Origin of the sequence: Capnocytophaga felis (assembly GCF_009684755.1) — a bacterium.
Taxonomy (GTDB): domain Bacteria; phylum Bacteroidota; class Bacteroidia; order Flavobacteriales; family Flavobacteriaceae; genus Capnocytophaga; species Capnocytophaga felis.
The window spans coordinates 183,153-240,823 of record NZ_BLBC01000007.1; the positions used below are offsets into that span (position 1 = coordinate 183,153).

The following is a 57,671-nucleotide window of genomic DNA, read 5'->3' on the forward strand; positions in this document are numbered from 1 at the left end:
CATCAAAAGAAATGTTACTAAGGAATTTTTGTTTGAGTAAAATATAATTGATAAAAATTTGCATATTACACAAATAGTTGTAATTTTGCACCCCAATTTCAGGTACTTGTGTATTTGGAATATATAATAAGGAATGTTTAATTTTTAAAACTAGTAATGTGGATACATTAAGCTACAAAACAATTTCAGTAAACAAAAATACCGCTAACAAAAAGTGGGTTTTGGTAGATGCTGAAGGACAGACATTGGGTCGTCTTGCTTCAAAAGTGGCTAAATTGCTACGTGGCAAGTACAAGCCTGAATTTACGCCACACGTTGATTGCGGGGATAACGTAATTGTTATCAATGCTGAGAAAATCAACTTAACTGGTAACAAGTGGAACGATAAAGAATATCTTCGTTATACAGGTTACCCGGGAGGGCAGAGAGTACAAATAGCTAAGGACGTCTTAGCAAAACACCCTGAACACATAATTGAAAAAGCGGTTAAAGGTATGTTGCCTAAAAACAAATTGGGTGTAGCGATTTTACGTAATTTGAAAGTGTATGTAGGTACAGAGCACAAACACGAAGCTCAACAACCTACTACCATTAACTTAAACGATTTGAAATAATGGAAGTAATTCACAAAATTGGTAGAAGAAAAACTGCCGTTGCACGTATCTACTTAAAACCAGGCAACGGAACTATCAGTGTAAACAAAAGAGAGTTAAATGATTACTTTACCACTTCAGCTCTTCAATACAAAGTGAAGCAACCATTTTTGTTGTTAGGAACAGAAGATGCTTACGATGTAAAAGTAAACGTATATGGTGGAGGAATTACAGGGCAAGCGGAAGCAATCCGTTTGGCAATTTCCAGAGCTCTTTGTGAAGTTGACGCTGAGAACAGAACTACGCTAAAACCTGAAGGATTATTAACGAGAGACCCTCGTATGGTTGAGCGTAAGAAATTCGGTCAGAAGAAAGCTCGTAAGAGATTCCAATTCTCTAAACGTTAATACGTTATCAGAACGATTAAAGAAAATAAAAACATTGTTGTCGTTGTTCCTTTTCAAAAGGAATTTAGTTTAGCATCCAAATGTTGTTGGCAAACAGGTCGTTTCCTCTTCAACATTGCTAAATCAACGGAACGTAAACTACTAAAGAAATGGCAAATAACATAGAAATTAAAGAATTGCTAGATGCTGGTGTTCATTTTGGACACTTGACTAGAAAGTGGAATCCGAATATGGCTCCATACATTTATATGGAACGTAATGGAATTCACGTTATTAACCTATATAAAACAGCAGCAAAAATCGAAGAAGCAAGCGAGGCTTTAAGAAAAATCGCAGCTTCAGGAAAAAAAGTGCTTTTTGTTGCCACTAAAAAACAAGCAAAGGATGTAGTTGCTGAAAAGGCAGCTTCTGTTAAAATGCCTTACATCACAGAAAGATGGCCAGGAGGTATGTTAACAAACTTTGTTACTATCCGTAAAGCGGTTAAAAAAATGTCTTCTATCGATAAAATGAAAAAAGATGGAACATTCGAGACCCTTTCAAAAAGAGAAAAATTACAAATCGAGCGTTTAAGAGAAAAACTTGAGAAAAACTTAGGTTCTATCGCTGATATGTCTCGCCTTCCAGGTGCTTTATTTGTAGTTGATACGATGCGTGAACACATTGCTGTGAAAGAAGCTCAAAAATTAAACATTCCTATTTTTGCAATGGTGGATACAAATTCAGACCCTCGTGAGGTGGACTATGTTATCCCAGCAAATGATGACGCTTCAAAATCAATTGAGAAAATCCTTACGTATGTAACAGAAGCTATTAACGAAGGACTTTCAGGAAGAACATCTGATAAAGAAAACAAAGAGGCAGAAACTGCTGAATAATTATTGAATTGTTTGAGATTGTTCGTTTTTAATTTAAAAAATGAACTTTCAAAAACATCAAACAAAATAATAAAGTAATTATGTTTGCAAAGTGATATGCCTTTGAAACATAGTTACTTTGTTTTTTTATAAAATAAGTTAATTAATTCATTAAAAACGATTAAATACTATGGCAAATATTACAGCCGCAGAAGTAAACAAATTAAGACAGGCAACGGGTGCCGGTATGATGGACTGCAAAGCTGCTTTGGTTGAAGCAGAAGGAGATTTTGACAAAGCTATTGAAATCTTGCGTAAAAAAGGACAAAAAGTAGCTGCAAAAAGAGCTGATCGTGATTCAAGCGAAGGTGCTGTTATTGCAAAAGTAAATGCTGATAATACAAAAGGAGCCATCGTTTCTTTGAACTGTGAAACGGATTTCGTTGCTAAAAACGAAGCTTTTGTGGCATTGGCGAAAGATTTAGCAGAGCTAGCTTTGTCAGTAAATTCAAAAGAGGAATTGTTAGCTGCTGATTACAAAGGAATTTCAGTTGCTGATAAATTGACTGAGCAAACAGGAGTTATCGGTGAAAAAATTGAGATCGGTGCGTTCGAGAAATTAGAAGGAGCTTTTGTAGGTGGATACATTCACCACGGAAATAAAATTGCTTCATTGGTAGGCTTGTCAGCTAGTATTTCAGATGCAAGTGATGTGTCTAAAAACTTAGCAATGCAAGTTGCTGCAATGGGGGCAGAAACCTTATCGTATAAAGATTTCTCTTCTGAATATCTTGCTAAAGAAACGGAAGCTCGTATCGCAATCATTGAAAAAGAAAATGAAGAGTTAGCACGTTTGGGCAAACCTCTTAAAAATGTTCCTAAATTTGTTTCTTACGCTCAATTAACAGAAGAGGTGTTGAAACAAGCAGAGGAAGATGCAAAAGCAGAGTTAAAAGCAGAAGGAAAACCAGAGCAAATTTGGGATAAAATTCTTCCTGGTAAATTACAAAGATTCATCAGCGATAACACAACATTAGACCAAGAAAAAGCTTTGTTAGACCAAGTTTATATCTCTGACGAATCTAAAAAAGTATCTGAATACGTAAAATCAAAAGGTGTAGAAATCACTGGATTTAAACGTGTAGCACTATAATTTAGTTAAGAAGTTAAAACTTAATATAATCAATCGGGTTCGTTTTTTATGAATCCGATTTTTTGTTTATAAAACTGTGATTTGTAGGCAATATTTTTAAATTTATTTTGTTATTTTGAGCTATTAGTGAAATGTAATTTTTCAATTAAGAAAACTAAAATTTTTTGATAGAAATATAATATTTAGTTATAAAAATATTGTTTTTTCAATAAATCTTTCTACTTTAGCCGGCAAAATTCAAAATACAGATGGAAAATAGAGAATTATTTCGTTTTGTGAAAGCAGAGTCTTGGGCAAATTCATTGTCTGATGAGCAAATCATTGAATTACTGAAAGATACAGACTTTTCTCGTGAGCAAACTGATGAAGGGCGTGATTTTTGCTACTTCTTACATAAATATTTTAAAGTAGATGAAACTCAAACTTCTGACTATGTGTTTATGGCATATACATTGACGCAGCCTGAAAATTTGGAGCGTGCCTCAATGTATGATATGGTTTTGGAAGAGAATGAATATTTTGATATTCATAGAATTAGTGTATTCAGAAATGGAAAAATAATTGATAAAACTTCTGATACAACGGTAAAAGTTTTGGATAACGAGAATCAAAGTGGGCGTGGGGTTTTGAGCAGTTCCAAAAAATTGAATTTTTCAATTAAGGATTTACATTTGAACGATATTCTTATTCTGGAGGATATGAGAACGAAAGTCTTCACAGAAAAGGAGTTTTTGCGTCGTGATTTTGTTAAAAATGTGTATGTTACGCCAGATACATATTGGGCTTATGGTAAATATCATTATAAATTTATCAATAATAGAAATAAGCGAGTGGCTTACAAAAACGTATTTTTCCGTGATGAAGATAGAAATGTACTCCCAAGCGAAGTTAAATATCTGAATCAAGGTGAGGCTTTTGAAATTCTGAAAACGGACTACATCAATCCGGTTGACCCAAGTCGTGAAATTTTTTCGTTTATAGATTTTGCCACAGAAAGCAATTGGAAGGATTTGTCAAATTACATTTATCCGTTTTATAAGGAAGTTTTTGAAAAATCTGATTTAGAGAGTTTTGCCCCTGATTTTGTTGAGAAACTCAATGCAATACCATCACTTGACGAAAAAATTCAGTATGCAATTGAGTACGTGCAAAACAATATTTATTATGTGTACAATGCTGATGAGATGAACGGACATAAGCCACAGGAACCAGCAGTAACATATCAAAACAAACAAGGTGATTGTAAAGCTAAGTCAGTGTTACTCAAAACAATATTGGATTATCTCGGAGTGGAATCGTCTATTGTATTGGTAAATTATAATTCGGATTTTTATCTGAAATACTATCTGCCTTCGTTGTTGGCGTTCAATCACGTGATTGTGAAAGTTAATTACAAGGGAGAAGAATACTTTGTTGATGCCACTGCACGCAATGAGTTTGGGCGTTTGCAGAACAGAGCCGTAATCAGTTTCTGTTTTTATATGGAAATAGCTCCAAATCAGGAGTTAAAGATACGTAAGCCAATTCGTTTTGAAAAGTATTGCATTGAAGAAAGCATCAATTTAGATGCGAAGGGAGATACAGGCAAAATAGTTCTGAATACGATATATCGTTACGGTAGAGCCAATTCAATGAGGGGGTATTTTAAATCTAAGAATAAAAAAGAAATATTGGATAGCTGGAACAGTTCGTTATTTTACAGTTTAAATTATTGTAATGACCGAAAAGGCAAAGATTTTCGTGATATTTTTAAAAATGCCTCTTTGCAAATTGTAAGTGATAATAAGTCTGAAAATGAGTTTGTTGTTAGATATGAAGCCGACATTCAAGACCCTTATTTCACAGACCCAAAGGGAGCACGTTTCTTGATGTACTTTGACGGAGCTCTTCTTAAAAATAGCATAAGGGATTATCAACATAGCGATTCGGGTTTTTGGCATAATTTTGATAGTGAATACTATGAAATTATACTAACAACAGACCAAAAAATTGACACAAAAGAAAAATACACTATCCAAGAGTGTGATATAAAAAATGAATTTTTCACACATAAAACAGAAAAATTTATCACAAAAAACTCAGGAAAAGTGACAATTGCTTACAATCCTTTGACAAATGTTGAGATTCCCTTAGAGAAGTTTGAAGCCGTTCGTGAAGATTATCATAAAGTGGCGGACAGCAATTTTGGAATCGGAATTGATATTATTGAAGGAGGAATTCTAAACTCGTTAAAGCGAATATTTAAATAATTTTTTAAATTTTTTGAGATTTTGGAATTTTTCCAAAATCTCAAAAATTCTTATTCTAAAATGTAAATGGGATATCGTAAATGTGACTTCTCGTAATGAGGTGTTTGCCTATAAATCCAGTTTAGTTGTTCATAACTATCATTGGCAAAAAGTTTATTTTTCTTTTTCATAATCTCCAGAGAATCTTTTAAATGCGGATTGTTATTTAAAAATTCTAAGGCAATTTCCTCAAAAACGTATGGAGAGAAATGTTCTTTTTGTTGCAAAATAGCATCGAAGAAATTCCAATTAAAAAAAGAATCAACAGATTCAGGTTCAAGAGTTTCTATCAAATATCTTTTTGCAGGTTGATTTACTTTCACAATCCAATCACCCTTTTTTATTTGAATGCTATCCTTGTGTTTTGAAACTTCTGTATTGAAATGTAAGTAGTGTCCTTCAAAAGGTTTTTCAACCGTGCTATAATTTTCAATTCGGTAGTAATCAATGTACATCAAAGAATCTTTTTGAATTTCTTTTATTTCTACCTTGTTGATTTTCAGTCTTTCTATTACATTGTTCCAAGCTTTCGGAATTATATATGCTTTGGGCGTTTCTACACTTTTTTCTGCAATAAAATGTTCGTAATACGGAATTTCTTTAATGAAAGGTTTTTCTTTATTATATTTTAATCTTGGCAAGCCTGTAACTTCACTAATCAAAGTATCAGCTTTGTATCCGTGGAATGAAATTTTTGAAACTTTTGTGCTGTCCAACTTCCACCGAATTGGAAAATCAATTTTAGCTAAATCCTCTTCAAATTGTTTGATTCTTAAATGTTTAATGTTTTTAGAATCAGAATTTAAAATATCTAAAAGACTTTTCATCATCTCATAATTGGCTTCCACTCGTTGTTTGTAAGGTTTCAGCATATGAGTTTCAATCAAAATTCCCATACAATTCCACAAATTCACATACCCTGTGGAATAACGAGGCGAATCAATACCACTGCTATATCCTTCTGCATCAGGAGGTTTATTCCAAACATTCACATACGGAATCAAATGCCAGAAAGGTTTTGGTAGAGAATCATTTTTAAATTCATTCTGTTGTTTTATTAACAAATCTGACAAACGAGGAATTAACGTATCACGCATATAAGTTCCTACAAATGAACCAGATTTATCAGGTTGGGAGATTCCATACGTTAAGATGTGCTGATAATCAGCACCATTTGTAACGTGATTATCTATAAAAATGTCAGGCTGAACCAGATGAAATATTTTAGCAAACGAAAAGGCATTTTCAGAATCATTTTTGATAAAATCACGGTTTAAATCAAGATTTTTGGCATTTCCTCTGAAACCATATTCCTTAGGTCCGTTTTGGTTTACACGTGAAGTTGAATTCCGATTTAAAGCTCCACCAATGTTATACACAGGAATAGCTACAATAACTACATTATCAGGTACTTGTATTTGTTTTTCGGCTAAGTTTCTGAATAGAAGCATCGTAGCATCAATACCGTCGGTTTCCCCGGGATGAATGCCGTTATTTATTAAAACAATCGTTTTTTCTTTCTGGAGTTTTGCAAAATTGAACTCAGCATCGGAACTATACGTAACAATGTGTAAAGGCAAACCGCTATCTGTTTGCCCCATCGTTTTCAGGCTGACGGAACTATATTCTCTTGATAAGTTTTTATAAAAATCTATAACTTCTTCATAAGTAGCACTTTCTGTTCCGTTTGAGGTTTCAAAACGCGTTACAAATCCTTCTTTCGGAGAGAAGAAGATGGTTTCGCAAGAAACAAGAAAAGATGCAAAGAAGAGAAAAGTTAAAAAGAATCTCATATTTTGAAAGGTTTTACAATTGCTCAATTCCCCATTCAGAAACGTATCTTTCATATTCCATAGGGCTGATGGAACGAATACCTTCTTTCAGCAAACGAACTTTATAACCTAAAGAAAGAGCGTCATTTACACTGTACGCTACGCAAAAATCTCCTGCTAATCCACAGAAAGTCAGCTCTGTAACATTTTTGTCTTTTAAGAATCCGTGAAGTCCCGTGCTATTGAGTTTGTTATTGTCAAAAAAGGCACTATAACTATCAACCTCAGGATTCATTCCTTTGCGGAAAATCGCAGAGATAGGACATTTGTCTAAATCTTTATGCAAGTCAGCCCCGAAAGTACCCTGCACGCAGTGATTAGGCCACAGAATCTGATTAATTCCGTGTAATTCAATCATTTCAAAAGTATTTTTTCCTTTGTGGTTAGAAGCGAAACTCTGGTGATTTTGCGGATGCCAGTCCTGAGTTGCTACAACAAAATCGTAACCGGAATGCATTTCTTTATTTATAAAGGGTATGATTTTATCGCCCTCAGCTACAGGTAATGCTCCTGTTGGCATAAAGTCGTTTTGTACATCAACAATAATGAGTGCTTTCATAGAATCATCAAGTTTTAAATCAGAAATATCACACAGATTTTGTTTGAATATTTTTGAAAAATCTGTGTGATTTGAAATTAATAATTAAGGTAAAAAGTTAAAATTCTAAATTATTCAATAGTTATTTCATCAACAAACAAAAAGCCTAATTTGCCTTTGGCTTGCGTATGCCAATTTGGAATGCTGCGTTCCGAAGCGATTTTTATTTTTACATAACGTGCTTTTGTTGGGTTGAACGATAAAGAATGCGTACGGATTTCGCTTTTATGTCCTTCTGTTTCCTGCGGATAGGTTTCAGAAGCTACTTCCTGAAAATTCTTCCCATCGTCGGATACAGCTACCGAAAAACTGCGAGCATCGTAAATCCAATCGCCTGTGATAACGTTTGTATTGAAACCTACTTTTGAAATTTCAGAGGCATCTACCAAATCAATCACTGCTTCCAAATCGTTTCCTGAAAAAGCAATCCAACGTCCTGTTTTGAAATTATGGTTACCCACGCATCCGTCCACTAAAGTGGAAGCTCCGCCGAATTTATAGGAAGAATAAATCTCGGTTTTCATATCAATGGCTCTGGCAGTAGCTTTGTTGAATTTGAAATTCTCTGCAAAGATACGTGTATTTCCGTTTTCGCGAATTCCGATGGCACGCAATTGCGTATCTTTTCTGATTTTGATAGGTTGCGTATATTTTTCTGATTTTTCCGTAGGCTCACTTCCGTCTAAAGTGTAATAAACAGGAGCATTGTCCACCGTTGCGAAAGCTACCTCAATGGCACCTTCTTTTTCTAAAGCGGAAATATCTGCTTTTAAATCAAAGATATGTGTAGCGTAATTGTATCCGTACAATTCGTAAATTTTAATCAGAGGAACTACACGTTGTAAGAAATCGGGATAGTTTTTCTTTTCAGGTTGTGTCCATTGTACTTCGGCAAGGGCGGCAAATCGGGGAAGTGCCATATACTGAACGTGTTTGAAGGTTTTGATGTACTCTGTCCAGATATTGGCTTGTGCTCCCAAAATGCGTTTTTGCTGTTCTGGAGTTAATCCGTCGGGAATGGGTTCGAAGCTGTAAACGCGTTCAACGGGAGTGTATCCTCCGATGGCAAGAGGCTCATTTTCGGCGTCTTGTGATTGGTAATAGTCGAAATAAACGAAAGACATTGGCGTCATAATGGCATCGTGTCCGGTTTGTGCAGCGAAAGTTCCACCTTCGATTCCTCTCCACGACATTACTGTGGCATTCGGAGCAATTCCGCCCTCTAAAATTTCGTCCCAACCGATGATTTTTCGTCCTCTTTTGGCAAGAACTCGTTCGGCAAACGAGATTACGTGGCTTTGCAGATATTCCTCAGCCGTATGTTTATCATCTTTTTTGATGCCTAATTCTTTGATTTTTAGCTGACATTTAGGACATTTTTCCCAACGAACTTTCGGGCTTTCATCGCCACCGATATGCATATATTCTGAAGGGAAAATATCGGCAACTTCATTCAAAATATCTTCAATGAATCTGTAAACTTTCTGATTTCCAGCACAAAGTACATCATCGGAAACACCCCATTGTGTCCAAACCTCGTACGGACCTCCGGTACAGCCCAATTCGGGATAAGTTGCCAAAACGGCTTGCATATGTCCGGGCAAATCAATTTCGGGAATTACCGTAATGTGTCGCTCTTTTGCGTAGGCTACGATTTCTTTAAGCTCGTCTTGAGTGTAGAAACCTTCGTAGGGTTTCCCGTCGTATTCTCCCGAATTTCTGCCGATTACGGTTTCTTTACGTTTTGAACCAATTTGTGTTAGCTCGGGATATTTTTTGCTTTCCACACGCCATCCTTGGTCGTCCGTTAAGTGCCAATGGAAAGTATTCATATTGTGCAAAGCCAACATATCTACAAAAATTTTGATGGAATCTACAGGAAAGAAATGACGAGCCACGTCCAAATGAGCTCCACGATACCCAAAGCGGGGAGCATCTGAAATTGAAACAAAACCAATTTCAATTTCTTGAACTTTTTTTACAGGTATTGATTTTCTGAGAGTTTGAATTCCGTAAAAAACTCCTGCTTCATCTGCTCCTTCAATAGTAATACCTTTTTCATTTACAGTTAGTTGATAAGCTTCTTTGTTTTCAGACAGAAGTCCTGTTTTTAGCTGAATGGTGTTTTCCGTATTTTCAGTTCCAGAAGTAGGATTGAGGACTATTCCTGATTGTTTTTCAATGTATTCAGAGAGAAATATTGCATTTTTTTTCAAAATTTCATTCCCTTCTGGATAAACAATTTTTGTTGAAGAGTTTAACGCAAAATGCCCTTCTTTTTCATTACTAATTTGTTTGGGCATCGGAATGATTTGAAAATCAGCTTTTGAAGTTTCTTTTTTGGTTTGACAGGAAACAATAAAAAAAATTCCTGCCAGATAAGTTAGAATAGATTTTATTTTCATAAATTTGAAATTACTTGGTTCAACTCGACAAAGATAGTTATTTTTTCTGTTAAACAAAAACTAAAACAGAGTTCTCAAAAAAGTTAATGTTATAATGTAATACATAATCCAAATTTTCATTTTAAAATTTATAAAATGAAAGCCAAAGTGCTTTCAAATTTTTTGAGTGTGTTTTTGTTTGTTGAAAAATATTTATTTTAAGTGTGAAAAAGTTGCGAAAATGTCATTCTTTGACTGTGCGTAATTACCTTTGTTTTAGTCTTTTAAAAGAAATTTTTATTTAAATTTAATGTTAAGTTTTTCCGTTTTTGTTTGCAGAATAAATTTAATGATTTAATTTTGCCCCCGAATTGAGAAAAAATATAATCATTTAATTAAATTCATTAATTTTTAGCATGAGAAAAATTGTTACTTACGTGGCTGCTTTTTTTGCATTAGCCACAGCAACGAATTGCGTGAAAGAAGTAGAGTATGATGATCTTAAGTTGAGTTCAGAGAAGAATTCACTTAGAGCAGGGGAGATGGCAACTTTTGAAGTTACCTCAGGTAGTGGAGAGTATGATGTTACAAGTGCCCAAGAGAGTGTGGTGAAAGCATCAAAATCGGAGTCTGTGGTGACATTAAGAGGTGTTAGTAAAGGAGAAACAACAGTTACTGTACAAGACAAGGTTACCGGACAAAAATCATCAGTAAAAGTAACCGTACTTAAAGCTTTAGAAAATCTTTCCCTTGACAAAGTAGAGATTAATGTAGCTCCAAGAGAGTCTGCGATTGTGAACATCAGAACAGGAAATGGAGCTTATGAGTTAAGTGTAGCAAATACAAATACAGCAAAAGCTAGTGTTTCTGGTTCAAAAATAACAGTGGCAGCAGGGACTATCGGTTCAACAACACTGACTGTTAAAGATAAAGAATCAAACAAAACAGTTCAAGTTAAAATTTCTGTTGTAGAAAAGTTATCTTTGAATAAATCCGAGTTAGTTATCAAAGCAAACGATTCAGGAGTTATTTCTGTTGTGGGAAGCGGTCAATATGTTATAAAGAGCAGTGACGAAGCAATAGCAAAAGCAACATTGTCCGGAGATAAGATTACAATTAAATCAGGAAAAGCAGGAAGTGCTACAATAAGCGTTACAGACGCAATAACAGGAAAAGCTTCTGATGTAAAAATTGTAGTTATTGCAGATGTATCTCTTTCGAAAAGAGAAGTAACCTTAGAGAGAGGTAAAGAAAATCAAGAAGTTGTAGTTAATTCTGGTAGCGGAGAGTACACAGTTTCTTCGGCTAACTCAAATGTAGCAACAGCATCTATTTCTGAAGGAAAATTGATTATTAGAGGAGTATCTCAAGGAACAACTCAAGTTTCTGTAAAAGATACCAAAACAGGAAAAGTTGCCGAAGTAAGAGTAGTAGTAACCGTAGCAAACATTACTTTATCTTCTTTATCTACTACATTAAGAGCAACAGAAACTACAAACATAAATATTTTGACAGGTAGTGGTAGCTATGAAGTAACATCAAATAGCATTGCAGTTGCTTCAGCTTCTATCAATGGCAATAAAGTAGTTATTACAGGTAAGGCAATTGGGTCAGCCAAAGTTACTGTTAAGGATAAGATTTCAGGTAAAGTAGCGGTTATAAATGTAACTGTATCTGCTAAACAAAACATAAAATTGGCTCATACCACTACTGAAATTAAAGTTGGTGTTTCAAGAAATGTGGTAATTAGCACAGGAAGTGGTAATTATGTTGCAGTTTCTGGAAATGCTGGAGTGGCAACAGCAAATATTTCAGGAAATGTGTTAATTGTTAAAGGTATTAAGGCAGGAAGCACAAATATAACAGTTTCCAATGGTGTAGATAATCCTACTGTTTTGAATGTTAAGGTAGTAGCACCAGCTCCGGTTGCTCCATCAACTCCCAAAACAGGCGATGTAGTAGGAGAATTAGCAATCGTAGAGGGAGGAACTTTCCAGATGGGAACACCTTCGAGAGGAGATGGAGATGAAATTTTGCATACTGTAACTTTAAGCAGTTTCAAAATAAGTAAATACGAGATTACAAATGCTCAATATGCTAAATTTTTGACAGCTAAAGGAAATCAAAGAGAGAATGGAGCAATATGGTACCAAGGAAAAGATATTGTTAAAGAAGGAAATGGTTTTAAAGCTAGAGCTGGTAGAGAAAATTATCCTGTGATATTTGTGACTTGGCACGGAGCAAAAGCGTACGCAGAGTGGGTTGGTGGAAGTCTTCCTACAGAAGCACAATGGGAATATGCAGCTCGTGGAGGAAACAAAAGTAAAGGATATACTTGGAGTGGAAGTAACGATATCAATGAGGTAGCTTGGTACGTAGGTAACTCGGGAGGAAGACTTCACGAGGTAGGAACTAAAAAACCAAACGAATTGGGAATTTATGATATGAGCGGAAATGCTTGGGAATGGACAGCTGATTTGTATGGACCTTATTCAACAGCACCACAAACTGACCCAACAGGAGCAACCAGAGGTAACAATCGCGTAAGACGTGGAGCTAGTGCATTCTGTACTCCAAACACTAACCGTTCTACAAACAGAAGTAATCGTGCACCTAACGGAATCCGTCATAATCTTGGATTCAGAGTTGTATTTAAATAAACTTCTCTAAAATATATTTAAAAAGAAACATCTTTCATTGAAAGATGTTTCTTTTTTTTGTGTCATTCACTACTTCAATAATTTTTTCAAACCAGAATAGAAACAAACTTAAAAATATCTGTTATTCAAATTGACATTATCAAAAATTATTAAATAATTAAAATGAATTTCTTTTTGATTACTACAAATTCCAATCAATTTTAGGTTTGGTAGGTAGGGTAAACAATAAAAAAACAGACAGCTTTTAGCCGCCTGTTTTTATAATAATTTTTCTGTGATTTATTATTTCACTCCGTGCATCCAACGGGTAATGAATGGTCCCATCAGGAATAAAACTACACCACAACCGATAGCAATAAAGCCTAACATTGTGAATACAGAAAGCCCTTTGTTAAGTGATTCTCCTTTGATAACGTTAGTTACTGAAATACCTGCTGAATTGTCAACTAATTTTTCATAATCATCAGAGGTGGCTACTTCTGTATTTACTTCACTTCCTTTGAAGGAAAGGAATGATTGTTTTGCCGATTTGAGAATTTTTTCTCGCTTCATTCCGCTGTAATTTTCAGCATCATCCAAAGTTTCTTTAATGGTTACTACCGATTTGGCATATTGTTGCTGCGGATTTAATCCGTTTAGTCGTTCAATGAAAGCATCTGAAACTAAGATTGATTCCACAGATGATTTCGCCAATTGATCTTTAAATTGCTTTTCAGACAAAACTGCCTTAATATCTTTGTCAATCTCAGCGTTTTGAAAAGCCGAACTCTCCACAATAGACTTTTCATTTACGGTAGTGAGTTTAGCAATGTGTTTTCCTCCTTGATGTGCGATGGAAGAAGATAAAAACCAAACACCCATCATAAAAGCTACCATATGTTTTGGTGAAAGTTTCGTTACTAATGATAAACCTACGGGTGAAAGAGCTAATTCCCCAAGAGTATGTAATAAGTACAAAAGAGCCATAAATATAGCAGGCACCATTCCTAATTTCGCGTAGCTACCACCGAATTTAAGCGTCAAGAAACCAAGTCCAAGCAATAGCAAACCTGTTCCGAATTTGTATGGAGCAGCCGGTTCTTTATTCAAGTTAGAGAGTTTTATCCATATCCAAGAAAAAACAGGAGCGAAAAGCATAATGTAAAGCGGATTAAATGATTGAAAATAAGTAGTTTTCATTTCAAATCCGAATAAAGTTTTATCCACGTTGCGTGCAGTAAATAGGTTTAATGCTGAACCTGCCAACTCAAAGAATGTCCAGAATATCGTAGTGAACATTAATAATAACACCACTACCCAAATACGTTGTTTTGCCACCAATTCCATTTTACTTGCTTGAAATAACAAGTATCCGATGATGATAACAGCCAAACCGCCGAGCATATAATCTACTACGGTTTCGTGTTGAATAAGTAACAGTGAAAGACCTATCATAACAGCGGCTGCTACATACGGAAGTATGCTGTTGGGAATAAAACTAACTATATTTTTAGCTGGCTTTTCATCAGGGGCTAATCCTACGTGCTGAAATACACTTGTTCGTCCGGCGAAAAAGAATATTAAAAACCCTAAAAGCATTCCGATACCGGCGGTTAAGAAGCCGTATTGCCAACCTTCATTCTCCCCGATGGCACCACAAGTTAAAGGAGCTAAGAATGCACCCATATTGATTCCCATATAAAATAAAGTGAACGCCCCATCACGTCTTTTATCGCCATCGGCATAAAAACGACCAATCATTGAAGAGATATTCGGTTTGAAAAAACCATTTCCTACCACAAGTAACGCCAATCCGATGAAGAAAGTAGTTTGATTGTTAGCAAATAACGTAAACTGACCCGCTGCCATCAGTATCGCACCGAAGGCAATTGCTTTGCGGAAACCGATAAGTTTATCGGCGAAGTATCCGCCAATTATTGGCGTTAAATAAACTAATGCACCATAAGCTCCGTAAATTCCGAAAGCCTTTGCATCGTCAAACTGGAACCCGCCATCAATTAAGTTCGCAGTCATATAAAGGATAAGAAGTGCCCGCATACCATAGTAGCTGAAGCGTTCCCATAGCTCCACCATAAAAAGGGTAAAAAGGGCTTTGGGGTGGATTTTCCTATTGGAGAAAATCACAAACCCTACCCAAAGCGCAACGCCAAGCCACGCTATTAACATCAATTTGTAATCTGGATTTAACATAGTATATATATTATTAAATTAATTCTTTAGTGTATTATTGTATTTATAAGATAAATGTAAAAAAATCACACAATAATTTATGCTATTATTCTTTATTTTACTCCTTTTTCTTTCAAAGCCCGATTGAGTGATTTCAAAATGGAAAGACCTATGATGGTCGCTACTAATAACAGACCGAAGTTTACCCAAAAGAACGTGGATTTGTGTTCATATCCGTACCACATTCTGGCAAGTACACCCGATAGTTTATTTCCAATGGCGGTCGATAAGAAAAATCCTCCCATCATAAGAGCTGTAATACGAGGCGGTGAAAGCTTTGACACTAATGAAAGCCCCATAGGCGACAAGCAAAGTTCTCCTAACGTAATGATACCATAAGCAGCAACCAGCCATAATGCTGAAGCTTTTACCATTCCGTTTTCAGAGGCATACATAGCACCTACCATCACAAGGCAACTTAAGGCAGAAATGAACATTCCTAATACAATTTTGGCAGGAGTAGTCGGTTCTTTGCCTCGTTTACGTAAAAACATAAACAGACCCACTACCACAGGTGTCAAAACAATTACCCAAAACGGATTAATGGATTGAAATAACTCCGGATTATATAAAAACACTTTCTGATTAGGATTCGTTGCCAATTCAGCTTTTTGTTTCTCAGGAAGATTTCGGAAATAGATGTCCTTTCCTATTTCTTTCTTAGGCTTATCGTTTTCATCTTTAACGATTCTATATTCCGAATCGTACATAGTCGTTTCCTTATCTTGAAAATCTTTAACTTCTACAAGGTAAATGCTTTCCATTGGCTTTTCTATAGAAGCCGGCACACTGCGGTCAGTATAATACTTCGCCCACGTAGTAAGTACGGTTCCGTTTTGTTTGAAAACAGCCCAAAACATCAAACTTACAGCGAAGATTGCTAATAATGCACCGATAGGCTTTTTGTCGCTTTGTGAGGCACGTGCATAGAGCGAAAAGTAAAAGAATACAACCGGAATGCAAGCAAAAATGAACGCATCTGTACTGTCACTTCCTAAGATGTTACCCGGAATTGCCCAACCTATCGCACCCGTTATAATAGCCGGTAAAAATACCTTCATAAGTACTGAAGTTATGGTTGTATCTCCTTGCTGTACGGGTTTTAAAACATTTGCGTGAATGATGTGTTTTCTTCCTAAGGTAAAGATAATTAATCCTAAGAACATTCCGATACCTGCAGTTATGAATGCTTCACTCCACCCGAATTTGTTACGCATAAAGGCAGCAATGATATTACAAATAAATGCACCAATATTAATTCCCATATAGAATATATTGTATCCTGCATCTTTGTTTTCTTGATAAGGCTCTTCGGAATAAAGATTTCCTAAAAGGGTAGAAATACTGGGTTTGAAAAACCCATTTCCTATGATGATTAATCCCATTGAGGTATAAAACATTGCAAGGTCTTGAAAGAGTCCTAATCCTATATATCCCAATCCCATTAATGTTCCCCCGATGTAAATAGCTTTGACGTACCCTAACATTCTGTCAGCTAAAAATCCACCTAAAAAGGGCGTAAGATACGTAAGTGCAATGAACGTTCCGAATATATCATATGCGTTTTTGTCATCAATAGCAAGTCCTCCTGTATTTTTAGGGTCAATCATATATAAAACGAAAATTCCGAGCATTAAGTAATACCCGAATCGTTCCCACATTTCTGTGAAAAATAAATAAAATAATCCCCGAGGGTGTTTTCTGTTATTAGTCATAGTATATTAAATTTATTTTGAATTAAATGTATCCAATTTTTCTTTTACTTAATTCTATATTTCTTTCAATTCGATAAGTTGAAAAAGAAATAAAAGTCAATTTGTTTTTAAAATCTTGTTATTATTAAGTTATTATGCTAAAATATATTCACTTACTTTCAGAAAGATAGTCTTTCTTGCAATAAATTTTCAAGCCATTCTTCAAAGTTATAAAAATCAGTGTCCTCTATCCAGTATTCAGGCGGAATGTCAGGATAAAATTCACCAAAATTCTCACTATCTTTTGTGGTTAAAAAGCCGGCTTGATGACCCAATGCAGGAATAGATACAGTTAATAATATTTCAGGAAATAAATCACAATCCGTACCTGTAAATACTGTGTTTGACCAATCGTGAACTTCATTCGGTGCAAGAAAATCATATCCGTTACCGGTTTTTTCCATTATGAATAATGAACACGAACCGACTGTAAGCAAAAATTCCTTATATGCTTTTGGAACTTTAATATTATATGTATTTTCAAATGTATAAATTTCTTGTTCACTAACGGAATATCTGCGTTTGAATCCATATTTTTCTTTCCCATATGGAATTAGAGTTCCATTGCTTTTAACTATCAAATCAGATATAGTTTTTAATGTATCGGCAAACATAATTCAATTGCATTTCAAAGAAATTTTAAACTATTTGGCTTTAAATCCTACAATTTTTTAATAGTAAATGATATATTTTTTCAAATAATCACGAATGATTTTTATCCTTTGGCAGCTTTTACGAATTCATTTAAGTTGTTGTATAATGAAATCCACTCATCGGCATCAAACATCAGTGTAACAAGACTTAAAAAACGACGTAAATCTCTTTCCAATTCCTTACGTTGCTTAGTTGCTGAAGTAGTTTCACGAAGTTCGGCATTGGCTTGAGCTTGTTCGCTGTAATGCGTTTTAAACTCTTCGTGCTTTGTTTTTAAATTCTCAAAAGCAACTTCAAGCGATAAATTTTTTAAGTGATTTTGATTCTCTTCAGATGAAAGTGCCTCGATGAGCTTTCCTAACTGAACGGTTTGTTCTGCATACGAAAGCTGGTCTTGCTTAAGCCCGTGTATTTTAAATTGATTGTAAAGAGCAATAGCGTCATCAATGTTAGGAGCAGAAGAAACACGCGTGTAACCTGAAAGAAATATCTTCATATCTGAAAAAGCCTTATCACGCTCTTTATTGGCTTGGGCTACGGTTTTTCCTTTTCCGCTGAAGGTTTTCTTTGATATTACAGCGTAATACTTTTGATATGAAACTTCTAATTTGTTCATAAACAAATGTGTTTTCGCTTCATTAATGTCTGATTGCTTTACAGCTTCAATTACTCGTTGTGTAAGAGCTGCCAAGTCTTTTGTCGATAATTTTCTATAATTTACTTTCATTTTGTAATTGTTTTAGTTATTATCTATCTATTTATCAAAATTTGTTTGCTTATTTATGTATTTTTGTTTTTATTGCATTGAGTGAATTTAGCATATTATTTATTGTTTTCTTAATTTCACTCGGTGTATTTGGTTTATTTTTTTAAAATGTATTTATTTCTTTTGCTGTTTTTATTTATTGTTATAGAATAAATTTATTGCATTGAGTGTATTTAATTTATTTTCTCTTAATGATTTTGTTCTACTGGGTATATTTGATATATTCTGATAAAATAATATTGTTGCATTAAGTGTGTTTAATTCGTTTTAATATTTTATTTCTGAAAATATAGTGTTATGATTTTGATTGTATAATTTGATATGTTCTTGAAATTTTTCCCAAAGGTACGTAAAAAATTTTTATTGTATGTTAAAAAGAATAAATGTTTTTTTGTTTTTAATTTCTTAAAACATTGAAAAGCATTAATATCTCCACTTTTCAATAACTTCTTCGCTGATAAATTCTGATACGACTTCTTCTAAAACTTCTTCAAATTTTGCCCATTTTTCATCGGAAACATAGTCCAGCTGTTTGAAAATTAAGCATCCTTTTAAGTAATCACTGAAATCGTCAAACAATTTAACTAAATAAGGATACGTGTCGTGGTCGAAATAATAAATTTCGTGCGTTTTTGTATGGAAACAGAACTTATTTCCATTACCTAAATAATCACCGAACCATACTAAGTAAGGAAGAGCTTCATTGTCTTCTTCGGAAAATTCAGAAATGTATTCATTGTCTTCTCCCAAAAACTCGGTTAAATAGCATATACTATCTAAATCAATAAGTTCTTCTCCAATATCAGCTACTCCGAATGTTTTGTAAAAAAGTTTTAAGCTGTCAGGAAGTTTTGCTCCTAAATACTTTTCAATATCTTGGATTTCTTCTTCGGTAACTACTTCAGGAAGTTCGTCTCCGTCGGCGGTGAGAATAAAACGTGTGTTCTTCTCCCAATTTTCATCTCCGATTTTTTCAAATGGAATGATAATATCTTCTTTTTTAGTGATTTCAAACATAATATATTGCTTTTTTATTATTTATTTTTTTATATATATAAGGATATAACATTATTTTTATTATTTCATTATGTTTTTATAATAGTTTTACCTTGTAGAATTGTGTTACATATACTTTTTGTGATATTTTTTACATCCCTCTGCTTCTTTCAAAGGGGGAGTGCATTATGATTACACTTCCTGAGTTCCCCCTTTCAAGGGGGTTAGGGGGATGTCTTGTTTTTTTTATTATTTCATTGTGTTTTTATAATAGTTTTTCCTTGTAGAAGTGTGTTGCATATACTTTTTGTGATATTTTTTACATCCCCCTACCCCCTTCAAGGGGGGAGTGCGTTATGATTACACTTTCTGAGTTCCCCCTTTTAAGGGGGTAGGGAGATGTTTCGTTCTTTTTATTATTTCATTATGTTTTTATAATAGTTTTTCCTTGTGGGAGTGTGTTGCATATACTTTTTGTGATATTTTTTACATCTCCCTGCCCCCTTCAAAGGGGGAGTTCGTTATGATTACACTTCCTGAGTTCCCCCTTTTAAGGGGGTTAGGGGGATGTTATTCAATTATTTAAACTCATTTTAAAATTCTATAATTTTTGCAATAAATATTCTGTCATCTTTTGATAAAGTTGTAAGCGTGTATATCCACCGTAAATACTATGGTCTTTATCCGGATATATTAACCAATCAAAATTCTTATTAAGCTGAACGAGTTGATTGATTAGTACCATTGCATTTTGTACGTGTACATTGTCATCAGCTGTTCCGTGAATGAGTAAATAGTTTCCTTTCAGTTTTTTAGCGTGTGTAATGGGCGAGTTATTGTCATACCCCGACGGGTTTTCTTGTGGAGTTTGCATAAATCGTTCCGTATAAATGGTGTCATAGAATCGCCACGAAGTTACCGGAGCAACTGCAATGGCTGTTTTAAATAGGTCTCCGGCTTGAAACAAACAGTTAGAGGACATAAATCCTCCGAAGCTCCAACCCCAAATCCCGATGCGATTTTTATCAATATAGGGTTGTTCTGCAAAAAAACGAGCTGCAAATATTTGGTCTTCTACTTCGTATTTTCCAAGTTCTTTGTAAGTGCATTTCTTGAAGTTACTGCCTTTATAACCCGTTCCACGACCATCTACACAGGCAACCAAATACCCTTGTTGCGTCAGAAGAGAGTGCCAAAAATCATTACTGTCAAACCATTTGTTGTTAACTTCTTGTGAACCTGGTCCTGAATATTGATACATTAATAACGGATATTGCTTATTTGGGTCGAAATCCTTTGGCTTGATGATGTAAGCATTTAATTTTCCATTAGGTGTATTTAATTCAAAGAATTCTTTTTTAGCTAAACGATATTGAGAAATATTTTCACTGTATTTTGAATTATCTAAGATGTCTTTTACTTTTTTCCCGTCTTTACTGTTGTTAAGTGTGTAGTGTGTCGGCTTAGTTACACTTGAAAATTGATTAATATACAATGAAAAATCAGGACTGAATGTAGCATTGTTAGTTCCTTCATTAGTAGAAAGTTGTTTTTTATTTTTTCCGCTAAGTGAAATACTATAAATTCCTCTGTTTATTGAGCCGTTTTCAGTAGATTGATAGAAAATATTTCCACTTTTTGGGTCGTATCCATAACATTTAGTTACTTCCCAATTGCCTTTTGTGATTTGTTTTTTTAATTTTCCATTTTTATCATAATGATAGATATGATTGAACCCATCTTTTTCTGAAGTAATTAAAAAACTATTGTCGGTTAAGAAAATAAGGTTATCTGGAATGTCTATATAGGTGTTGTTTTGTTCATTTAGTACTGAATATACTTGATTCGTTTGTGAGTTTATGAAATTTAGGTTAAAATTATTTTGATGTCTGTTGAGAGTTTGTACACTGAGTGTATTTTTATCATTTGTCCATCGGAGACGAGGTATGTAATAATATAAATCATCTTTTGCGTTCAGTGAATTTTGTTTACTGGAGTAATTTAAACCTGTTGCAATGGGTGTATTAAATGTTTTTTTAGATGAAGTATCGTAAATGTGTACCGAAACTTTTGAATTATGTTCTCCTGCTTTTGGATATTTGAAGACTTGTTGTGTAGGGTAAAGTCCTTTTCCATAAATGTCCATTGAAAACTCTGGAACTTGGCTTTCATCAAATCGAATATAGGCTAATTTTGTTCCGTCAGCATTCCAATCAAATGCTTTCACAAAACTGAATTCTTCTTCATAAACCCAATCGGTTATTCCGTTGATGATTTTATTGTTCTCTCCATCGAAAGTAATTTGAGTGGTTTTATTGGTGGTTATATTATATATGTATAAATTGTTTTCATAAGCGTAAGCGATTTTATTTCCGTCGGGTGAAAAGGTTGGTTCTTGGATTTTATGCTCACTGATAAAGATTCCTTTTTTTGTTTCCAAATTGTAAAGATAATATGAAGCCACAAACGAACGTCGGTAAATTTGTTCGGATTTTGAAGCAATGAGTAGCAATTTTTCATCAGGACTGAAAGAGTACCTATCAATATTTGTTAAAACTTCCCGTTGAGTTGAACTGTCAAATAATGTTTTTACTTTTTCAAGCGTTGTGAAATCATATAAATCAATCTGTTGTGAATTTGATTGTCGGTCGTAATTAAGTACTGTATATTGGTTTGTATTCTTCATTGCTGAAAGGTGAGTCATCCGCTGCGGATAAAGCACACCCTTTACCCAAATGTCTTCCAATGTAATGGGTTTGTTTTGAGCGATTAAAGACAACGAAGAGATAAATAAAAATAGCAAGGTAAAACAAAGTCTGTTTTTCATTTTAGTTTATATTAACGATTTAAACGGTCAATAATACTAATTTTTTCAATTCCATTCTAATTTTTTTAGTTATAAATGTAACATTATCTGTGTTTTGTATTGATATTTAATTGTTTATGTATTGTTAAAGAAAGTAAAAAAATATTTTGATTTTTTTGCATTTAGCTTTTGCAAAAAAAATGTATCTTTGTAGCTGCTCAAAAGATAAAGTCAAAAACATAAATAATTGATTAATATGAGAAAAAAAATTGTAGCAGGAAATTGGAAAATGAACAATGACCTGAAAAAATCAACAGAATTGATTGCCGATTTGTTAAAAAAATTACCTAAAACAGAAGCAGAAGTAATGGTCGCACCTACTTTTGTGAATTTGATTCCGACTGTGGAAGCTGCCAAAGGAAGTGCAGTTGAAGTGATTGCTCAAAATATGCACTTTGCTGAAAACGGGGCTTATACAGGTGAAATTTCGGCTGAAATGTTAAAAAGCGTTGGAGTAAAAACGGTAATTTTAGGACATTCGGAGCGTCGTGCTTATTTTAATGAAACTGATGAATCATTGGCTAAAAAAGCAGATACGGCTTTGAAACACAATATCCGAATGGTATTTTGTATCGGAGAAGAGTTAGCGGACAGAAAAGCCAACAATCATTTTAAAGTCGTTGAAAATCAAATTAAAAACGGATTATTCCACTTACCTGCTGATGTGTGGAAAAATATCGTTTTGGCGTACGAACCCGTTTGGGCAATCGGAACAGGCGAAACGGCTTCTCCCGAACAAGCTCAGGAAATGCACGCCTTTATCCGCAAAACGCTTGCCGACAAATACGGAAAAGAAGTAGCTGACAGTGTTTCAATTCTTTACGGAGGCAGTGTAAAACCCGATAACGCCAAAGAAATTTTTGCAAAAGCAGACGTTGATGGCGGACTTATTGGAGGGGCGTCACTCAAAGCCGATGATTTTATCGCAATTATTAACGGAATTTAATTCATAGCAGTTAGTGATTAGTGGTTAGTATTTAGTATTTTACTAACCACTGATTGCTAATCACTAAGCACTAACAAATGTTACAAAACGATTTATTTTTAAGAGCTTTGAATGGCGAAACGGTGGAACGTCCGCCGGTGTGGATGATGCGTCAGGCAGGGCGTTATTTGCCTGAATTTAGGGCGTTACGTGATAAATATGATTTCTTTACGCGTTGCCGAGTGCCCGAATTAGTCGCAGAAATTACTGTGCAACCTATTGATATTGTGGGAACTGATGCTGCTATTCTGTTTTCGGATATTTTGGTAGTTCCGCAAGCGATGAATATCGAAGTAGAAATGAAATCAGGGGTAGGTCCTTGGCTTCCCAATCCCATTCGTTCTGCCAAAGATGTTGAAAATGTGATAGTTCCTGATATTCACGAAACTTTGGGATATGTGATGGAAGGCATCAAACTTACCAAACAGATGCTTGCAGGGCGTGTGCCACTTATCGGGTTTGCGGGTTCTCCGTGGACGATTTTCTGTTATGCCGTAGAGGGAAAAGGTTCACGTGACTTCAACACTGCCAAGGAGTTATGTTTTACAGATTCACAAACAGCACATAAATTGCTACAAAAAATTACGGATACCACCATTTTGTATCTGAAAGAAAAGGTAAAGGCTGGCGTGGACGCAGTGCAAATTTTCGATAGCTGGGGAGGTGTGCTTTCGCCAGTTGATTATCAGGAATTTTCTTGGAAATATAGTAATCAAATTGTGGAAGCGTTGGCACCGCTTACCAAAGTAATTGTTTTCGGGAAAGGCTGTTGGTTTGCACTTCCTGAAATGGCAAAATCCAAGGCTTCGGCATTAGGGGTGGACTGGACGTGTACGCCACAGAAAGCACGTGAGTTAACAGGTGGGAAAATTACTTTGCAAGGGAATTTTGACCCTTCGCGATTGCTTTCTACGCCATCGGAAATAAAAAAAATGGTGCACAAAATGATTGACGATTTCGGTAAAGACCGATACGTGGTGAATTTAGGACACGGAATTTTGCCAAATATTCCCGTTGAAAATGCGAAAGCCTTCGTGGAAGCGGTAAAAAGTTATAAATCTTTTTAAATCAAATATATGAAAAAAGTTCTACAGAAATTTTTGGATACTCTTCTTCGTGAAGCAACTCCCATAATGGCAAGTTTGAACAAAGGAGTAACCGATGCTGAGATAAGAACTTTTGAACAAGAAATGGATGTGAAACTCCCAGAGGAAGTTAAAGAACTTTATAAAACTTTCAATGGGCAAAAAATGAAGGAGGAAAGTTCTGTTAGTTTTCTTAATAGTCAGTATTTTATTCCACTTGAAAGAGTAAAAAAGACACAAAATGAATGGCTTGAAAGACTGAATTCTTCAATTAAAAATTGGCAATCATTTGAATTTGATAGAGAAGAAGCAAAGGATTTTGGCTGGTATAAAAAGATTAAAAATCAGCTTTTTAACCAAAAGTGGATTCCTTTTTTAGCAGATGATGTGAGTTATGTTTTCATAGACCTTGACCCAGATGAAAAAGGAAGGAAAGGACAGGTAGTGGAATTTATATTGGATACAGAAAATGTGGAACATTCATTTGTTGAACTAATGAATGACTCCTTGAAAGGTTGGTTTGAAAATCTGATAGAAGAGTTTGAAAATGAGGAGCTTTTTTATGACAAAGACATTAAAACCTTGACATTTCAGAGTGAATCTGCTGATGAAATAATGAACAATATTTTTTCTCCAACGCCTGATTACGTGTCGCAAGGAGGTTCAAATGTGTATAGTTATGGTAAGGAAAACAGTAGTAATTTTGTATTTCCTGATCGCTCTTGTGTGTATATGGATGAAATTTGTGAGCACTTTAAGAGATATATAGGTGAGCCGGAAAGTGTTTTTCACGAAATTATGTCAGAATACGTGCATATTGATGTACATTGGATTAAGCCCACTGAAGAACGTCCGTATCACGTGCTTTTTACAACAGGAATGAGCGATTACCCGATGTATCTTCCTAAAGAATTAGAAAATCCGAACGAATTTAGCCACGCTGAATTAATGGTTTATCTTCCAAAAGACTGGAAAATAGAGGAAAATAGTTTTGATGCCGATAGCTATTGGCCAATTTATTTTTTAAAAATGATTGCTCGTTTTCCACATCAATATAAAACGTGGATGGCAGAGGGGCACACGATACCGAATGGTCCTGAGGCTGAACCTATTGCTAACACTAATTTTGGATGTATTTTGCTGATGCCTCCTTATTTGTCTGCTCCACAAGATTTTCTGAAATTACAAACCAAAGACGACACAACAATCAATTTCTATTGTATTTTACCCCTTTACGCAGAGGAAATGGATTTGAAATTGGAAGAAGGTGTAGATATTTTATTAGATTTATTCGATGAATATCAAATTAGTGAAGTTATTGATGTTCACAGAGAAAATGTAGCGGGATAAGAAAAATAAAAGCCAAAAATTTAATTTTTTATTGAAATTTTTGGCTCATTTTTTATTGTTTTTTCAATATTTCGGAAAGAGTTTTCTTTGCCCTAAGTAAAGTTACCTTCACGTTACTGTGTGACATATTGGTAATTTCAGCAATTTCTTTATAAGATTTTTCTTGTAAATATCTCAGCTGTATCACAGTTCGATAAGGTTCTTTTAATTGCTTGATACACAATAGTAACCGATTCAGATTTTGCTCCATAATTAGGCTATCCTCAGCAGTAGGAGATTCATCTACAATTGTTTTAGCTTCTTTTTCCTCAGAAGACGAGGATTGTGTAAATTTCCGCTGTTGGCTCCTAATCATATCAATATGAACGTTTTTGGAAATGGCTATGAGCCACGTTTTGAAAGAAAACTCTTCGCTGTATGTGTCAATTTTGTCGAAAGCTTTGGCAAACGTCTGGATAACAACGTCTTCCACATCATTTTCATCACCGATGCGTTTTTGTTGAAAGTTGTAAACATCTGTCCAAAATACATCAAGCAAGTAGCTAAATGCTTTTTGGTTCCCTTCTTTTGCGTCCTTGATTTTTTCGGATAATACGTTCTGATTGCTCAAAATATCCCGATTTTATTTCTTACAATCCTGCTCATCAGGCATTTTTCCGCAGAAGCCACAAGGTTCTCCCGTTTTATTCAAATGCGGATTTTGGCTGGCACAAGTTCCTGCGAATTTTCCTCCTTTTTTAGCCCATATTTTAATGGCAATGCCCGCAAAACACAAGGCTAAAATTCCGATAGTTAATAATACTAATTTCATTTTATTTAAGTTATTTTCCTGAAAAATAGGTTTTTGTGGTGATTTTCTTAAAAAATTATTTCAAATCATAAAGCGAATTTACAGCTGCCACACGTTCTACCGTAAATCCTTCTGCAAAATCCACGCCAATTAGTCGCCCGAGGTCTCTCGCTCGATAAGTTACACTATCCAAAAAGTTTTTATCGGAAATCGGGGTGGTGGGTTCGTTGCTGTTTGCATCATAAAATTGGGTTTTGTATGCCAAAACGGAAGCCAATTTTTTGTCCATAAATTCCGAGATATCTACCACAAAATCAGGTTCAATGTTTTTCCATTGTATGTAATGATAAACCACTTTGGGTCGCCACGCTTGTTGTTGCACTCCGTTTATTTCGGTTTCAATTTTCCGAAGCCCGCTCAGAAAACACGCATCACTGACTAATTTACTTCCTTTTCCGTGGTCGATATGGCGGTCGTCAATGGCATTACAAAGCACAATATCAGGACGATACTTCCGAATCATTTTGATAATTTCCAATTGATGAGTTCTGTCATTGACAAAAAATCCGTCGGCAAATTTCAGGTTTTCCCGAATTTCCACACCTAAGATTTTAGCTCCTTCTTCGGCTTCTTTTTTTCGGGTTTCGGCAGTGCCTCGTGTACCTAATTCGCCTTGTGTCAGGTCGATAATTCCTACTTTTTTGCCCAAAGCGACTTCTTTGGCTACCGTTCCCGAGCAGCCCAATTCCACATCGTCAGGATGCGCCCCAAATGCTAAAATATCTAATTTTAAACTCATATTATTTCTCAATCCAATCGATAATTTCTTTGTCTTGTGGCGAAGTTCTCGGGGCAATTACTTTCTCTAATTTTCCGTCTGTGCCAATGAGGTATTTTTGAAAATTCCACTGTACTTCGGAATCCTCAACTCCATTTAGTTTCTTAGAAGTCAGGAATTTATATAGCGGATGAGTATCTTCTCCTTTTACAGAAATTTTCTCCATCATTGGGAAACTTACGCCGTAGTTTATCTTGCAAAATTCGGCAATTTCGTTATTGCTTCCCGGCTCTTGCGATTTGAAATTATTGGCAGGAAACCCAATGATAATGAAGTTTTTATCTTTATATTTTTTGTACAAAGCCTCCAAACCTTCGTATTGCGGAGTTAAGCCACATTTGGATGCCGTATTTACAATCATCACTTTTTTTCCTTTCAATTGTGAGAGGGCAAAATCATCTCCGTATATATCTTTTACAACGAATTGATAGATAGTGTTTTCCGATTTTTGTTGTGCATTTGAAAACCCAAATATGCACAAAGCTAACATTGTAATTAATTTGTTCATATTATGTTATTTTATTGATTTATAATGAATTGATAATTTCTCTTGCTTTTTTTGTAACTTCCGATGCGGGATGTTGAGGCAATGTTTTTTCATCGAATAGTTGTAAGGCTTTTTCTATTTTTTTGAGTTCTTCGGAATTTTGTTTTTTCTGAAATTCTTCACGTAAAATGTTTACTTTTTCATAAAATTGGATGCCTTCCAGCATTCGTTCAAGACGTATGGAACTTCTTCCCATCGGGTAGATTAGATAAGTATCCCCAGCAGCCCAAGACCTGAAACGGCTGTCCAACAAAGGTTCTAACGTCCAGCTGTTGAGTGCCCAACGCAAATATCCGTCCAAATTGTCTTTTGCTGCGTACCACGCCAGCCACTCGCTTTCGGCAGGTTTACTGAAAGTAAAAGTATTTGGATAAGGCTCTGTACAACAGGTATAATAGGTAGTTACTTTGCCTTGTTTTTTTCTTTTTTCGAGAATTTTTGGCTCGTATTTGGTGTGTAGCGGAACGCAATAGTCGTCCAGATCAGGTTCCAATTCCTGATGCCAATCACCTGCTAAGGATATTTTGAAGTTAGGGTCGGCATTTTTGATGATTTTCAAAGTTTTTAACATCACTTCTTTAGGGCGTTCGTCCATTGAAATGAAGGTTTTTTCAAACCAACCTTTTGCTTTCAGATGTTTTGCAAAAGCGGTAAGCATAGCCGTCCACATTTGCTCATATTGAGACTCACCCGGTTGTGTTTTAATACTTTGCAATTGATTGGTAGCTTGGTCGAAATATTGAAAAGATAATTTCCAAGGAACCATTGAATAACAGTTGATTTGCTTGGTTATTCCCATTTGATGCATAAATTCGACCCATTTGTCGAATATCGCAAAGTCAAAATGCCACGAACCGTCTAACTTCCTTATCCACATCACCATAGAGTTGAAAGCGTCTTGTGTTTGTCCACCCCAAGGTTCGTACATTATTGAAGCTGTGATGGATTTTCCGCCTGCATCAGCATAAAGTTTCATTTCTTTCTTTAAATACTCAAAATGAGCTTCAGACCAAGGTGTTACGTTGAAGTAGCGAGCAACTGCATACGGATTCTGCCACAAATCCAAATGATATTTCCAATCTTTTGGCTGAGGAAGTGTTCGTTCCAAAACCTGAACTTCAATAGGTAATTTTTTCAGAATTTTGGTTTTATTTTTTATGGTAACAAAGCCTTTATAGTTGCCTTTTTTAGTGTTTTGAGGAATTTGTAACTTTATCCAAACTCCACGAGATGAATGCTTTGTAATCTCCATTTTTTTTATGTGATGGTCGAGGACATCAGCAACGAGAGTAGAATCAAAATCGGCAGATTTGCGATATCCGCAACCTCCTTTACCATCTTTATTGAGCTGGTCAGTCATTACATAACGCACAAAAGCAGATTCAAAATGTTCCTTTCCAATTTTATTTCTGCTGTTTTTTAAATCAGATATTTCTATGGATATTTCAGTGTCTTTGTCCGCATTTGAGATGACTATTTGAGCAGAAATACGTTCTCCCCTCCAAGCTCTTAGGTGTTTGGTTTGTTCCAAATTATTCGCGGGTTCTTCCTTTTTATAACGAACATCTGTTGACCCCCAACCAATGTTGATGCCTTTCACTGAATTCCAATTTTGTAAATCGGTAGCTACCGGATTGGGCAATTCCGTATAGTTTTCAGTAGGAAATGGATGTTGCCTCGTCTTTAAACCTGAACCTGTAAAGCCTTCTTGGTTTTGAGAAAATCCTGTTAAACTTATTAAAATCAGTAAGATAAATATATTTAGTTTCATTTCTTCCAATTTTTAATCAACTGCAAATTTAATTAAAAAAACAAAAGAAACAAGAACTATTCAGGGATGATTTTTCGCTTATATTCAATGCGAAAAGAAAAAGCCCATTCTGAAAAATGGGCTTTTTAGCTTAAAACTAACTAATTCGTTATGAAGAAAAATAACAACTGTTTCAAAATGAACACGAAAAGTAATCTTCATAATGGATTGCAAATGGAGTATAAAATATACACTTTGCGATGACGAACAATATTACTAACAACACGGCAAAGGTATGTAACTTTTTTTATTTGACAAAATTAATTTAGACTTATTTTAAATAAAATATTTAAATCATTGATTTTTAAAATTTTATTTTCTTTATAACCTTAGTGTTTGTGTATGTTGAATATGGTTTATGGATGTATTTTGACTTTCTTTTTGATTTTTGAACATTCTGTTGAAAAGAAAATTTAACTTTTGTTTACCTTTGCACAATGGAATTTTCGTCAAAACTTTTAGAAAATGCAGTTTATGAAATTGCACAATTGCCTGGTATTGGGAAACGAACTGCATTGCGTCTTGCTTTACATTTGTTAAAACAACCTGAAGAACAATCTGTTAGGTTGGCAAATGCAATATTAAATTTACGTACAAATATTCAATATTGCAATAATTGTCATAATATTTCAGATGTTGATATTTGTGAAATTTGTAGCAATCCCAGTCGGGATACAGGAATTATTTGTGTGGTGGAAGACTTTCGTGATGTGATGGCTATTGAAAATACAGGGCAGTTTTTTGGTCAATACCACGTTTTGGGTGGGAAGATTTCTCCTATTGATGGGATAGGTCCTTCAAATTTGAATATCAGCTCATTAATAAAAAAGGTGGAGGAAGGCAATGTGAAAGAACTTATCTTTGCATTAAGCAATACAATGGAAGGAGATACAACCAACTTCTACATTTTCAGGCAAATAGAGCGATATAACATCACTGTTTCAACCATAGCGAGAGGTATTTCGGTAGGAGGCGAATTAGAATACGCCGATGAAGTTACTTTAGGAAGAAGTATCACACAAAGAGTTCCTTTTGAACATTCTTTAAAAACTTGAAAATGAAAAAAGTCAGGTTTCAATAATTAAAAATTTAATAATTATTTAGTACTCAAAAATATTTAGTTCCAATTTTTTTCATACCTTTGGGCGTATTTTGTGTATAATAAAAAAAACCGATTGGTGTAAGAACTAATCTCTAAATAACTACAATTTAAGGAAATGGCTAAATACGAGTTAAGATTACCCAAAATGGGGGAAAGTGTTGCAGAGGCAACAATTACGAATTGGTTAAAAAAAGTAGGAGAAACTGTTGAGGCAGAGGAGGGAGTTGTTGAAGTAGCTACAGATAAGGTGGATACGGAGGTAATTTCGGAAGTCTCAGGGGTGCTTGTTGAGATTTGTTTTCAAGTTGACCAAGTGGTAAAAGTTGGTGAAGTTATGGCTATTCTTGAAACAGAAGCCGTTCAGGAGGAAAAACAAGAAACAAAAGTTGAAACTACGGCGAAAGCGATAGAAAAAGAAATTACTGAAATAAAGGAAACAATGTTGCAAACTGCCGAATCTTCAAAAACTCAGTACTCAGATACAGAGCGTTTCTATTCTCCTTTAGTGAAAAGTATTGCTAAAAGGGAGGGAATTTCACTACAGGAATTAGAGAAAATTAAAGGAACCGGATTGGATAATCGAGTTACAAAACAAGATATGCTTGATTATTTGGAAAATAGAGCAAACGTTCCATCTGAATCGGCATCAAGAGCATTTCAAACCCCTCTTTTTCAGTTTGAAATTCCTGCTGAAAGAAAGGCCGAATTAATAGGAAAAGGAGATGAACTGATTGAAATGTCACGAATGGGCAAACTCATTGCGGAACATATGTCAGCCAGCAAGCATACTTCACCTCACGTTCAGAGTTTTATCGAAGTAGATATGACTCGGGTTTGGAATTGGCGTAGTAAAGCTAAAAAATCGTTTGAGGTACGTGAAGGAGAAAAATTCACATTCACACCTATATTTATGGAAGCGGTTGCTAAGGCATTGATTGCATATCCGATGATGAACATATCGGTTGAAGGAACAACCATCATCAAAAAGAAAAATATAAATATTGGTATGGCTACGGCTTTGTCTGACGGAAACCTTATCGTTCCTGTAATCAAAAATGCTGATCAGTTAAGTTTGAGAGGTATGGCGAAGGCTGTCAATGACTTAGCCACACGTGCCAGAGCAGGTCAATTAGCTCCTGATGATGTAAAAGACGGAACTTATACAGTGACGAATATAGGTACATTTGGGACTTTGTTCGGTACTCCTATTATCAATCAACCACAAGTGGGTATTTTGGCTGTTGGTGCAATTCAAAAAGTTCCGGCGGTTATTGAAACTCCTGAAGGTGATGTAATAGGAATCCGTTATAAAATGATTTTATCTCACAGTTATGATCACCGTGTTGTGAATGGTGCTTTAGGAGGAATGTTTGTGCAGTTTATAGCAAAATATCTTGAAAATTGGGATGTAAACAGAGAATTATAATCATTCTAAATTTCTGAGTTTATTGTACTTTTACGCCTTCAGATACAAACATTATATTTAAAAAATAACGTATCTTTGCCCCCATAATTTTTAAAAACAAGAAAACTATAGATTTATGGCGATAAAGATTACTGATGATTGTATAAATTGTGGTGCCTGTGAGCCTGAATGCCCTAATAATGCTATTTACGAAGGAGCTGATGATTGGCGTTATAGCGATGGAACGGCTTTGAAAGGGGAGATAGTTTTGCCCAACGGAAAACAGTTAAACGCAGACGAAGTACAGGAGCCTGTTAGTGATGATTTCTATTTCATTGTAACTGATAAATGTACGGAATGTATAGGTTTTCACGAGGAACCTCAGTGTGCAGCCGTATGCCCTGTAGATTGTTGCATACCTGATGAAGACAATCAAGAAACAACAGAAGAACTTGAGGCAAAGAAAAAATTCTTACACAACGAAGAATAAAGTGAGAAATAAAATAAAAACCTCCAATTTTTGAAATTCAAAGGTTGGAGGTTTTGCTTGTATAGTGAATAACTATTTTAGAAGCTTGATGTCAAAAAAATTGCTTTCTGAAAAATAAATTATATCTTTGTGATACAAAACCAATTGATTTTGAAGTAAAATTGATAAAAGAATTCTCAAGCTAATGGTCAATAAACGTTTGTTAATAAAAAATTTGTTAGGACATAGTGATGAAAACAGTTTCTATGACCGAAAACGTTTTATTGATTTGAATAGCAGAGAAGGAAAAGCGAAATTTTTAAAGATAATTTGTGCTTTAGCGAATTCCAATCCGTATAATAAAGCATTTATTATCATAGGAGTAGAAGATGAATCGCGTGAAATAGTGGGAGTGGATTTTTTTGATGATAGCCGTATTCAAAATTTGATAAATTCCTACCTGCATAACGCTCCTTCAATTACTTACGAAAATATTATTTTTCCGGATTTACCAAATGACAAAGTGGTGGGATTGGTGACTGTAACTTCATCACAGAAGATTTGCTCTCTTTCCAAAGGTATATGGAAATATTCAAAAGATACGATTTTTAAAAGAGAGGGAAGCAACAGCAAGATACAAAATGCTGATTTTGAGCTGAAAGATTTTAATTCGGAGATTGTTCAGCAAATTGAAAAAACATCAAGCAATAACATTCAGCATACTTTAGATGGAGTTATTAATTTCATAAATCATCGCCATAAAGATTTAGAGTCGCATTATTTGGTTTTTAGGGAACAATTTGTGCTTTGTTGGGCGGGAAAGCCTAAGATTGTTAATGAGAAAAAAATGTATTCCAGAGTTGATATTGAGCTTATTAACGAACAGGTACGTTTGTTTTTTTCTAATCTTGACAAAGTTGAAATTCGTGTTGAAGAAAATACGTTTTCTATAATAGAATATATTCAGTTAGGAATTGAAAATCAGAAAGATTATCACCCTTTGGAGATTGTTCAAATAGATTTTTCAAATAATGGAACTTATAAAATAGAACAAGAACTTATTTTCTCTCCTCCTATTTATGATGAAAAGAAAATAGGTAATGTATGGAGTAAAAATCGGGCTATTTTAGAAAAAATAATTAATGATAATGCTCTGACAGAAAAAGAGTTATGTGATATTTCAACTCTACCTTCAATATGTTTAGAATGTTATTTGAACGGGCACTTGGAGGTAAAAGAATTTTTGGAAGAAGCACGACCAAAATTAAAAGAAATTGATAAAGAAGCATATAGCTCATTAAAAGAAACATTAAGAATATTGCGAAAATTAAAATACAATCGTTGATGGAGAAATCGGTTACTAACTCCCGAAGAACTTTAGTCGTTGGAGATATTCACGGAGCTTATAAGGCTCTGGTTCAGGTTCTTGAAAGAGTAAAAATAAGAAAAAATGATTTTTTTATATTTTTAGGAGATTATTCAGATGGTTGGAGCCAAACCCCTGAAGTACTTGACTTTCTGCTACAATTCAAAATGCATTATAACTGTTTGTTTATCAAGGGAAATCACGATGCTCTTTGTCTTGAATTTTTACAAGGAGCTTCGATGGAAAAAATGTGGTATTATCACGGAGGAGATGCTACAGAGAAAGCCTACCAAAATATTTCGGATGAAGTAAGGCAAAGACATATCAAATTTCTTTCAAGTTTGGAAAATTATTATTTAGATGGCAATAATCGGCTATTTGTCCACGCAGGATTTACCAATCTCAGAGGTGTTGATTTTGAGTATTTTCCTGAAATGTTCTATTGGGACAGAACTCTCTGGGAATTAGCAACATCGGTCAAAACTTCGCCTGAAGATAGCAAGTATCCCAGCCGTTTGTTGTTATATTCGGAAACATTTATAGGGCATACGCCAACCACTCGTTTAGGAACTGATAAACCAATGACAGCCAATAATGTATGGAATGTGGATACGGGAGCAGCATTCAAAGGAAGAATTTCAATTATGGATATTGATACTAAAGAATATTGGCAAAGCGACCCCGTTTTTGAGCTTTACCCAAATGAGAAGGGAAGAAATAAGTAGCGATTTAAGAATTATTCAAAAAATTTACTTAAAATCATCTTCCTGAAAATTAATTAGATATACTTTTTGAACGGCACGTGTCAGTGCGGTATAAAGCCAACGTAGATAGTTTTCATCAATTCCGTTTGGGAGATAAGGTTTCTCAATAAAAACAGCGTCCCATTGTCCTCCTTGGCTTTTATGACAAGTGATAGCGTACGAAAATTTGACTTGTAAAGCATTGAAAAAAGGATTTTCTTTAACTTTTAAGTACTTTTTATATGCCGAAGTTTCATCTTGATAATCAAGTAAGACTTCCTCATAAAGCCGATTACTTTCTTGATAGGTAAGTGATGGATTTTCAGATTCAAGAGTATCTAAAAGAAGAACCGTGTCAAACGGAGGATGATTCGGGTAATCAACAAGTTGTACTTTAGCTTCAGCAAATCGAAATCCGTATAATTCCCGAAAGGCATAGATTTGAAGAACTTCCAAAGTATCGCCATTGGCAATGAAACTTACTTCAGGAGAATCCTTCAGCCAATAATAATTATTTTTTACGACCATAAGCAAATCTCCTGCAGAAAGGTCATTTTCGTTATCCAAAATTACCTTTCGGATTTGCTTATTGTAGAGTACAGCTCTTTTATTTGAACGGACAATAATTGCGGTTTGTTCTGAACCATAATGGGAATATGAATTTTCTATAGCGTCTTGAATTTCAGTTCCTTCGGTTAATCGAACAATATCTTTGAAATTTTTGATATTGAACCTGAAATTCTTCTGGAAGGAAAAATTAAAAAGAAGTTCTCTGATTTTTGTGGCATTGTACAAAATTCCAGATTTCTTTTCTTGCCTAACTACTTCATCAAGCTCAATATGAGATATTTCCTTGTTGTATCGAATCTCTAAATTTCTGATATCTAAAGCGGGACTATAATCGGAGTTGACGGGAGGTAGCTGAGCAGAATCTCCCATTAAGAGCAATTTGCAATTTTGTCCGGAATAAACATACGTTATGAGATTATCCAAAAGAGAATTCTGTTCAAAAGAATGTTCGCTGCTATCCGCAATCATTGAGGCTTCATCTACAATGAATAAAGTATTTTTAAACTTATTGACTTTCAGCGTAAAAGAAAAATCCTTTCCATTTGTTTTTGGAAAGTAAATGTGCTTATGAATGGTAAAAGCTTGCTGTTTTGCAAGATTGGACATTACTTTTGAAGCTCGTCCGGTAGGAGCAAGAAGTACGGCTTTGTGCCCGATTGAGGGTAAGTTTTGTATCAAACAGTTAATAATGGAAGTTTTTCCTGTTCCTGCAAATCCTTTGAGTAAAAATAGTTTTTCGGAGGAATTTTTACTTAATAAAAATTCAGTAAGGAGTTGCAAAGCAATGTTTTGAGATGCTGTGGGAGTGTGAGGAAAGACCTTTGAAAGCCCGTTGAAAAAGGTATTTTTATCCATTGATGAATCCATAGAGATGCCAAAAATATAATTTTTTTTACGAAAAAGCTTTTTTGAATAAAAAAAAATTGTAGCTTTGCAGTAAACCAGTCAAGAAAAAAATATTTTTAAAAGATGAAAAAAATTTTACAAATTGCGCTTTGGGCTGTGGGCTTATTTTTTTGCTTTATGATTTATAAATCAGTTACCGGTCCTATTGAATTTAACAAAATTAAAACAGAACGTTACACAGCAGTAATCGGTAAGTTAAAAGATATTCGTGATGCTCAAGAGGCACATCGGGTTGTAACAGGGAAATATGCAAATAGTTTTGATGACTTGACTAAGTTTATTGAAACTGAGAAGTTTACAATTACATCTCAGCGTGATACGAGCTGGACAGAATACGATAAGACATTTAAAATTGATGTTTTAAAACAAGGAGTTGTGGTTGATACTTTAGGGTATGTATCAGTTAAAGATTCGTTGTTTAAAAATTCTGACCGTTACAAAAATCTTAGATATGTTCCTTTTGCTGAAAATCCAAAAGAAGAATTTGTGATGAAGACAGCTTCTCTTGACAAAAATGGGTATTCTGCTTCTGTTTTTGAAGTTTCCGTACCTAAAGTTAAAGTACTTTGGGGGCTTGACAAAAATGAAGTAGAAAAAGAAGTTGCAAAAAATTCAGTGGAAGATGTTAAAGGTGCAGATATCAAAGTAGGTTCTTTGGAAGAATTGAGTACAAACGGTAACTGGCCTACGTCATACGATGCAAAGACAGCAAGAAAATAGTATATTTAGAACTTATTTCAAGGAATTGTCCATTCAAATTAACTTGGATGGACTTTCTTTTTGTGTCTTCAATCCTGTGTTAAATTACGTTGAGTCTATTTACAATTTCCCAATAAATTTCAACTATAAAAACAAACAGGACATTGAAAGGGAGATTCATACCATATTGGATTCTGAGGAGGATTTACGTCAGGATTTTAATAATATAAAGGTGTTTCATAATACGCCAATATTTACATTCATTCCGCAGGCTCTTTTTATGGGTAAGAAAGAAGCGATAGAATATTTGAAATATAGTATTGATGTTTCCTCGCTGAAAGAAAATTTTGTTGATTATGACAGAATTATTCCCATTGAAACAGTAAATGTTTTTATTCCGGATATTTTTATAAATAATATTTTAATTGAGTATTATGGAACGTTTGAATATCAGCATTTTGCATCTTCATTGCTTAGGATGCTTTTGAAACATTACGCTTCACACGCTTATGAGATTATGTACGTGTATGCAGAGCAAAGTTCGTTTTACTTTGTAGTTTTCAGAGATAAAAAGCTGTATTATTTCAATCGATTTGAATATCAAACAATGGATGACTTTCTCTATTTTATTCTTTTTTCGGTTGAACAGCTTAACATAAATACAGAAAGAGTTCCCCTGTATTTCATAGGAGATATGAATATAAATTCCTTAATGAGTGACCGTATTAAGAAATATATAAAGTATATTTACCTGATGAAACACAACAAAAACTATTACTCTGAAGGAATGGATGAAGGATTAATTCACAAAAATTTCGTACTTACACAATCTTTTTAAAAAGTAACTCTGCGATTATTCTTCATTTTCGTCTTCTTTTTCAGGCATTGCTCTTTTTAAGATGGCTTCGGGGAGCGATTTTTTTGATTTTACTCCCATTATTTTCAATTTTTCGATACTTCGTACAATATTTCCTTTTCCTTCTACTAATTTATTCATTGCATTACCGTATTCGGACTTAGCTTCATCCATTTTTTTGCCTATTTTAATCAAATCAGTAATAAAGCCTTCGAATTTGTCGTATAAAGCTCCTGCTTGGCGTGAAATTTCATACGCATTTTCTTGTTGTTTTTGATTTGTCCACATTGAATCAATTGTGCGAAGCGTCGCCAATAAAGTGGTTGGAGTTACAATAACAATGTTTTGAGCGAAGGCTTTTGTGTACAATGAATCATCACTTTGCAACGCAATGGCAAAGGCGGGTTCTATCGGGATAAACATTAACACAAAATCAGGGCTATTTGTACATAAATCCTCATATTTTTTGCTTGAAAGTTGGTCAATATGTCGTTTTATTGAATTGATATGTTGCTTTAAGAAAATAGGTTTTTCCTCTTCTTCGGCATTTACAAAACGCTCATAATCAGTTAAAGAAACTTTTGAGTCAATTATCATTTTTTTTCCATCTGGCAGATGAATTACCACATCGGGAATGACTCTTGTGCCATCTTCTCGGGTGAAAGATTCCTGAATGGTGTATTCTCTTCCTTTTTCCAGATTTGATTTTTCCAAAACTTTTTCCAAAACCAATTCTCCCCAATTTCCTTGTATTTTACTATCACCTTTGAGGGCTTTGGTTAAGTTTTCAGCTTCTTTGGTAATACGCAAATTTTGATTTTGAAGGTCGATAAGTTGCTGTTTTAGAGCAGAATGAATGCTTATGTTTTCTTTTTGACTGTGTTCTACTTTTTGTTCAAAATCCTTAATTTTTTCTTGTAATGGACTTAAGATGTTTTTGAGATTTTCTTTATTTTGTTCTGTAAATTTGGACGATTTTTCCTCCAGAATTTTATTTGCCAAATTCTCAAATTCTTTTGAGAACTTCTCTTGCAGAAGCTCAGTTTCCTTTGCTTTTTCTTTTAATTTTGTTAATAAAAACTCTTTTTCCGATTCATTTTTGGTCAAAAGCAAATTTAATTCGTCTTTTTGGTCTCTAAAAACTTCTTTTTCTTGTTTTTCACTTGCCAAAAGTTGTTGCAATTCTTCCAAAGAGCGTTTTTGTAGCTCTTCACGGCTTTTATTTGATGAAATTAAGTTCTCAGTTTTGATTTTATTTATATAATTCCCCAAAAAGAATCCGATTCCTAAGCAAACAACACCAATTATAAGATATACAAACATATTTTAACCTTTTGAAAATTAATAAAAATGGAAAGGCACAAAGGTATTAAAATAATGAAAAAGAGCAATGAAATTTGCGTTTCAGTAAAATAATTTAGTTTTTTTCGTTGTGTGGCTTATATTTTTATATATTTGCGAGATATAAAATTAATTCGTTAATATTTCACACAAAAATTAGAGGTTTTATATTCTTTTTTAACAAAAATTAAATTATATTTCATACAAAATGCTTTTATTGGATATTTTAAAAAACGCTTTTAAAACATATCGTAACTCTTTTATAATTAATATATTAGGTTCAACTTCTGTAATTTCGATTATTTTAGGAATATATATGTTGATTTTCCCTGTACTTTTTGGAGTTTCACAAGAACACTTAATGAAAAGCGTAATTGAAAATCCTCAGGTAATTCAGGAAATAATTCTCACGCCGCAATTCCAAATAAAGTTTAATTTGTTTATCTTATTGATTCAGTGTATTATAGCTCCGATGTCAGCAGGATTTTATAAAGTTTTTGATATGAAAGATAGGGGAGAAGAAGCCAGTTATAAAGTCCTTTTTTCGTACTATAATTCCACTTTTACGACACGAATTTTAGGTTTTGTCGTTGGGTTGATGGCTGTGAAATTGTTTATAGAATTTCTTTTGATGAAATTAGGTCTTGCTTCTGTAAATTTCTCTGTATCAGTGATATTGTCTTTATTGTTTACGCTAACAATACCAATTATTATTTTTGAAAATCAATCACTTAAAGTTTCAATGAAGCAAAGTTCAGCCAGAGTAGCTCCACAAATGTTTACAACTTTAATTGTACTTTTTGTAGGCGTGATTTTAGGATTTTCCGGAGTTTTGTTTTTTGGTTTTGGTATTGCGTTAACATTGCCTATTTTTTATGCTATAAATTATAGTTTATATCAACATATAAATCAACGAATAAATAAGTAATAACAGAATAAATAAAATAATGAGAAAAACAGTTTTTCCTTTACTTTTGTTGGCTTCATTAACATTGAATAGCTGTGGTGAATTACAACAAGTAATTAATTCAACTACTTCAAATACAGGTTTTAATGTAGCAGACGGATTAAAGCAAGCCTTGGAATTTGGGGTTTCAAACGGAGTGGATATTCTTAGCAAAGATGGAGGATATTTTAAAGACCAAGCCGTTCGGATTTTATTGCCTGATGAATTAAAAAAAGTAGATTCTGCTTTAAGAAATATCGGATTGGGGTCGTTGGCAGATGAAGGTCTAAAAATATTAAACAAAGCCGCTGAAAATGCTGTAAATGAGGCAAAACCTATTTTTATTTCGGCTATAAAAAATATGACATTTGATGATGCAATGAGAATTTTGAAAGGCGATTCGCAAGCGGCAACAACCTACCTGAAAAACAATACATTTCCCGCTTTGCAGGCTGCTTTTGCTCCTAAAATACAAGCCTCGCTTAGCCAAGTAGGAGCTGATAAAATTTGGAGTGATATTATCAATCAATATAACCAGATTCCGTTTGTGAAAAAGGTAGAGCCTAATTTAACATCATACGTTACAACGCAGGCTATCAACGGATTATTTGTAAAAGTGGGAGATAAGGAAAAAGAAATAAGAACTAACATATCAGCAAGAACAACATCTTTGTTAAAGTCTGTTTTTGCATTGCAAGATTAATTTTAAATCCAGATTAAATAACGAGAATAAAGTTGATGGCATTACATTCTATTGCTATATGTGGTAGCTTTAAATCACAATAAACTATGAACAAACCTATTTTTGCAACTCCTTATCAATCAATTCCTTTTAGTAAATATAAGGTAGAAGATTTTAAGCCGGCTATTGAAAAAGCCATTTCTGAAAGCTTAAAAGGTATCGACAAGATTGTTAATTCAAAAACAAAACCTACTTTCAAAAATACAATTGAAGCCTTGGCTTTCAACGGAGAAAAGTTAGACCGGCTTACAATGATGTTTTTTAACTTGAACAGTGCAGAAACCAGTAAAGAACTGCAAAAAGAAGCACAAAGTATTTCTCCTATGTTAAGCGATTACGGCAATGATATTCGATTGAATGCCAAGTTATTTGCTCGAGTGAAGGAAGTATATGACAATCGTGGAAAATTAAAATTGTCTCCCGAACAAGTTACTCTGCTGGAAAAAACATACAAGGGATTTACACGTAATGGAGCTAATTTGTCTGAAAATCAGAAGCAACATTTACGAGAAATAGATAAAGAACTTTCAACTTTGAGCCTTCGTTTTGGAGAAAATGTACTTGCTGAAACACAGGCTTTTGAACTACATATTGTTGATGAGAAAGACCTAAAAGGGCTTCCGGATTTTGCCATTGAAGCAGCTGCACAAATGGCAACTGACCGAAACAAAAAAGGTTGGGTATTCACGTTGGATTTTCCAAGTTATAGTGCTTTTGTGAAATATGCCGAAAACAGAGATTTGCGTCGAAAAATGTTTGTTGCCTATGCAAGTCGCGGGTTTAACAAAAATGCAAATAACAACGAACAAAACATTTTAGAAATTATAAAGTTGCGTGACGAACGAGCTAAGTTATTGGGTTACAAGAATTATGCTTCTTTTATTTTAGAAGAAAGAATGGCAGATACACCCGAAATCGTAAATAATTTTCTGAATGATTTATTAAAAAAAGCCAAACCTGCAGCCCAACGAGAATTGGACGAACTGAAAGCATTTGCTCTGAAACGCGATGGAATTACTGATTTTCAGAAATGGGATTTTACTTTTTATAGCGAAAAATTAAAACAAGAAAAGTTTAATCTGGATGATGAAAAACTCAAACCTTATTTTAAATTGGAAAATGTGGTAAATGGAATGTTCCAAGTAGCGAATAAGCTTTATGGTTTGAAATTCAAAAAGATAGATACTATTGAAAAATACCACGAAGAAGTAGAAACGTATTTGGTTACAGATGAAAACGGCGAATATGTATCACTATTTTATACTGATTTTTTCCCCAGACCGGGCAAAAGAGCAGGAGCTTGGATGTCATCATTTAAGAATCAGTACAAACACAATGATGAAAATTCACGTCCGCACATAACAATTGTTTGTAATTTCACACGTCCTACCAAAACTCAACCTTCATTACTTAGTTTTTACGAAGTTCGTACACTTTTTCACGAATTCGGACACGCTTTGCACGGTATTCTTGCCGATACAATTTATCCTAATTTGAGCGGTACAAGTGTTTCCCGTGATTTTGTTGAGTTGCCAAGTCAAGTTCTGGAAAATTGGTGTTATGAAAAAGAAGCTTTGGCATTGTTTGCTACACATTATCAAACTAATGAATTGATACCTATTGAGTTAGTTAACAAAATTAAAGAGTCTTCTTCTTTTATGGAAGGGTTACAAACGATGCGTCAGCTTGGTTTTGGAATTGTGGATATGGCTTGGCACACTGCTGATCCTCAGATAATTAAAAGTGTGAAAGATTTTGAAGATGAGTCAGTTGCAGTTACTGAGCTTTATCCTATGATTAGCGAAACTTGTTTTTCAACAGGATTTTCTCATATTTTCCAAGGAGGATACGCTGCGGGATATTACAGTTACAAATGGTCGGAAGTGTTAGATGCCGATGCTTTTGAAGTGTTTTCTAAAAATGGTATTTTTGATAAGAATACAGCTAAAAGTTTCAAAGAGAATATATTAAGCAAAGGAGGAAGTGAAAAACCAATGGAACTTTACAAACGTTTCAGAGGAAAAGAACCTTCTTCGGATGCATTGCTGAAACGAGCTGGACTTATGTAGTTTAGCTTTTGAAGTGAAATATTTTTTCATTTCTAAAAATTTTAGTGAAAAACAGAAAATCTTAATAAGATACAAAATGATTTCAGAATCAGCAGAAAATAAAAGAATTAAGGAAAAAGACAGAAAAGAGAAAGAGTGGCTGCGTTGGGGACCTTATCTCAGTGAACGTCAGTGGGGAACTGTACGTGAGGATTATAGTGCAAATGGAGATGCTTGGAATTATATTTCACACGATGATGCTCGTAGCCGTACTTATCGCTGGGGAGAAGACGGATTGGCTGGAATTTGCGATAATTTTTGCAATGTTTGTCTTTCTGTAGCTTTGTGGAATGGCAAGGACGCTATTTTGAAGGAACGACTTTACGGACTTAGTAACAATCAAGGCAATCACGGTGAAGATGTCAAAGAATTGTACTATTATTTGGATAATACTCCTACGCACTCCTATATGAAGTATTTATACAAATATCCGCAAAATGCATTTCCGTATGAAGCTTTGGAGAGAACAAATGCTGAGAGAGGTTTGCAAGATGCTGAATTTGAACTTCCTGAAACAGGAATTTTTGATGAAAATGCTTATTTTGATGTGCAGGTAGAGTATGCAAAATGCAATGAAAATGACATTTTTATGAAAATAACGGTAACAAATCAAGGAAAAGAAATCGCTCCTTTGACGTTGTTGCCCACACTTCTGATGAGGAATTATTGGAGCTTCATTGATGTGGAACAAAAGCCAAAAATTAGTTTGCGTCAGAATGAGTTTGGTTATTTTGCAGAGGTAGAAAATAATGCTGTCGGAACATTTTTCTTATATTTCGATAAAGCTGATAAGCATCTTTTTACTGAAAATGAGACTAATGATGAAAAGATTCATCAACATACGAACGACCATCCTTTCAAAAAAGATTTATTTCACGAAGCAGTAATTTCCGGAGATTTTTCTTTAGCAACTCAAAATCAGCAGGGTACAAAGTTTTCACCAATGTACGTTTTTGAAATAGCTCCGAAAGAACAGAAAACAGTCTTTTTAAGGCTTACCAACCAACAGCAGGAAAATCCCTTTTTTGAGGTTGAAAAATTGTTCGAACAGCGTAAACAAGAATGTGAAATCTTTTACAGAAATCTTCTTAATGTTTCCAGTGAAGAATTGTATTTGATTCAAAAACAGGCTTTTTCAGGATTATTATGGAATAAACAATATTATTATTATGATATTGAGCAATGGCTGGAAGGCGACCCAAAACAGCCGGAACCTCCCCAACAACGTTGGAATGGAAGAAATGCCGAGTGGTTAACTTTGCGTAATAATGATATTTTGCTTATGCCTGACAAATGGGAATATCCTTGGTATGCCTCTTGGGACTCTGCTTTCCATTGTGTTACTATGGCAGCAATTGATGCACAATTTGCTAAGGAACAGCTTTTATTGTTCAATAAAGAATGGTATATGCGTCCTAATGGGCAAATTCCTGCATACGAATGGAATTTCAGCGATGTTAATCCGCCGGTGCAACCTTGGGCAACGCTTATGGTTTACAATATTGATAAAGAGAGAACAGGAAAACCGGACATAAATTTCCTTAAACGTATGTTTAATAAACTGACGGTAAATTTCACTTGGTGGGTAAATCGTTTGGATAGTACGGATAATAATGTTTTTGAAGGAGGATTTTTAGGGCTGGATAATATTGGAGTTTTTGATCGTAGTCAAGGCATTCCCGGTGTAAAATTGTTGGAGCAAGTAGATGGCACTGCGTGGATGGCATTGTATTGCCTTTGTATGCTGAAAATCAGTTTGGAAATATCTAAAGAAGATGAAACGTATGAGGAAATGGCTATCAAGTTTTTTGGGCATTTTGTTCACATCGCCAAAGCGTTAAACCATATGAATCAGGAAAATAAAGGTATTTGGGATGAAAATGAAGGTTTTTTCTACGATAAAATTATTTTTGAAGACGGAGGCTCCAAACTTATCAAAGTTCGTTCGGTGGTAGGAATGTTGGCTCTGATGGCTGTGCTTCACATTGATGCAGAAACGCTGAATAAGCTACCAAGACTAAAAAGAAGTTTTTCGTGGTTTGAGAGATACAGAATGAGCAAATTAAGGCATCCAATCATTCAAACTTCCGAAAAGGACGAAAGTATTTTATTGTCGTTAGTGCCTAAAAACCGCATCCGAAGGCTGATGCGTGCCCTCGTTGATGAAAACGAATTTTTAAGCGAATATGGCATTCGTTCACTTTCTAAAATATATGAAACTCCTTTTACGGTTCCGTTGGAGGGAAATGACTATCAGATTGCGTACGACCCAGCCGAATCCACAAGTAATTTATTCGGAGGAAATAGTAATTGGAGAGGACCTATTTGGTTTCCAATAAATTATATTCTGATAGATGCTTTAAGAGAATTACATCTCTTTTTTGAAGATACTCGTTTTGAATTTCCAACAGGAAATGAAGATAATAAATTGAGTTTTTATGAGATAGCAGATGAGTTAAGTAAACGCTTGATAAATATCTTTCGTGAGAATTCAGAAGGAAATCGCCCGGTAAATCGCTTACATTCTGAATTGTATCAACGCCCTGAATTTAAAGATTTGATTCTTTTCTATGAGTATTTTCACGGAGATAATGGCAGGGGAGTAGGAGCTTCACACCAAACCGGATGGACAGCCTTGGTTGCCAATTTAATTGATGAAACCTTCAGGGAACAGCCATCTTGCTGATTTAATTTAGTAGAAAAATAGATTATAATTTGAAAAGTTTTATGAGAGGCGAACTGCTTATTCATAAAACTTTTTCTTATTAGGCAAACTGACAGAAAAAGAAAAAGGGACTGTTTCACAACATTGTCCCTTTTCAATCACTAACTAAAAAAACTCAATCACTATGATTCTTAATTCTAAAAAAAATCTGGCAAAAACAGAAAACTATAAAAGTTTATCCGTATCATTATCAACATTCCGATTTTTTACACCGTCATACTAAATATTTTTGTGTTCGGAATATTACGTTGTAACCTTAAATCAAACGCCATACACACATTCCTTACGAAAGGCTTTCCCTCATTGGTTACTTCAATTTTTCTATCAGTAATTTGGATTAAACCATCACTGACCATTTCACCTAACTGCTTTGTTATGTTTTCTATCTCAGGGAAATACATTGAATTTTCTTCCCAAGATGTATTGAAATGACACATCAGATTTAAAATATGTTTACGAATGATTAAATCTTCCTCATTCAAAATATGCCCTCTAAAAACAGGAATTTCATTACGCTCTATCCGAGTATAATAATCGTCCAAATCTTTTTCATTCTGAGCAAAACCGTACCAACTATCACTTATTGCCGACATTCCCAAACCAATCATCACTTGTGTTTTGGAAGCCGTATATCCCATAAAGTTTCGATGTAAGTTATTGTTTTCAAAAGATTTATACATCGAATCAGACGGTAGTGAGAAATGGTCCATACCAATTTCGGCATATCCTGCATCAAGTAAATGTTTCTTTCCTGTTTCGTACAATAATCGTTTTTCATCACCCGAAGGCAAATTACTTTCGTCAAAGCCTCGCTGTCCGCTTCCCTTAATCCACGGAACGTGTGCGTAGCTGTAAAACGCAATACGGTCAGGACGAAGTTGATTCGTTTTATCAATAGTAAAAAGAACATCTTCAAGGGTTTGGAAAGGCAAACCAAAAACCAAATCGTGACTGATTGATTTATACCCGATTTCTCTTGCCCATTGTGTTACTTTTTCCACATTCTCAAAAGGCTGAATACGATGGATAGCTTTCTGAACCTTTTGGGAATAATCCTGAACACCATAACTGACACGGTCAAATCCCAAATCAAATAACATTTGCAAATGTTCTCTTGTGGTGTTGTTCGGATGTCCTTCAAAGCTAAAGGCTTTATTTTCTGCAATTTCTGCAGTTTCAAAAATTCCTTCAAGCAGACGTTTCAATTCCTTTGGTTTGAAAAACGTGGGCGTTCCACCTCCTAAATGAACTTCCTTAATAAGTGGTCGCTCTTCCAAAATATTGAGATATAACTTCCATTCTTTCAGTACAGCGTCAACATACGGGGTTTCCACTTCGTGACGCTTGGTAATGCGTTTGTGACAACCGCAAAATGTACATAAACTCTCGCAAAAAGGGAGGTGTATATACAAACTGATGCCCTCAGAACGATTACTTTCCGCAAAAGACCTTTTGAGACTTTCTATCCATTTTTCATTAGAAAAAGAAAGATTATCCCAATATGGAACCGTTGGATAACTCGTATAACGTGGTCCCGCAACGTTGTATTTTTGTATGAGCGATATTGCCATTATTCTGTTTTAAACGGCTGTGCAAAGGTAGCCGACTTTTAGTTAATAAAAAATGATATATGTCAGTAAGTTGTTTTTTTATGTTGATTTTTCTAATTTTTTTTAAGTTGATTTACCAATCTTCATCTGAAAAATAACAGGTTGCAAAGATAAAAATTTACTTCCATTGGTGAAAAATATTTGAGATTTTGAAGAAAGTTTTCTTTTTAACACTTAAAAACAATGGAAAAAACACAAAACACACTCTTTTTCACTGTTCTTGTTTTTGTATATTTTTAGAAAGAAAAATTCTGAAATTCTCCTTTGTTAAGAATAAATTAATCAGTTACTTTTTTTGATTTTTGATGTCAGTGTAAATTTTGAGGGTTTGTAAAGTTTCAAAACTTCTCAGTTTGTTTAACATAAATTGTGCGTGTGGATTATCAGAATTGTCAGGAGTAAGTTTGCGTTTCTTTTCGTCCTTCCAAGTGAAATATAAAGGCTTTTGACTTTCTACAGAAAGCACTCCGAGAGAATCTGCAATGAAGTTATAATCATTTACACCGAAGCGATAACTTAAAGATTCTGAAAACATATTATCTCCCGAATACACATATTCTTGATTGGAAAGGCTCAAATGAAACAGTGTTGGGAAGATATCTTTATGTGAAGCAATAATATTCTTATCAAAGAACAAAGGCTTATAAGCATCCGGAACGTAAAAAAGTATCGGGACACTTCGTCGGAGAAAAGCATTCTCATTGTCATATTCGAAAACTTGTCGGATGTTATGGTCGCCGGTTATAGCAATAATCGTATTTTTTCCTAAAGGAGAATCCTTAATAAATCGGATGAACTTTGCCAATTGCGACGTTGCATATTGATGAGCATAAAAGTTGTCTGATGCCATTTGCTTGTCCACTCGGATAGTTTCTTCAAGAGATTTTATGTCAATGGAATATGGCTTATAATGTAAAGGTACTTCGTAAGGAGTGTGATTGCTTACAGTTAATGAGAAAATGAAACGTGGCTTTTCAGAAGGAGTACGTAATCTTTCAGCAATATAATCAAAGAGATACCCGTCGTGCACACCCCAAGCAAAGGTTTCTGCATTGGGGATTTTATTAATTATATGTGAGCTTCCTTCGATAACATCAAAGTCTTGATGCTTAATGAAATTGTCCACATTCCTCCACGAAGGGTTCGCTCCGGTAATAAACATAGTTTCATATCCTTGCTCTTTAAAGGGCTTTGCAACAGATGATGAGAAGGAAACATCAAAATACGGCGACTGAGCTACAATACCCTTCGGTGTGTTAATCATTAAGTTCTCTAATGAACCAATCGTTCCGTTGTGAGAAGATAAACAATTCTTAAAGTAATATAAATCAGACAACAAAGGGGCTAAATCACCTAATAAGTTCAATTTTTCGGAATGTAACTCAAAATAATGATTGCTCATACTTTCCATCAGAAAGAAAATAACGTTTGGAGGATTCTTTTTCAAGAAGTCATTTTCTTGAGTTCTCGCGTACATTTCTGAATCAAATAGGTTACTATCAGGTTGTTGATATGCTTCTTTTACTTGATTGAAACTGCTGAATCCGCTATTTTGTAAGGTTTTTTCAATATCAGGATTAATGTGATTTTCTTCAAGCTCAACGTAGGCAAACCGTAAAGCATACGCTGCATTATAGCAAAGTGAATTGATAAAAGTATTTGAACTTACGTTGGTATGGTCGCGTTGAAGCGTAAAAACTCCCAAACTTCCACGCATACCTATAATAAATGAAGGAAATATTAATAATAAACAAATACTTGCAGTTTTTGAAATTCGATTCGTATTCTGCTGAAAGCTTCTGTAAATGAATTTATGAAAAACTAAGAAACTTATAAAAACTAACGTAAAAACTAATAAAATCATAAGTATAGGATAGTCTGTCCAAACGGAATGAAGCACGGCAGACGTATCATCATTGAATATACCAAAAAAGAGAATATTGATATGTGATTGGAAGAATTGATAAAAAAAGAAGTCAATAATTTGTAAGCTCGTAAATACAAATAAAGCAAACAAAAGGTAGTATTTGCTAAAAATCAAATATATATTTTCAAATTTCTGACTGAAAGATTTATTAATAAATAAGGAGATTAACCAAAAAAGAGCCAAAGGAAGAAATCCATAGCAAATTACAGATATATCAAATCGTCCGCCCATTAAGAAGGCTCGAAGCAAATCTGTTTTATGAGAGGACAGTTGCTCATAATTGCCATATACGTATAAAAATATAAAACGATTAATGAGAAAGAACAAAAAGAAATAAGCAAAATATTTAAGTCCGCTTGATATGGTTTTCCCAAATAACGAAAGATTCATTGTAAAGTATTTGTTAATTATTAAGTATTATTATTGTGAGTTATAAAAATGAAACGTTGAATTTTGTTTGCTTCAACGTTCTATCAAAAAATTTGTTACTGAAAGAAAATACAAAATAAAGGTATATTTCGGAAAATTAAAAATGATAACATAATTAATTGTTCCTGATAAATACACCTATATTATATACGCAAAAAATAAATCCGCAGGGTATATATGCGGATTTTAAAAGGTTCGGTTTATAATTTTTTAAAGGTTGCAAGTTTAATCATATCGCTTAACATTTTTCCAGGACGAAAGAGAATATGACAACTCTTCACTTTGCTTGCATTCACTTCCTCTTCTTTTTCAGAAGGAAGCCCCGTTAGTCCCATTTGTAAGGTAAAGTACTCTCCCACACGTACGATGCGTCCTTCTGAAAGGTCTGCACTTACTTTTGTCAAAACTGTTTCGAGAACTGCCAAAATATCTCCTTTAGATACTGTGGAAACAGACGAAGCATAATTGGCTAAGTCTTGCAGGGTTGTTTCTCCATCACCTATTGCGTGCGGATACCACTTTGCAGGTTCGCTGCGTTTCTGTGGGTTTTGTTTCTGGATTGCTTTAAATTTTACCGGCATAACACACAAATGATTTAAAGGTTTATAAAATATGTTTTTTAAAGTTCATACGTGCGAGTTTTAAAATTGCGACGTCGAATTTTCTGAAATCCGACGTGTCATTTTGTAAATTGCGACGTCGAAATTTTTCACATCATTAAACGAAATTAATTTAATGATGCCTCAAAGGTAAAATAATTGTACGTATAAAACAAGTAATCAGTTATTTATTTTCAAAAAAAGCAAAAGAATAAAGTGGATTTATATTCTTTTGCTTTCGTTATTTTGTAAAGACTGTTTTCTGTTTTTCTATCTATAAACAGAAAGATTTAAGCTGTGAAACTTTCTTGTTGCCTATTATATAACAACTAATTTCTACTGTTGTTTTAATTAATAGAATAGGTTGTTCCTTCTTTTCCGTCCTTAAGATTGATGCCGAGGGTTGCAAGCTCATTACGGATTTTATCGGACAAAGCCCAGTCTTTATTCGCACGAGCTTCCATACGCATCTGTATTAGCATTTGGATTACACCGTCCAATTTATCGTTATTCTCAGCGGATTGTTGCTCGTCTTTCAGTCCCAACACCTCAAAAACAAAGGCGTTGAAAGTTGTTTCCAACTCCCGAAGGTCAGCTTCGGTCAGCGTCTCTTTTCCGTCTTTTACGAGGTTAATAACACGAACGCCCTCAAAAAGTTGTGCAATGAGAATAGGGCTGTTGAAATCATCATTCATTGCTTGATAACATTCGTCCTTCCATTTTTTTACATCGAACGAAGTGTTTTGAGCAGAAGGTAAGGACGAAAGTGTTTTCACAGCCTCCATAAGTCGGTTGAAGCCCTTTTCGGCGGCGAGCATTGCCTCGTTGGAAATGTCCAAAACACTTCGATAATGAGCTTGCATAAAGCAGAACCGTACCACCGACGGCTTAAACGGTTTCTCGAAAAAGTCGTTTTCTCCCGAAACAAGCTGCATAGGCAATATGTAATTTCCTGTGGATTTGCTCATTCGTTGCCCATTCATTGTCAGCATATTGGCGTGCATCCAATAACGCACCGGACTTTCTCCGTTGGCAGCTTTTCCCTGAGCAATTTCACACTCGTGATGAGGGAATTTCAAATCCAATCCGCCTCCGTGAATGTCGAATTGCTCACCTAAGTACTTAGTGCTCATTGCGGTACACTCCAAATGCCAGCCCGGAAAACCATCTCCCCAAGGGGAAGCCCATCGCATAATATGAGCAGGTGAGGCTTTCTTCCATAGGGCGAAGTCCTGCGGATTGCGTTTTTCGCTCTGTCCGTCCAAATCGCGTGTGTTGGCGAACAGTTCCTCTATATTTCTGCGTGAAAGCTCTCCGTAATTCAGTCCGCGTTGGTTGTAGGCTTGCACGTCGAAATACACCGAACCGTTACTTTCATAGGCGAAACCGTCTTTGATGAGTTTTTCGGTGAGTTGTATTTGTTCGAGAATATGCCCCGTGGCGGTCGGCTCGATGGTCGGAGGCAATGTGTTGAACATTTCCAATACTTTATGGAAATCCACCGTATATTTTTGCACGATTTCCATCGGCTCAAGCTTTTCCAATCGGGATTGTTTTACGAATCGGTCGTTATTTACGTCGCCATCGTCAGTCAAGTGTCCGGCATCGGTAATGTTTCTAACGTATCGAACCTTATATCCGATGTGTTTCAAGTATCTGAAAATCAAGTCGAACGACATAAAGGTTCTGCAGTTTCCCAAATGTACGTTGCTGTAAACGGTTGGTCCGCAGACGTACATCCCGATGTGTCCTTCTTTTAAAGGTTCAAAATTTTCTTTATCGCCCGTAAGGGAGTTGTATATTTTTAGTGCTTGCATTTTTATAGGTTTACAAGTTGAATGATTTAAAATATCTAACAGATTATTAAGGTTTAAAGGTTGAAAAACTGAAAAAGGTATTCTGCATTTTCAAATTTTTTCTATTTCTGTGAATTTTCTTCTTTTTTGGAAAAGAAGAAAATCAACCGCCAAAGATATGAAATATCTTTTTAGAGAAGAAAACAATTTTCTATAATGTTGTAAAAGAGTTCAGGTTGATAAGAATTTTGTTTTACTATGTTTTTGAAAGTTTTTAGCGAAATTCAAAGTTCAAGTTACTTTGTGTTAATGAAAATTAAAAAGAGGGAAAAAGTTTTTTAAGTAAGAAAATAAGGATTAGTTTTGCGTTTGGATAAGAATCAATACGTTCAATTTATTTGATACAGTTGATAAAATATTAATATAAATATAGAGAAAATGAAAGAATTAAAAAGCCGATTATTATTAGTTTTGGTTTCTATTTTGATTGTGTCTTGCAAAAAAGATGAACCCAATCAAATTACTGAGCAACCTAATCAAATCATTGAGAAGATAGGAAACGTCTCATTGGAGTTTCAAAATGTTTACCAAGATAGCCCATTCGGGTTGCTTCAGGAATATACAACTCCTCCACCAATGAATCAGAAAATTAATTGTTCACGATTCTCGTACATTATTAGTGATATTTCGCTTGTAAATGATAAGGAAGAAGAAGTAAAATATCATCACACAAATCCTGATAAAGGTGCTTTTCTGTTAGTACACCATAAAAATGAAATGCCTAAAAAAGTTGAATTAAAAGGGATTCCGGTAGGAGCTTACACCAAAATCAAATTTAGAGTGGGACTTTCTAACACAGCTTGGAAATTAGGAGAAAGCCAACAAAAAGCATTTTGGAGTGCGTCAAAAGCAGTAGAAATGACTTGGGACAGCTGGACAAAAGGCTACAAACACGTGAATTTTGAAGGAACTTGGGGCGAAGAAGAAAAAATATTTAGTGTACAAATGGGAAATATTCCTTCTGAGGACAAAGAAAGGTCAATTGAATTGACATTGAATCTACCTGAAAGTTTGATTCTTGAAAAAGGAAAAACAAAAGATATTCGCCTTGAAGTGAATGTAAGTAATATATTTGGAGGTAAGAATAAAATATTATTAACCCCCGAAAATGCAGTTGTTGACAATACTAATGAGGAAATGATTGCTAAAATTAGAGAAAATATTTCAAAGGTGGTTTTCAAAGCCGCATCGGTTTACTAAAAAATAATAAAGAGCCTTTTAAGTGGGGCTCTTTTTATTTTTACGGATTTTACTTTTTGCTAAAAGTGCGTCATATTCTGTATTTTGTATTTTGAGTTAATTATATTGATTATAAATTAGGGTCAAAAAGTCTTTTTTAGTTGTCCAAACCATTAAAAGTATTTAACTTTGTGTGAAATTTTTAAATAACAATTAACAAATATAATGGCAGCACTATTCAAAACATCTATTGCTCGAAAGGTGGCGATGGCATTGTCGGCACTTTTCTTGATTGTCTTTTTGGTGATACACTTGGTGGTGAATTTCACGTCTGTTATCAGTCCTGATTTGTTCAACGAGTTATCACATTTTATGGGGACAAATCCGTTAATTCAAGGGGTAATGCAACCCATTTTGATGCTGGGAGTTATTTTCCACTTCGTGATGGGGTTTGTTTTGGAAATCCAAAACCGAAAAGCTCGTGGAGCAAATGCTTACGCACGTTACAACGGGGCGGCAAATTCCACTTGGATGTCCCGAAATATGATTTACAGCGGATTATTTATTCTCTTGTTCTTAATCTTCCACTTGAAAGATTTCTGGTTACACGAAATGACCGTGAAGTACGTCAATGGAGATATGACAGGCTTGGGAGCAAATGGCGAGTTCCGTTACTATGAAGACCTTTTGGAGATGATGAGCAACCCGATTCGTGTGGCAGTGTACGTATTGAGCTTCGTATTCTTGTACTTGCACCTAATTCACGGTTTCCAATCTTCATTCCAATCTATCGGACTTAAAGATGACAAGCGTAAGAAATTCATTAGCCTTTGCGGAAAAATCTATTCAATAGTAATTTGCGGAGGATTTGTTATCGTGGCTTTATATCATTTTTTTAACAACCTGTAATGTATAAGGATTATGAGTAAATTAGATTCTAAAATTCCAGAAGGTCCAATAGCTGACAAATGGACGAAACATAAAAATAAAATCAATTTGGTGAATCCTGCCAACAAACGTAACATTGATGTTATTGTAGTAGGAACGGGACTTGCAGGAGGTTCGGCGGCGGCTACTTTGGCTGAATTGGGCTACAACGTGAAGGCGTTCGCTTATCAGGATTCGCCTCGACGTGCACACTCCATTGCGGCACAAGGGGGTATCAATGCTGCCAAAAACTATATGGGTGATGGCGACTCCAACTACCGACTTTTTTACGATACGGTAAAAGGAGGAGACTTCCGTGCCAGAGAAGCGAACGTGTATCGCTTGGCGGAAGTGTCAGGAAATATCATCGACCAATGTGTGGCTCAGGGAGTTCCGTTGGCTCGTGATTACGGCGGATTGTTGGACAACCGTTCGTTCGGAGGTACGCAAGTTTCTCGTACTTTTTATGCCAAAGGACAAACCGGACAACAACTTCTTTTGGGAGCTTATTCGGCAATGAACCGACAAATCGCTCGCGGGAAAATTGATATGTACAATCGCCACGAAATGTTGGATATTGTAGTAGTTGACGGAAAAGCTCGCGGAATTATCGCTCGTGATTTGGTTACCGGCGAAATTGAACGCCATTCGGCTCACGCAGTGGTAATTGCAACAGGAGGATACGGAAACGTATATTTCCTTTCTACCAATGCAATGGGCTGTAACGGAACTGCCGCTTGGAAAACCCACAAACGAGGAGCTTTCTTTGCCAATCCGTGTTTTACGCAAATCCACCCGACTTGTATTCCGCGTTCGGGAGATTATCAATCAAAATTGACATTGATGTCCGAATCGCTTCGTAACGACGGACGTATTTGGGTTCCTAAAAATATGGACGATGTGCACGCTATCCGTGAAGGACGTAAAAAACCAACAGAAATCGCCGAAGAAGACCGCGATTATTACTTGGAAAGACGTTATCCGGCATTCGGAAACTTAGCTCCGCGTGATATTGCTTCGCGTGCTGCCAAAGAGCGTTGCGATGCAGGTTATGGGGTGAATGCGACAGGTGAGGCTGTGTATTTGGATTTCTCTTCCGCTATTGAACGTTACGGAAAAGAGCAATGTAAAATTCACGGAATTGAAAATCCTTCCAAAGAAGAAATTATAAAACGAGGCGAAAAAATCATCGAAGCCAAATACGGAAACCTTTTCCAAATGTATGAAAAAATCGTTGATGAAAATCCGTACAAAACGCCGATGATGATTTATCCGGCAACGCACTATACGATGGGCGGAATTTGGGTAGATTATAACTTAATGACCACTATACCAGGTTGTTATTGCATAGGAGAGGCGAACTTCTCTGACCACGGAGCGAACCGATTAGGAGCTTCGGCTTTGATGCAAGGTTTGGCAGACGGATATTTCGTACTTCCTTACACCATCGGAGATTATTTGGCAGCAGATATCCGTACAGGAAAAATCTCTACCGATTTGCCTGAATTCGTTGAAGCAGAACGCGTTGTAAAAGAGCGTTTGGCATTCTTCATCAATAATAAAGGAACAAATTCAGTAGATTATTACCACAAAAAACTTGGAAAAGTAATGTGGGATAAAGTGGGAATGGCACGTAACGCACAAGGATTGAAAGAGGCAATTCAGGAGATTCGTGAAATTCGTGAAGACTTTTGGAAAAACGTTAAAGTTCCGGGAGAACTTACAGGAATGAACACTGAACTTGAAAAAGCAGGTCGTGTAGCCGATTTCTTGGAACTTGGAGAGCTTTTTGCCAAAGATGCTTTGGAGCGAAACGAATCTTGCGGAGGGCATTTCCGTGAGGAGTATCAAACTCCTGATGGTGAGGCACTTCGTGATGACGAGCACTATGCATATGTAGCTGCTTGGGAATATACAGGAAACCCTAACGAGGTGAAATGTACTTATAACCCAAGTGAGGAAATTATGCATAAAGAAGAATTAGAATTTAAAGATATAAAATTAGCACAACGTAGTTATAAGTAAGGAGTTAGCATATAGCAAATAGCGTATAGAAATATTCGCGATGCAGAAAGCTGATGAATTGAATACAAAATAATAAAATATTTAAGGTTAGAATAATAGCAAATTGGTAAGTAAGGTTTCTTCATATAAAGAATTGATAGTTTGGCAAAAGTCAATGCTTTTGGTTAAACGGATATATGAATTAACTCGTTCATTTCCAGAAGAAGAAAGATTTGGACTAACGAGCCAAATTCGGCGAAGTGCAGTTTCTGTACCTTCAAACATAGCAGAAGGTTGGGGGCGAGGTTCTTCCAAAAATTTTTCGCAATTTTTATTTATTGCAAGAGGTTCTCTTTTTGAATTGGAAACACAAATATATATTGCAAAAGAATTAGATTTTTTATCTGACACGAAAGAGTTAGAACTGCTAATTTCTGAAATTGGGAAAATACTTAATGCAATTATTTCCAGATTCAAGGATAAGTAAAAACTATACGCTATGTGCTATACGCTAACTTCTAACCCCTAAATCCTAAATACAATGAATTTAACATTAAAAATTTGGAGACAGAAAAATGCCAGCGATAAAGGTCGTATGGTAGAATATAAAGTAACCGATATTTCCGAGCATATGTCGTTTTTGGAAATGATGGATATACTTAATGAGAGTTTGGTAGCCAAAGGCGAAGAGCCCGTGGCTTTTGACCACGATTGTCGCGAGGGAATTTGTGGTATGTGTTCGCTTTTCATCAACGGAGAGGCTCACGGACCTGACCGCGGAATTACCACGTGTCAGTTGCATATGCGTATGTTCAACGATGGCGATACGATTACTATTGAGCCTTGGAGAGCAACCGCTTTCCCTGTGATTAAAGACTTGATTGTGGACAGAACCGCTTTCGAGCGTATCCAACAAGCAGGCGGATACATTTCGGTAAATACTTCCGGAAATACGCAAGATGCTAACGCTCTTCCAATTCCGAAATACGATGCCGACCGCTCAATGGATGCAGCTTCGTGTATCGGATGTGGGGCTTGTGTGGCAACGTGTAAAAACTCATCGGCGATGTTGTTCGTATCGGCAAAAGTTTCCCAGTTTGCATTATTGCCACAAGGACGCGTAGAAGCTGCTGACCGTGTGATGAATATGGTACATCAAATGGATTTGGAAGGCTTTGGAAACTGTACCAATACGGGAGCTTGCGAGGTGGAATGTCCGAAAGGAATTTCTTTGGAAAACATCGCACGTATGAATCGTGAGTATTTAAAAGCAAGTTGCAGATAATTAAGAAATTAGGTATTTTATATAACCGAAAGTTAAGATTTTAAGAATTTAAACATCTAACTTTCGGTTTTTTATTTTTAATTGTATGAAAAAAATTTTTTTTATAATCACATTGTTGTTTACTGTGATTTCTTTGGCTCAAAATGAAAAGAATATTCAATTTTTGGTAGGTACCTATACAGATTCCGGTAGTGAGGGAATTTATATGTATAAGTTTGATAAAGAGAATTTTAAGTTTGAAAAGATAACTTCTGTTTTTATGAGAAATCCGTCTTATTTGACTTTGTCTCCTGATGATAAATTTCTTTTTGCAGTGAGTGAGAATGACCAAAATGACAGCAAGGTATTTTCTTTCTCTTTGAATAAGGAAAAAGGTAAAATAGAACTCATTAATAATCAGAATACATTTGGGGGGGCACCGTGTTACATTATGTA

Annotated in this window: 46 protein-coding genes (1 of these 46 only partly in view); 26 read left to right on the forward strand and 20 right to left on the reverse strand. The window is 35.0% G+C overall.

What is annotated here, in order from left to right; all coding sequences use genetic code 11:
- The first annotated feature begins 158 nt into the window (after nt 1-158).
- The 5 genes from rplM to GN105_RS06740 all read left to right on the forward strand — a co-directional run bounded on the left by rplM (nt 159) and on the right by GN105_RS06740 (nt 5,259).
- Nucleotides 159-614, forward strand: a complete 456-nt coding sequence (gene rplM, locus GN105_RS06720) for a 50S ribosomal protein L13 (protein ID WP_155284636.1) — start codon at nt 159-161, stop codon at nt 612-614.
- Nucleotides 614-1,000 carry a 30S ribosomal protein S9 gene (rpsI, locus tag GN105_RS06725; RefSeq protein WP_095896481.1) on the forward strand — a complete coding sequence of 129 codons (387 nt, stop codon included), beginning with the start codon at nt 614-616 and terminating at the stop codon, nt 998-1,000. The genes rplM and rpsI overlap by 1 nt, the downstream gene beginning before the upstream one ends.
- Nucleotides 1,001-1,149: 149 nt before the next feature.
- Complete coding sequence (gene rpsB, locus GN105_RS06730; RefSeq protein WP_155284637.1) at nt 1,150-1,878, forward strand: 30S ribosomal protein S2; 729 nt, start codon at nt 1,150-1,152, stop codon at nt 1,876-1,878.
- A gap of 169 nt (nt 1,879-2,047) precedes the next feature.
- Nucleotides 2,048-3,010, forward strand: a complete 963-nt coding sequence (gene tsf / locus GN105_RS06735; RefSeq protein WP_095896483.1) for a translation elongation factor Ts — start codon at nt 2,048-2,050, stop codon at nt 3,008-3,010.
- A 242-nt stretch (nt 3,011-3,252) separates the two neighbouring features.
- A complete protein-coding gene (locus tag GN105_RS06740; protein WP_155284638.1) occupies nt 3,253-5,259 on the forward strand; it encodes a transglutaminase-like domain-containing protein in 2,007 nt (668 codons plus the stop codon).
- A 50-nt stretch (nt 5,260-5,309) separates the two neighbouring features.
- On the opposite strand, the gene GN105_RS06745 is transcribed toward GN105_RS06740, so the two are convergent.
- The 3 genes from GN105_RS06745 to GN105_RS06755 all read right to left on the reverse strand — a co-directional run bounded on the left by GN105_RS06745 (nt 5,310) and on the right by GN105_RS06755 (nt 10,133).
- Entirely contained in the window at nt 5,310-7,091 is a 1,782-nt protein-coding gene (locus tag GN105_RS06745) for a M14 family metallopeptidase (RefSeq protein ID WP_155284639.1), read from the reverse strand.
- Between the two features lie 13 nt (nt 7,092-7,104).
- The gene (gene pncA / locus GN105_RS06750) at nt 7,105-7,689 is read right to left on the reverse strand and encodes a bifunctional nicotinamidase/pyrazinamidase (protein WP_155284640.1); all 585 of its coding nucleotides are present in this window, start codon (nt 7,687-7,689) and stop codon (nt 7,105-7,107) included.
- A gap of 110 nt (nt 7,690-7,799) precedes the next feature.
- On the reverse strand, nt 7,800-10,133 hold the full coding sequence (locus GN105_RS06755) for a glycoside hydrolase family 20 protein (RefSeq protein ID WP_155284641.1): 2,334 nt from the start codon (nt 10,131-10,133) through the stop codon (nt 7,800-7,802).
- Nucleotides 10,134-10,528: 395 nt separating this feature from the next.
- Between GN105_RS06755 and GN105_RS06760 the strand changes: the two genes are divergently transcribed.
- Nucleotides 10,529-12,772 carry an SUMF1/EgtB/PvdO family nonheme iron enzyme gene (locus GN105_RS06760; protein WP_227977408.1) on the forward strand — a complete coding sequence of 748 codons (2,244 nt, stop codon included), beginning with the start codon at nt 10,529-10,531 and terminating at the stop codon, nt 12,770-12,772.
- A 282-nt stretch (nt 12,773-13,054) separates the two neighbouring features.
- Here the strand turns inward: GN105_RS06760 and GN105_RS06765 are convergent, their stop codons facing one another.
- From GN105_RS06765 to GN105_RS06790, 6 genes are all read right to left on the reverse strand, one after another.
- Nucleotides 13,055-14,962, reverse strand: a complete 1,908-nt coding sequence (locus tag GN105_RS06765; protein WP_155284642.1) for a peptide MFS transporter — start codon at nt 14,960-14,962, stop codon at nt 13,055-13,057.
- A gap of 92 nt (nt 14,963-15,054) precedes the next feature.
- Nucleotides 15,055-16,716 (reverse strand): peptide MFS transporter, encoded by a 1,662-nt coding sequence (locus GN105_RS06770; protein ID WP_155284643.1) that lies wholly within the window; start codon nt 16,714-16,716, stop codon nt 15,055-15,057.
- A 158-nt stretch (nt 16,717-16,874) separates the two neighbouring features.
- On the reverse strand, nt 16,875-17,369 hold the full coding sequence (locus tag GN105_RS06775; RefSeq protein ID WP_155284644.1) for an SMI1/KNR4 family protein: 495 nt from the start codon (nt 17,367-17,369) through the stop codon (nt 16,875-16,877).
- A gap of 101 nt (nt 17,370-17,470) precedes the next feature.
- Nucleotides 17,471-18,136, reverse strand: coding sequence for a DUF6261 family protein (locus GN105_RS06780; protein WP_155284645.1), 666 nt, complete (start codon nt 18,134-18,136; stop codon nt 17,471-17,473).
- Between the two features lie 462 nt (nt 18,137-18,598).
- Nucleotides 18,599-19,192, reverse strand: a complete 594-nt coding sequence (locus tag GN105_RS06785; protein ID WP_155284646.1) for an SMI1/KNR4 family protein — start codon at nt 19,190-19,192, stop codon at nt 18,599-18,601.
- Nucleotides 19,193-19,772: 580 nt separating this feature from the next.
- Nucleotides 19,773-21,998, reverse strand: coding sequence for a S9 family peptidase (locus tag GN105_RS06790; RefSeq protein WP_155284647.1), 2,226 nt, complete (start codon nt 21,996-21,998; stop codon nt 19,773-19,775).
- Between the two features lie 235 nt (nt 21,999-22,233).
- On the opposite strand from GN105_RS06790, the gene tpiA reads away from it, so the two are divergent.
- The 3 genes from tpiA (at nt 22,234) to GN105_RS06805 (ending at nt 25,457) form a co-directional block, all read left to right on the forward strand.
- Nucleotides 22,234-22,983: a triose-phosphate isomerase gene (tpiA, locus tag GN105_RS06795; protein ID WP_155284648.1), complete on the forward strand. Its 750-nt coding sequence runs from the start codon at nt 22,234-22,236 to the stop codon at nt 22,981-22,983.
- 77 nt (nt 22,984-23,060) lie between these two features.
- Nucleotides 23,061-24,089: a uroporphyrinogen decarboxylase gene (gene hemE, locus GN105_RS06800; protein WP_155284649.1), complete on the forward strand. Its 1,029-nt coding sequence runs from the start codon at nt 23,061-23,063 to the stop codon at nt 24,087-24,089.
- Between the two features lie 9 nt (nt 24,090-24,098).
- Entirely contained in the window at nt 24,099-25,457 is a 1,359-nt protein-coding gene (locus GN105_RS06805; RefSeq protein WP_155284650.1) for a suppressor of fused domain protein, read from the forward strand.
- 52 nt (nt 25,458-25,509) lie between these two features.
- Here GN105_RS06805 and GN105_RS06810 read toward each other — a convergent pair whose 3' ends face one another.
- The 5 genes from GN105_RS06810 to GN105_RS06830 are packed head-to-tail and all read right to left on the reverse strand — an operon-like array spanning nt 25,510 to nt 29,403.
- Nucleotides 25,510-26,067, reverse strand: coding sequence for an RNA polymerase sigma factor (locus GN105_RS06810; RefSeq protein WP_155284651.1), 558 nt, complete (start codon nt 26,065-26,067; stop codon nt 25,510-25,512).
- 12 nt (nt 26,068-26,079) lie between these two features.
- Nucleotides 26,080-26,268, reverse strand: a complete 189-nt coding sequence (locus GN105_RS06815; protein ID WP_155284652.1) for a membrane or secreted protein — start codon at nt 26,266-26,268, stop codon at nt 26,080-26,082.
- Between the two features lie 55 nt (nt 26,269-26,323).
- Complete coding sequence (gene bshB1, locus GN105_RS06820) at nt 26,324-27,046, reverse strand: bacillithiol biosynthesis deacetylase BshB1 (RefSeq protein WP_155284653.1); 723 nt, start codon at nt 27,044-27,046, stop codon at nt 26,324-26,326.
- A 1-nt stretch (nt 27,047) separates the two neighbouring features.
- On the reverse strand, nt 27,048-27,593 hold the full coding sequence (locus GN105_RS06825) for a glutathione peroxidase (protein ID WP_155284654.1): 546 nt from the start codon (nt 27,591-27,593) through the stop codon (nt 27,048-27,050).
- Between the two features lie 19 nt (nt 27,594-27,612).
- Nucleotides 27,613-29,403: a DUF4091 domain-containing protein gene (locus GN105_RS06830; RefSeq protein WP_155284655.1), complete on the reverse strand. Its 1,791-nt coding sequence runs from the start codon at nt 29,401-29,403 to the stop codon at nt 27,613-27,615.
- Between the two features lie 476 nt (nt 29,404-29,879).
- Here GN105_RS06830 and recR point away from each other — a divergent pair, with 476 nt between their 5' ends.
- The 5 genes from recR to GN105_RS06855 all read left to right on the forward strand — a co-directional run bounded on the left by recR (nt 29,880) and on the right by GN105_RS06855 (nt 34,509).
- Entirely contained in the window at nt 29,880-30,497 is a 618-nt protein-coding gene (gene recR / locus GN105_RS06835) for a recombination mediator RecR (RefSeq protein WP_155284656.1), read from the forward strand.
- 162 nt (nt 30,498-30,659) lie between these two features.
- Complete coding sequence (locus GN105_RS06840) at nt 30,660-31,970, forward strand: dihydrolipoamide acetyltransferase family protein (protein ID WP_155284657.1); 1,311 nt, start codon at nt 30,660-30,662, stop codon at nt 31,968-31,970.
- A gap of 115 nt (nt 31,971-32,085) precedes the next feature.
- Nucleotides 32,086-32,439 carry a 4Fe-4S binding protein gene (locus GN105_RS06845; protein ID WP_095896507.1) on the forward strand — a complete coding sequence of 118 codons (354 nt, stop codon included), beginning with the start codon at nt 32,086-32,088 and terminating at the stop codon, nt 32,437-32,439.
- Nucleotides 32,440-32,623: 184 nt separating this feature from the next.
- Entirely contained in the window at nt 32,624-33,763 is a 1,140-nt protein-coding gene (locus tag GN105_RS06850) for an ATP-binding protein (protein ID WP_155284658.1), read from the forward strand.
- On the forward strand, nt 33,763-34,509 hold the full coding sequence (locus GN105_RS06855) for a metallophosphoesterase (RefSeq protein ID WP_155284659.1): 747 nt from the start codon (nt 33,763-33,765) through the stop codon (nt 34,507-34,509). Before GN105_RS06850 ends, GN105_RS06855 begins: the two co-directional genes overlap by 1 nt.
- A 24-nt stretch (nt 34,510-34,533) precedes the next feature.
- Here GN105_RS06855 and GN105_RS06860 read toward each other — a convergent pair whose 3' ends face one another.
- The gene (locus GN105_RS06860) at nt 34,534-35,952 is read right to left on the reverse strand and encodes an ATP-dependent DNA helicase (RefSeq protein ID WP_155284694.1); all 1,419 of its coding nucleotides are present in this window, start codon (nt 35,950-35,952) and stop codon (nt 34,534-34,536) included.
- A 114-nt stretch (nt 35,953-36,066) separates the two neighbouring features.
- Between GN105_RS06860 and GN105_RS06865 the strand changes: the two genes are divergently transcribed.
- Nucleotides 36,067-36,723, forward strand: a complete 657-nt coding sequence (locus tag GN105_RS06865; RefSeq protein ID WP_155284660.1) for a hypothetical protein — start codon at nt 36,067-36,069, stop codon at nt 36,721-36,723.
- A complete protein-coding gene (locus tag GN105_RS06870) occupies nt 36,701-37,540 on the forward strand; it encodes a DUF3822 family protein (RefSeq protein ID WP_155284661.1) in 840 nt (279 codons plus the stop codon). Before GN105_RS06865 ends, GN105_RS06870 begins: the two co-directional genes overlap by 23 nt.
- A gap of 15 nt (nt 37,541-37,555) precedes the next feature.
- Here GN105_RS06870 and GN105_RS06875 read toward each other — a convergent pair whose 3' ends face one another.
- Nucleotides 37,556-38,881 carry a DNA recombination protein RmuC gene (locus tag GN105_RS06875; protein WP_155284662.1) on the reverse strand — a complete coding sequence of 442 codons (1,326 nt, stop codon included), beginning with the start codon at nt 38,879-38,881 and terminating at the stop codon, nt 37,556-37,558.
- A gap of 226 nt (nt 38,882-39,107) precedes the next feature.
- Here GN105_RS06875 and GN105_RS06880 point away from each other — a divergent pair, with 226 nt between their 5' ends.
- The 4 genes from GN105_RS06880 to GN105_RS06895 all read left to right on the forward strand — a co-directional run bounded on the left by GN105_RS06880 (nt 39,108) and on the right by GN105_RS06895 (nt 45,381).
- Nucleotides 39,108-39,827, forward strand: coding sequence for a hypothetical protein (locus GN105_RS06880; RefSeq protein ID WP_155284663.1), 720 nt, complete (start codon nt 39,108-39,110; stop codon nt 39,825-39,827).
- A gap of 19 nt (nt 39,828-39,846) precedes the next feature.
- Nucleotides 39,847-40,548, forward strand: coding sequence for a DUF4197 domain-containing protein (locus GN105_RS06885; RefSeq protein WP_155284664.1), 702 nt, complete (start codon nt 39,847-39,849; stop codon nt 40,546-40,548).
- An 86-nt stretch (nt 40,549-40,634) separates the two neighbouring features.
- The gene (locus GN105_RS06890; protein WP_155284665.1) at nt 40,635-42,656 is read left to right on the forward strand and encodes a M3 family metallopeptidase; all 2,022 of its coding nucleotides are present in this window, start codon (nt 40,635-40,637) and stop codon (nt 42,654-42,656) included.
- Between the two features lie 76 nt (nt 42,657-42,732).
- Nucleotides 42,733-45,381: an MGH1-like glycoside hydrolase domain-containing protein gene (locus GN105_RS06895; RefSeq protein WP_155284666.1), complete on the forward strand. Its 2,649-nt coding sequence runs from the start codon at nt 42,733-42,735 to the stop codon at nt 45,379-45,381.
- Between the two features lie 245 nt (nt 45,382-45,626).
- On the opposite strand, the gene hemN is transcribed toward GN105_RS06895, so the two are convergent.
- The 4 genes from hemN to cysS form a co-directional block, all read right to left on the reverse strand.
- Complete coding sequence (gene hemN, locus GN105_RS06900; RefSeq protein ID WP_155284667.1) at nt 45,627-46,991, reverse strand: oxygen-independent coproporphyrinogen III oxidase; 1,365 nt, start codon at nt 46,989-46,991, stop codon at nt 45,627-45,629.
- 325 nt (nt 46,992-47,316) lie between these two features.
- A complete protein-coding gene (locus GN105_RS06905) occupies nt 47,317-49,347 on the reverse strand; it encodes an LTA synthase family protein (protein ID WP_155284668.1) in 2,031 nt (676 codons plus the stop codon).
- A gap of 239 nt (nt 49,348-49,586) precedes the next feature.
- On the reverse strand, nt 49,587-49,967 hold the full coding sequence (locus tag GN105_RS06910; RefSeq protein WP_155284669.1) for an HU family DNA-binding protein: 381 nt from the start codon (nt 49,965-49,967) through the stop codon (nt 49,587-49,589).
- Nucleotides 49,968-50,332: 365 nt separating this feature from the next.
- Nucleotides 50,333-51,802 carry a cysteine--tRNA ligase gene (gene cysS / locus GN105_RS06915; protein ID WP_155284670.1) on the reverse strand — a complete coding sequence of 490 codons (1,470 nt, stop codon included), beginning with the start codon at nt 51,800-51,802 and terminating at the stop codon, nt 50,333-50,335.
- A gap of 417 nt (nt 51,803-52,219) precedes the next feature.
- Here cysS and GN105_RS06920 point away from each other — a divergent pair, with 417 nt between their 5' ends.
- The 6 genes from GN105_RS06920 to GN105_RS06945 form a co-directional block, all read left to right on the forward strand.
- Nucleotides 52,220-53,041 carry an MbnP family protein gene (locus tag GN105_RS06920; RefSeq protein WP_155284671.1) on the forward strand — a complete coding sequence of 274 codons (822 nt, stop codon included), beginning with the start codon at nt 52,220-52,222 and terminating at the stop codon, nt 53,039-53,041.
- Nucleotides 53,042-53,245: 204 nt separating this feature from the next.
- Nucleotides 53,246-53,929 (forward strand): succinate dehydrogenase cytochrome b subunit, encoded by a 684-nt coding sequence (locus GN105_RS06925; RefSeq protein WP_155284672.1) that lies wholly within the window; start codon nt 53,246-53,248, stop codon nt 53,927-53,929.
- A gap of 12 nt (nt 53,930-53,941) precedes the next feature.
- Complete coding sequence (locus GN105_RS06930) at nt 53,942-55,972, forward strand: fumarate reductase/succinate dehydrogenase flavoprotein subunit (protein WP_155284673.1); 2,031 nt, start codon at nt 53,942-53,944, stop codon at nt 55,970-55,972.
- Nucleotides 55,973-56,075: 103 nt separating this feature from the next.
- Nucleotides 56,076-56,438: a four helix bundle protein gene (locus GN105_RS06935; RefSeq protein WP_155284674.1), complete on the forward strand. Its 363-nt coding sequence runs from the start codon at nt 56,076-56,078 to the stop codon at nt 56,436-56,438.
- A 54-nt stretch (nt 56,439-56,492) separates the two neighbouring features.
- On the forward strand, nt 56,493-57,236 hold the full coding sequence (locus GN105_RS06940) for a succinate dehydrogenase/fumarate reductase iron-sulfur subunit (protein WP_155284675.1): 744 nt from the start codon (nt 56,493-56,495) through the stop codon (nt 57,234-57,236).
- A gap of 85 nt (nt 57,237-57,321) precedes the next feature.
- A protein-coding gene (locus GN105_RS06945) for a lactonase family protein (protein ID WP_155284676.1) crosses the window boundary here: on the forward strand, nt 57,322-57,671 show its start. Its footprint extends 715 nt past the window's final position; the window shows 350 of its 1,065 coding nt (coding positions 1-350); its start codon is at nt 57,322-57,324; the stop codon falls past the right edge of the window.

What these genes read in the sequence shown, in the direction of transcription:
- bshB1 (WP_155284653.1), bottom strand. Translation starts at nt 27,046, where the DNA reads ATGAGTTTAAAATTAGATATTTTAGCATTTGGGGCGCATCCTGACGAT.
- GN105_RS06880 (WP_155284663.1), top strand. Translation starts at nt 39,108, where the DNA reads ATGCTTTTATTGGATATTTTAAAAAACGCTTTTAAAACATATCGTAAC.
- GN105_RS06860 (WP_155284694.1), bottom strand. Translation starts at nt 35,952, where the DNA reads ATGGATAAAAATACCTTTTTCAACGGGCTTTCAAAGGTCTTTCCTCAC.
- GN105_RS06920 (WP_155284671.1), top strand. Translation starts at nt 52,220, where the DNA reads ATGAAAGAATTAAAAAGCCGATTATTATTAGTTTTGGTTTCTATTTTG.
- GN105_RS06790 (WP_155284647.1), bottom strand. Translation starts at nt 21,998, where the DNA reads ATGAAAAACAGACTTTGTTTTACCTTGCTATTTTTATTTATCTCTTCG.
- GN105_RS06805 (WP_155284650.1), top strand. Translation starts at nt 24,099, where the DNA reads ATGAAAAAAGTTCTACAGAAATTTTTGGATACTCTTCTTCGTGAAGCA.
- GN105_RS06770 (WP_155284643.1), bottom strand. Translation starts at nt 16,716, where the DNA reads ATGACTAATAACAGAAAACACCCTCGGGGATTATTTTATTTATTTTTC.
- hemE (WP_155284649.1), top strand. Translation starts at nt 23,061, where the DNA reads ATGTTACAAAACGATTTATTTTTAAGAGCTTTGAATGGCGAAACGGTG.
- GN105_RS06845 (WP_095896507.1), top strand. Translation starts at nt 32,086, where the DNA reads ATGGCGATAAAGATTACTGATGATTGTATAAATTGTGGTGCCTGTGAG.
- GN105_RS06745 (WP_155284639.1), bottom strand. Translation starts at nt 7,091, where the DNA reads ATGAGATTCTTTTTAACTTTTCTCTTCTTTGCATCTTTTCTTGTTTCT.
- GN105_RS06825 (WP_155284654.1), bottom strand. Translation starts at nt 27,593, where the DNA reads ATGAACAAATTAATTACAATGTTAGCTTTGTGCATATTTGGGTTTTCA.
- GN105_RS06855 (WP_155284659.1), top strand. Translation starts at nt 33,763, where the DNA reads ATGGAGAAATCGGTTACTAACTCCCGAAGAACTTTAGTCGTTGGAGAT.
- GN105_RS06755 (WP_155284641.1), bottom strand. Translation starts at nt 10,133, where the DNA reads ATGAAAATAAAATCTATTCTAACTTATCTGGCAGGAATTTTTTTTATT.
- GN105_RS06885 (WP_155284664.1), top strand. Translation starts at nt 39,847, where the DNA reads ATGAGAAAAACAGTTTTTCCTTTACTTTTGTTGGCTTCATTAACATTG.
- GN105_RS06780 (WP_155284645.1), bottom strand. Translation starts at nt 18,136, where the DNA reads ATGAAAGTAAATTATAGAAAATTATCGACAAAAGACTTGGCAGCTCTT.
- GN105_RS06875 (WP_155284662.1), bottom strand. Translation starts at nt 38,881, where the DNA reads ATGTTTGTATATCTTATAATTGGTGTTGTTTGCTTAGGAATCGGATTC.
- GN105_RS06760 (WP_227977408.1), top strand. Translation starts at nt 10,529, where the DNA reads ATGAGAAAAATTGTTACTTACGTGGCTGCTTTTTTTGCATTAGCCACA.
- pncA (WP_155284640.1), bottom strand. Translation starts at nt 7,689, where the DNA reads ATGAAAGCACTCATTATTGTTGATGTACAAAACGACTTTATGCCAACA.
- GN105_RS06775 (WP_155284644.1), bottom strand. Translation starts at nt 17,369, where the DNA reads ATGTTTGCCGATACATTAAAAACTATATCTGATTTGATAGTTAAAAGC.
- GN105_RS06765 (WP_155284642.1), bottom strand. Translation starts at nt 14,962, where the DNA reads ATGTTAAATCCAGATTACAAATTGATGTTAATAGCGTGGCTTGGCGTT.
- GN105_RS06910 (WP_155284669.1), bottom strand. Translation starts at nt 49,967, where the DNA reads ATGCCGGTAAAATTTAAAGCAATCCAGAAACAAAACCCACAGAAACGC.
- tpiA (WP_155284648.1), top strand. Translation starts at nt 22,234, where the DNA reads ATGAGAAAAAAAATTGTAGCAGGAAATTGGAAAATGAACAATGACCTG.
- GN105_RS06850 (WP_155284658.1), top strand. Translation starts at nt 32,624, where the DNA reads ATGGTCAATAAACGTTTGTTAATAAAAAATTTGTTAGGACATAGTGAT.
- GN105_RS06815 (WP_155284652.1), bottom strand. Translation starts at nt 26,268, where the DNA reads ATGAAATTAGTATTATTAACTATCGGAATTTTAGCCTTGTGTTTTGCG.
- tsf (WP_095896483.1), top strand. Translation starts at nt 2,048, where the DNA reads ATGGCAAATATTACAGCCGCAGAAGTAAACAAATTAAGACAGGCAACG.
- GN105_RS06890 (WP_155284665.1), top strand. Translation starts at nt 40,635, where the DNA reads ATGAACAAACCTATTTTTGCAACTCCTTATCAATCAATTCCTTTTAGT.
- GN105_RS06940 (WP_155284675.1), top strand. Translation starts at nt 56,493, where the DNA reads ATGAATTTAACATTAAAAATTTGGAGACAGAAAAATGCCAGCGATAAA.
- rpsI (WP_095896481.1), top strand. Translation starts at nt 614, where the DNA reads ATGGAAGTAATTCACAAAATTGGTAGAAGAAAAACTGCCGTTGCACGT.
- GN105_RS06905 (WP_155284668.1), bottom strand. Translation starts at nt 49,347, where the DNA reads ATGAATCTTTCGTTATTTGGGAAAACCATATCAAGCGGACTTAAATAT.
- rpsB (WP_155284637.1), top strand. Translation starts at nt 1,150, where the DNA reads ATGGCAAATAACATAGAAATTAAAGAATTGCTAGATGCTGGTGTTCAT.
- GN105_RS06870 (WP_155284661.1), top strand. Translation starts at nt 36,701, where the DNA reads ATGCAAAGACAGCAAGAAAATAGTATATTTAGAACTTATTTCAAGGAA.
- GN105_RS06895 (WP_155284666.1), top strand. Translation starts at nt 42,733, where the DNA reads ATGATTTCAGAATCAGCAGAAAATAAAAGAATTAAGGAAAAAGACAGA.
- GN105_RS06925 (WP_155284672.1), top strand. Translation starts at nt 53,246, where the DNA reads ATGGCAGCACTATTCAAAACATCTATTGCTCGAAAGGTGGCGATGGCA.
- GN105_RS06785 (WP_155284646.1), bottom strand. Translation starts at nt 19,192, where the DNA reads ATGTTTGAAATCACTAAAAAAGAAGATATTATCATTCCATTTGAAAAA.
- GN105_RS06865 (WP_155284660.1), top strand. Translation starts at nt 36,067, where the DNA reads ATGAAAAAAATTTTACAAATTGCGCTTTGGGCTGTGGGCTTATTTTTT.
- hemN (WP_155284667.1), bottom strand. Translation starts at nt 46,991, where the DNA reads ATGGCAATATCGCTCATACAAAAATACAACGTTGCGGGACCACGTTAT.
- GN105_RS06830 (WP_155284655.1), bottom strand. Translation starts at nt 29,403, where the DNA reads ATGAAACTAAATATATTTATCTTACTGATTTTAATAAGTTTAACAGGA.
- recR (WP_155284656.1), top strand. Translation starts at nt 29,880, where the DNA reads ATGGAATTTTCGTCAAAACTTTTAGAAAATGCAGTTTATGAAATTGCA.
- GN105_RS06840 (WP_155284657.1), top strand. Translation starts at nt 30,660, where the DNA reads ATGGCTAAATACGAGTTAAGATTACCCAAAATGGGGGAAAGTGTTGCA.
- GN105_RS06930 (WP_155284673.1), top strand. Translation starts at nt 53,942, where the DNA reads ATGAGTAAATTAGATTCTAAAATTCCAGAAGGTCCAATAGCTGACAAA.
- cysS (WP_155284670.1), bottom strand. Translation starts at nt 51,802, where the DNA reads ATGCAAGCACTAAAAATATACAACTCCCTTACGGGCGATAAAGAAAAT.